Here is a 55220-nt window from a genome sequence, read left to right as displayed (position 1 = left end):
TCGTGCTTGCTGGTGAAGGTGTTGTAGATGCTGCTGCGCCCGAGCCCGGTGGCGCGGCAGAGGTCATCGGTCGACGTGCCCTCGTAGCCGTTCACCCAGAACGCCCGCATGGCCGCGTCGAGCGCCTGCTCCTCGTCGAACTCCCTGGGCCGTGGCACGTCGGCGACTGTAGCAGGTTCTGGAACGTCCTATCCAGAACTGATGTCGGCGGATCGGCGGTGCTCGGTCCCGGAGCGCCGATCGGCTCCCTCGGAGGTCACCGCGCGGCACCGACCAGCCAGTCGCGCAGCTGCTCGTCGTCGCTGAAGCTGATCAGTTGCACCAATCCCCAGTTGTCGCGGTGGTTCGGAGCGTCGAGCAGGCGCTGCTGCCAGTCTTCCGCGTACTCGCGCAGGGCGTCGATCATCTCGGTGATCGCTTCGTCGAACGACGCGCCATCGGCCGCCACCGGCAGCCCTGGGATGAACACCGACCAGCCGCCGGCCTCCGGGACGACCTGGGCGCGCGACGGAATGATCGATGCGGGGAAGTGGCGCAGCCGCTTGACGTCCACGACGGCTGTCGTGGCCGAGTCACGTCGAACCGTGGCGACTCGCCCCTTCTCCGCAGCATCCGGCAAGTCCTTCGGATGTGCGCGAGCATCGGTGTAGCTGTCGCGGTGAACAGCGGACATGCCGGCCTCCCGGGGTGGTCCTCACAAGCGTGCCCCGAAGTCCGAGTACTTCAAGTACGTGTCGCACTTAGGGCGTTGGTGTTGCCTCCGGTGCGACCGCGAGCGGGCACGGCAGAGCCGGGGCAACCCGTTGCCCCGGCTCTGACCAGGTAATTCACGTGCCAAAGGCGCTCGGGGTACTGGTGGAGTGCACTTATTCGTACCGTGCGCTATTCATCCAGCTGTCACTTGATCAGCTGCTCTCGGTCCAGTAGCGCTGGAGCCTGGCGACCGCTTCGTCCTTACTCATCCCGGCCACCTCGGACTCGGCGAGGCCGACACGCGTGATCAGCATGTGCACGAGGTCGGCAGGCAGGGCTGCCGCCGGCGGCTCAGGCGTGCCGCGAGCAGGTTTGACGCCATCCTGCACGCATGACCAGAACGCCGGTTCGTCGACGTCGAGTTGATCGCGGAGGATGTGCTTCCAGATGCTCTGCCCGTAGCCGGTGCGGTCCACCGGGTGCGAGATGCGGGTGCGCAGAATCCTGCCGTCGACAAGATCGAGTTCGTAAGTGACGTGGTGCGTTCCGGTTCGGCCGCGGGCGTCGCGCACTCGGCGCCATTCCTCGACCTGGCAGAACGCCTCGTGATCCTTGCGCGTTGGCTGCGGCCAGGAGGTCACCGCGCGGCACCGACGAGCCAGTCGCGCAGCTGCTCGTCGTCGCTGAAGCTGATCAGCTGCACCAATCCCCAGTTGTCGCGGTGGTTCGGAGCGTCGAGCAGGCGCTGCTGCCAGTCTTCCGCGTACTCGCGCAGAGCGTCGATCATCTCGGTGATCGCTTCGTCGAACGACGCGCCATCGGCCGCCACCGGCAGCCCTGGGATGAACACCGACCAGCCGCCGGCCTCCGGGACGACCTGGGCGCGCGACGGAATGATCGAGGCGAGGAAGTGGCGCAGCCGCTTGACGTCCACGACGGCTGTCGTGGCCGAGTCGCGTCGAACCGTGGCGACTCGCCCCTTCTCCGCGGCATCCAGCAAGTCCTTCAGATGTGCGCGAGCATCGGTGTAGCTGTCGTAGTGAACAGCGGACATGCCAGCCTCCCGGGATGGTCCTCACAAGCATGCCCCTGAAGGCTAAGTACGTCAAGTACGTGACGTACTTAGCCAGAGATGTTGCATCTGATGCAACCGCGGGCGGGCACGGCAGAGCCGGGGCAACCCGTTGCCCCGGCTCTGACCAGGTAATTCACCTGCTAAAAGCGCTCAGGGTCAGCTGCAGCCCGAGGTGGAGCCGCAGCCCTCGCACAGGTAGCACGAGCCGGCCGGGCGCATCTTCGTGCCGCACGTCATGCACAGCGGCGCGTCGGCGGCCTTGCCCAGGTGCAGTTCGAGCAGTTCCGTGGAGCTGCCCACGCGCACGTCCTGCGGCTTGGGCTTCTTCTCCTCGACCGGCGCCGGGGCGGCGGCGGTGGGAGCTGCGGCGTCGACCGACGTGCGCAGGCCCTCCAGGTCGACGTCCGAGCCGGTGCCGTAGTCGGACGACACCTGCGCCGTGCGCTCGTCGGCCGTGAAGATGCCGAGCTGCGCCCGCTTCTCGAACGGCAGGTAGTCCAGCGCCAGGCGCCGGAACAGGTAGTCCAGGACGCTGGTCGCGATGCGGACGTCCGGGTCGTCCGTCATGCCCGCCGGCTCGAAGCGCAGGTTCTGGAACTTCGAAACGTAGAACTCCAGCGGGATGCCGTACTGCAGGCCGACCGAGATCGACATGGAGAACGCGTCCATCACGCCCGCCAGCGTCGAACCCTGCTTGCCCAGCTTGACGAAGATCTCGCCCAGGCCGTCGTCCGGGTACGACCCGGCGTGCAGGTAGCCCTCCGCACCGCCGACCGTGAACGACACCGTCTGCGACGGGCGCTTCTTCGGCAGCCGCTTGCGCACCGGGCGGTACTCCACGACCGTCTCGGTCTTCGCCTCGGCCGTCGCGGCGGCCTTCGCCGACTTGCCCGCCGACAGCGGCTGGCCGACCTTGCAGTTGTCGCGGTAGATCGCCAGCGCCTTCAGGCCCAGCTTCCAGCCCTGGTAGTAGATCTCCTCGACCTCCTCGACGGTCGCCGTCTCCGGCATGTTCACCGTCTTGGAGATCGCACCCGAGATGAACGGCTGCACCGCGGCCATCATCCGCACGTGGCCCATCGGCGCGATCGACCGGTCGCCCATCGCGCAGTCGAACACCTCGTAGTGCTCCGGCCGCAGGCCCGGCGCGTCCACCACGTGGCCGTGCTCGCCGATGTACTCGACGATCGCCTCGATCTGCTCCTGCTGGTAGCCCAGCACGCGCAGCGCGCGCGGCACGGTCTGGTTGACGATCTGCATCGAGCCGCCGCCGACCAGCTTCTTGAACTTCACCAGCGCCAGGTCCGGCTCGATGCCGGTCGTGTCGCAGTCCATCATCAGGCCGATGGTGCCGGTCGGCGCGAGCACGCTTGCCTGCGCGTTGCGCCAGCCGTTGCGGGCGCCGATGGTCAGGCACTCCTGCCACGCCTTGGTCGCGACCTTCTGCACCGCCGCGTCGTTCGCGTGGTACGTGCGCAGCATGTCGTTGGCGGCCGAGTGCTTGCGGATGATCCGCTGGTGCGACTCGGCGTTGCGGGCGTAGCCCTCGTACGGGCCGACGACGCCCGCCAGCTCGGCGGACCGCTTGTACGCCACGGCCTGCATCAGGGACGTGATCGACGCGGCCAGCGCGCGGCCGCCCTCGGAGTCGTACGCGTGACCGGTCGCCATGAGCAGCGCGCCCAGGTTCGCGTAGCCGATGCCGAGCTGGCGGAACGCGCGGGTCGTCTCGCCGATCGCGGGGGTCGGGAAGTCCGCGAAGCAGATCGAGATGTCCATCGCGGTGATGATCAGCTCGACCGACTTGGCGAACAGCGGCGCGTTGAACGAGCCGTCGTCGGACAGGAACTTCATCAGGTTCAACGACGCCAGGTTGCAGCTGGAGTTGTCCAGGTGCATGTACTCCGAGCACGGGTTCGAGGCCGTGATGCGACCCGACTCCGGCGTGGTGTGCCAGTCGTTGATCGTGCCGTCGTACTGGATGCCCGGGTCGGCGCACTCCCACGCGGCCTGCGCCAGCTTGCGGAACAGGTCCTTCGCGTCGACGTGCTCGATGACCTCGCCGGTCTGGCGGGCGCGCAGGCCGAACTGCCCGCCGTTCTCGTAGGCGTGCATGAACTCGTCGGACACGCGGACCGAGTTGTTCGCGTTCTGGTACTGCACGGACACGATGTCCCGGCCGCCCAGATCCATGTCGAACCCGGCGTCGCGCAGCGCGCGGACCTTGTCCTCTTCCCGCGCCTTGGTCTGGATGAACTCCTCGACGTCGGGGTGGTCCACGTCCAGCACGACCATCTTCGCCGCGCGGCGGGTCGCGCCGCCGGACTTGATGGTGCCCGCGGACGCGTCCGCGCCGCGCATGAACGACACCGGGCCGGACGCCGTGCCGCCGGAGGACAGCAGCTCCTTGGACGAGCGGATGCGCGAGAGGTTCAGGCCCGCGCCGGAGCCGCCCTTGAAGATCAGGCCCTCCTCGCGGTACCAGTTCAGGATCGACTCCATCGTGTCGTCGACCGACAGGATGAAGCAGGCGCTGACCTGCTGCGGCGAGCTGGTGCCCACGTTGAACCACACCGGCGAGTTGAAGCTGAACACCTGGTGCAGCAGCATCCAGGTCAGCTCGTGCTCGTAGATCTCGGCGTCGGTCTCGGTGGCGAAGTACCCGTGCTTGACGCCCGCCTCGACGTAGGTCTTCACCACGCGGTCGATGAGCTGGCGCAGGCTGTGCTCGCGCTGCGGCGTGCCCACGGCGCCGCGGAAGTACTTGCTGGTGACGATGTTGGTGGCGTTGACCGACCAGAAGTCGGGGAACTCGACGCCGCGCTGCTCGAAGTTCACCGACCCGTCGCGCCAGTTCGTCATCACGACGTCGCGGTGCTCCCAGGTGACCTCGTCATAGGGGTGCTTGCCCGCGGTGGTGTACACGCGCTCCACCTTGAGCTTGCCGCTCTTGTCCCCCGCGCCGTTGCGGGTGGCCGTCTTCTTGCTGGAGCCACCGACGGTCTCCGTCATCCCGGGTCCCTCTCGTCTTGCTGCGTGTGGAAAGTGTCGTTCCCGCGCCGACCACGTCCGGGCTCCCCGTCCGAGGCGGCCGCGCGCTTGTCCTTGCGTCGCGTCCGCTCAGTCGTCCGTGCGCTGGGCGGTGCGAAGATCGGCGATCTCCTTCTCGAAGTCCTCGACGGACGAGAAGGAGCGGTAGACGCTCGCGAAGCGGAGGTAGGCCACCTCGTCCAGCTCGCGCAGGGGGCCGAGGATGGCCAGGCCCACCTCGTGGCTCGGGATCTCGGCGTTGCCGCCCGAGCGGATGGACTCCTCGACGCGGTGCGCGAGCTGCTGGAGGGCGTCCTCGTCGACGGGGCGGCCCTGGCAGGCGCGGCGCACGCCGTTGACGACCTTGTCGCGGCTGAACGGCTCGGTGACGCCGGAGCGCTTGACCACCGCGAGCACGGCTTCCTCCACGGTGGTGAACCGGCGGCCGCAGCTGGAGCAGGAGCGCCTGCGGCGGATCACCTGGCCCTCGTCCACCTCCCGCGAGTCGACCACCCGGGAGTCGGCGTTGCGGCAGAACGGGCATCGCACGGCTGTCTCCCCCTCCTCCGCGCAGCGTCCATCGCGTTAGCCCCTGTCGTGGGGAAAACCCCAACCTGTGGACTAACTACAACGGTGTAACCACTAGATGTAGGGGTCAACCTATGCCCAAGGCCCACGGCGAGGCAAGTTGAAACGAGGCGTGTCCCGTCACTCGGACGGAGGAACCGCGCAAGCCTCCCCAAAGCGCGTGAACCGCGCTCGCGGAGATCCGGGAGCGCGGTTCGGCAGGGCTGGGCGGCGGACGCCCCGGGAGCGCCGCCGAGGGGGTCAGGGGGTGCCGTGCGGGACGACGAGGGACTGGCCGGGGACGACGTCGGTGCCCGGGAGGGAGTTCAGCTCGCGGATGCGGGCCACGACGGCGTCCGGGTCGCTGGCCGGGGCGCTGCGCTCGGCCACGTCCCACAGCGTCTCGCCCACCTGGACGTGCACCACGCCGGTGCGCTCGGGCACCGTCGTCGCGCCCGAGACGTACAGGAACAGCAGGCTCAGCAGCGCGCAGAACGCTGCCGCGACGGCCGCCTGGGCCGCGAACCGGAGGGCCGGGTGGCGGCGCGGCCGGACCTCGCAGGCCGCCGGCTCCGGCGCGGCCTCGCGCACGGCGAGGGGGCGGGGGCGGCCGGCCGGGCGGCGAACCGCCTTCTCGGGTACTTCGAACCGGCGGAGGACCCGCGGTCCGGGTCGCAATCCCACGCCGAGGGCGACATCCTCGGCACCGGCGCCGTCCACCAGTTCGAAGCCGTTCCGGGTGCCAATGACCACCGCCATGATGTCCTCCAACGCAGGTCATCCGATCATGATCGAACCTGTGTTCGATCGAACGTCCGTGCGAATGTGTACCACTTCGCCGGGCGAAATCACCAGGACACGCCGATGCTTACTTCGAACAGGTGTTTGATCTGGACAACGAACGCGACTACCGTCCACAACTGAAGATCGTCGTAGAGCCGGCCTGGGCAATCGGGACCGGTGAGGAGGAGCCACCGTGGCACGCAAGACCAACGAAGACCTGCGCACCGCAGCCGTGCCCTCCGCGCCCGAACCGGCGGACATCGCGGGCAACGCCGGGCTCACCCTGCGCCAGCGCAAGGTGCTCGACGTGATCCGCGACTGGCTCGACCGGTTCGGCTACCCGCCCAGCGTGCGGGAGATCGGGGAGGCGGTCGGCCTGACCTCCACCTCCTCGGTCGCCCACCAGCTGCGCGCGCTGGAGCGGAAGGGGTACCTGCGCCGCGACCCGAACCGGCCGCGCGCGGTGGGCGTGCTGCCCGCCGAGATCGTGACCGGGCTGGACCCGGCGTCCAAGCCGACGCCCGCGTACGTGCCCATGCTGGGCCGCATCGCGGCCGGTGGCCCGATCCTGGCGGAGGAGGCCATCGAGGACGTGTTCCCGCTGCCGCGCGAGATCGTCGGCGAGGGCGACGTGTTCCTGCTGAAGGTCGTGGGTGACTCGATGGTGGACGCCGCCATCACCGACGGCGACTGGGTGGTCGTCCGCCAGCAGCCGACGGCGGACAACGGCGAGGTGGTGGCCGCGATGATCGACGGCGAGGCCACCGTGAAGACGTTCAAGCGCAAGGAGGACGGGCACGTGTGGCTGATGCCGCACAACGAGGCCTACCAGCCCATCCCCGGCGACGACGCGTCGATCCTGGGCAAGGTCGTGGCCGTCCTGCGCCGGCTCTAGCCCTCCCGCTCACGCCCGACGGCGGCGCGACCGGCGCACCAGCGCCCCCACCAGCGCCAACGCCACCGCGCCGCCGCCCACCACCGGCCAGGGGTGCCCCTGGTCCTCCGCCGGGGGAGGGGCGGCGTCACCGGCCGCGTCCGCCGAGGTGGTCGCGGTCGTCGTCGGGGCGGGCGGCACGGCCGACGCCGCCGCGCCCGCCACCGCCCGCACGGTCGAGGCCGTGCCGTTCCGGCCGAACTCCGACGCCGACAGCAGCGTGCCGTCCGGGTCGAACGCGATCGCCTCGCCCTGCGGCTCGTTCGCCAGCGGCACCCGCACGGGGTCGCCCTCCAGCGCCTTCGCCAGGTCGCCGTCCGGCACCGGGAACAGGTAGGCGTCGGTGTAGGTCCGCAACGCGGCCACGCGCCCGTCCCGGGTCATCGCGCCGCCGGTGACCAGGCGCGTCACCACCGCGTTCCGCAACGGCCCGCCGGGGGTGTCGGTCCCGCCGAGGGACACCCGCGCCACCTGCTCCATCGGGGTCGGCGCGTCCTCGCGCAACGCGGACACCGGCCGGTACACCAGGGCCGAGCCGATCGTTTCCTTCGTGACGATGTGCGGAATGCCGGAACCGTCGAGCAACAATGCTTCCGCGTCGTGCTTTCCGTCAGGATACGTGAGTCGGTACAAACGGGCGCCACCGTCGGGTGAAACGGCGTGCAATGCCACGGTTTCCCGCGTCTTGCCGTTGTCGCCCGTGTCCGCCGCCCACAGGGTTCCGTCAGGGGCCAATGCGAGATCTTCGACGTCGAACGGGTTGTTCGGCGTGGTGATCGTCCGGGTGATCGCGCAATTGCGGTCGAGCACCTCGACCCGCAACCGGCCGTCGTCGCTGTCGTTCACCGCGAACCACTCGGAGCCGGTGGACGCGAGCCCGCTCAGCTCCTCCAGCCGCTGGTCGGTGACCGTGCACACGTCGACGACGGCCGGCTCCGCCGAAGCGGAGCCGGCCGTCACCAGCAGGCTTGTGACCAGCAGGAACGCGCGCAACGGCTCAGGCGCGGCTTCCGTTCACGGCGAACTCGCCCAGCACGCCCGCCAGGTCCGGCCGGACCCGCGCGGACAGCTCGGTGCCCTCCTCGGTGTGCCGCTCCTTGAGGATTTCGCCCTCCCGGTGCACGCGGGCGACCAGCTCGCCCCGCGCGTACGGCACCAGGGCGTCGACCACGACCTCCGGCCGGGGCGTCATGGCCGCGATGCGCTCGCGCAGCTCGGTGATGCCCTCGCCGGTGTGGGCCGACACGAACACCGCCGTGGGGAACAGGTGCCGCAACCGGGCGATGCCCAGCTCGCCCACCGCGTCGATCTTGTTCACGACGAGCAGCTCGGTCGGCATCGGGTCGTCGCGCCGCGAGGAGATCTCGCTGATGACCTCCCGCACCGCCTTGACCTGCTTCTCCGGCATCGCGTCCGAGCCGTCGACCACGTGGACCAGCAGGTCCGCGTCGGCGACCTCCTCCAGCGTGGAGCGGAACGCCTCGACGAGCTGGTGCGGCAGGTGCCGCACGAAGCCGACCGTGTCCGTCAACGTGTAGGGCAGGCCGTCCGGCGTCTCGGTGCGCCGCGTGGTCGGGTCGAGGGTCGCGAACAGCGCGTCCTGCACCAGCACCCCCGCGCCGGTCAGCGCGTTGAGCAGGCTGGACTTGCCCGCGTTCGTGTACCCCGCGATCGCCACGTTCGGCACGGCGTTGGCCACGCGGCGGTGCCGCTTGGTCTCCCGGATCACGCTCATCGCGGCGATCTCGCGGCGCAGCTTGGCGATGCGCGCGCGGATGCGCCTGCGGTCGGTCTCGAGCTTGGTCTCACCGGGACCGCGCAGGCCCACGCCGCCGTTGGCGCCGCCGGCGCGACCACCGGCCTGCCGGGACAGCGACTCACCCCAACCGCGCAGCCGCGGCAGCAGGTACTGCAGCTGGGCCATCTCGACCTGGGCCTTGCCCTCGCGCGTGGACGCGTGCTGGGCGAAGATGTCGAGGATCAGCGCGGTGCGGTCGACGACCTTGACCTTGAGCTTCTCCTCCAGCTGCCGCAGCTGGCCGGGGGACAGCTCGCCGTCGCAGATCACGGTGTCCGCGCCGGTCGCGATCACGATGTCGCGCAGCTCGTGGACCTTGCCGGAGCCGATGTAGGTGGCCGGGTCGGGCCGGTCGCGCCGCTGCACGAGCCCTTCGAGCACCTCGGAGCCCGCGGTCTCGGCGAGCAGTGCCAGCTCCGCCAGGGACGCGTCCGAGTCGGCCGCCGTGCCCTCGGTCCACACGCCGACCAGCACGACCCGCTCCAACCGGAGCTGCCGGTACTCGACCTCGGTGACGTCCTCGAGCTCGGTGGACAACCCGGCGACGCGCCGTAGCGCGGCACGCTCCTCGAGCGCCATGTCGCCGGTGGACAGCTCGTCCTCGTGGTCGAGCCAGTCGTTGCTGCTGTACGTGTTTTCCGTCATTTGCCCTTCATCGTCCCACGGCACCCCCGGGCGGGCCGAGTGGTTAATCGCCTGGGTAGAGCGCCAGGTAGATCGCCACGCGTTCCCCCGCGGGGTGGGCCGGCTCTGTTGCCAGCTCATCCAACAACGCCTGGAGGCGTCGTTTTAGTTCCTCGCGGTCGACCTGGGCGACCAACCGGAACTGGTCCGTGGCGGCCGGTCCGACCTCCGCGACCTCGCCCAGGTAGGCCTCGAGCACGGCCTCGCCGGTCTCCTCCGAGTACGGCGCACCGTCCCTGTCCAGCCGCCAGGACAGCCCGGTCGAGCGGTACGGGATCTCCCGCGCCCCCCGGTTGCCCGAACGCGCCGGCTGCGCCTCCAGGAAGCCCGTGGCGACGAGTTTGCGCACGTGGTGGAGGGTGGTGGCGGGGTCCTTGCCCAGCCGTTCGGCGATCTCCTTGTTCGTCATCGCGCGGTCGAAGGTGAGCCGGATGATGCGCAGCCGCACCGCCGAGGCGAGGGCGGCTGCTTCGGCGTCGGTCGCCGGGCGTCTCTGCACCGGCCCAGCATAAGTGATTGACACTTTCCAATCACTTCCGCGAGACTGCCGCCGTGTCCCTGTGGTCTCACCGCGACTTCCGCCTGCTCTGGGCAGGCGACACCATCAGCCAGTTCGGCTCCACGATCGGCCAGACGGTCCTGCCGCTGCTCGCGGTGGGCGCGCTGGCCGCCACGCCGTTCGAGATGGGCGTGCTCTCGGCGGCGGGCACGGCCGCGTTCCTGCTGATCGGGTTGCCCGCCGGGGTGTGGGTGGACCGGTTGAGCCGTCGCCCGGTGATGCTCGTGGCCGACCTCACCCGCGCGGCGCTGCTGCTGTCGGTGCCGGTGGCCTGGTGGCTGGGTGTGCTGACGCTGGCCCAGCTCGTCGTGGTGGCCCTGCTGGTGGGCGCGGCCACGGTGCTGTTCGACGTCGCCTACCAGTCCTACCTGCCCGCGCTCGTCGGTCGGGAGCAGCTGGTCGAGGGCAACTCCAAGCTGGAGGCCAGCCGGGCCGTGGCGGCGGTGTCCGGTCCGGCGGCCGCGGGTGGGCTGGCCCAGCTCCTCGGCGCGGCCGTCGGCGTGCTGGCCACCGCGGGCGGCTACCTGGTCTCGGCGCTGTTCCTGCTGCGCATCCGCACGGTCGAGGCGCCGCCGCGGCGGCCCGGGAGGCCCGGCCTGGTCCACGAGATCGCCGAGGGCCTGCGGTTCGTCTTCGGGCACCGGTCGCTGCGCGCGATCGTGGCGTGCACGGGCACCGCCAACTTCTTCGGCGGCATCGCGGCGGCCGTGCTGGTGCTGTTCCTGGTGCGCGAGCTGGGGCTGTCCGAGGGCGTGGTCGGCCTGGTGCTCAGCGCGGCGGGCGTCGGCGGCGTGCTGGGCGCGCTGACGGTGAACCGGTGGAACGCCCGGTTCGGCCAGACCACGGTCATCTGGCTGTCCGGCCTGGTCACGTGGCCGCTCGGGGTGCTCGTCCCGCTCGGCGGGGCGGACTGGCGGATCGCATTCGCGGTCGTCGGCGAGGCCGCCGTGGCGTACGGGGCGACGGTCTACAACATCGCGCAGGTCAGCTACCGGCAGACGATCTGCCCCGACCACCTGCTCGGCCGGATGAACGCCAGCATCCGGTTCGTGGTGTGGGGCTCGATGCCGCTGGGCGGCCTGGTGGGCGGCGCGCTCGGCGGCGGCCTGGGGGTGCGGACCACGCTGGCGCTGGGCATGGCGTGCCAGGCCCTGTCCGTGCTGTGGGTGATCCTGTCGCCGCTGAGGACCCGTGACGCCGTGACCGCGCGAGTCGACGCCGGGTGATGCGGGAGCCACCGCCGGTCACTAACGTCGGTCGGCATGGTTGACACCACCGTGCTGCGCGACGACCTCCGGTTCGGCGAAGGGCCGCGGCACGGCCCCGACGGGCGGCTGTGGTACTCGGACTTCTACGACCACGAGGTCCGCGCGCTCGACCTCGACACCGGCGAGCAGGAGGTCGTGTGCGAGGTGCCGGGGCAGCCGTCGGGGCTGGGGTGGCTGCCCGACGGGCGGCTGCTCGTGGTGTCGATGCTCGACCGGAAGGTGCTGCGGCTGGAGGAGGGCGGCCTCGTCGAGCACGCCGACCTCGGCGGTGTCGCCACGTTCCACGCCAACGACATGCTGGTCGACGCGCACGGCCGCGCGTACGTCGGCAACTTCGGGTTCGACCTGCACGCGGCCATCGCCGCCGACGGCGAGGCCCCGCTGATGGAACCGGACTGGGTGGCGCCCGGCACGGCGTTGGCGCTGGTCGGCCCGGACGGCTCGGTCGCGGTGGCGGCGGAGGACCTGAAGTTCCCCAACGGCACGGGGCTGCTGCCCGACGGGCGCCTGGTGGTCGCCGAGACGCTGGCGTTCGCGCTCACGGCGTTCGACGTGGCGGCGGACGGCGCGCTGTCCGGCCGGCGGGTGTTCGCGCCGCTGCGGGAGCACCTCATCGCGCCGGACGGCATCGCGGTCGACGCCGAGGGCGGGGTGTGGGTCGCGCCGGCGCTGCAGCCGTTCGCGTTCCGGGTCGAGGAGGGCGGGGTGATCACCCACCGGGTGCGGACCAGCCAGACCTGCTTCGCGGTGGCGATCGTCGGTGACCGGCTGGTGTGCTGCACCGCGCCCACCTCGCAGCCCGAGGTGGTGTCGGGCGCGAGGCTGGGGAAGCTGGAGGTGGTCGACCTGTGAGGTCGCCGTCCGACGCCGACTGGCGTCAGAGGGCGTCCCACCAGGCCTGGTCCAGCCGACCGCGGGCCAGCAGCACGGCCGGGCCGGTCAGCGTCGAGGTCTCCTCCTCGATCACCACCGACACCTGTCCGCCCGGGACGTCCACAGTGGCCTTGCCGGTGCGCCGGCCGTCCCCGTACAGCCACGACGCCACCGCCGCCACCGTGCCCGTGCCGCACGAGCGCGTCTCGCCGACGCCCCGCTCGTGCACCCGCATCTTCAGCGCGCCGTCGTCCAGCACGTTGACGAACTCGACGTTCACCCCGTGCGGGAACTGCACCGGGTCGTGACCCGGCGGCAGCTCGAGGTCCAGCTCCGCGACCGGCACCCCGGTCACGCACGCCAGGTGGGGGTTGCCGACGTCCACCGCGACCCCGCCGAACGCGCTGCCGCCGACCGTGGCCGTGCCCGTACCCGTGACCAGCACGCGGCCCATCTCCACGGTCACCGTGCCGTCCTCGTGCACGGTGACGGGGCGCTCACCGGCCCGCGTGCCGACGGTGAAGTTCCCCGCGGGCACCAGCTCGGCCTCGACCAGGTACTTCGCGAACACGCGCACCCCGTTGCCGCACATCTCGGCGATCGAGCCGTCGGCGTTGCGGTAGTCCATGAACCACGGGCCGAACTCCGGCCGCACCACCCGCAGCACGCCGTCCGCGCCCAGGCCCCGCCGCCGGTCGCACAGCGCCCGCACGCGCGACTCGGTCAGGTCCAGCACGCCGTCCGGGTCGGGCAGCACCACGAAGTCGTTCTCGGTGCCGTGGCCCTTCAAAAACTCGACTCCCACGCCCACCAGGCTACGGTGCGACCAGTTCGAGCACGTGGTCGGCCAGGCCGGGGTCGCCCGCGTCGAACCACGTCACGCGCCGGTCGCGGCGGAACCAGGACCGCTGCTTGCGGACGAACCGCCGGGTGGCCTGGGCCGTGGCGGCGGCGGCCTCGTCGATCGAGCACTCGCCGTCGAACGCGGCCAGCACCTGCTGGTAGCCCAGCGCGCGGGACGCCGTGCGGCCCTCCCGCAGGCCACGCCCCTCGAGCTCGCGCACCTCGTCCACCAGGCCGGCGTCGAACATGCGCGCCACCCGGGCGTCGACCCGCTCGTCCAGTTCGGGCACGGCCCGGTCCAGGCCGACCAGCACGGTGCCGTACCGGGCCGGGCCCGGCTTGGGCAGGGTGGCGGAGAACGGCCGGCCGGTCAGCTCGATCACCTCCAGCGCGCGGACGACCCGGCGGCCGTTGCTCGGCAGGATCGCCAGCGCGGCGGCCGGGTCGAGCTGGGCCAGCCGCCCGTGCAGGGTCTCCGCGCCGAAGACGGCCAGCTCGTGCTCGAGCTGGGTGCGGATCTTCCCGTCCGTGCCGGGGAACTCCAGGTCGTCCAGCACGGCCTGCACGTACAGGCCCGAGCCGCCGACCAGCACCGGGGTGCGGCCGGCCGCCAGCAGGCGTTCCACGACGGCGCGCGCCTCGCGCTGGTAGGCGGCCACCGAGGCGGTCTCGGTGACGTCCAGCACGTCGAGCAGGTGGTGGGCGACGCCCCGGCGCTCGGCCTGGGTGATCTTGGCCGTGCCGATGTCCATGCCCCGGTAGAGCTGCATCGAGTCGGCGTTGACCACCTCGCCGCCCAGTTCGACGGCCAACCGCACGGCCAGGTCCGACTTGCCGGTGGCGGTGGGCCCGACGACGGCGATGGGGGTGTTCACGCGGTCAAGCCTCCCAGACCGCCACGTGGTACCCGACGCCGAAGGGCGCGAGGAACGCCGACCGCGTGCACCGCCACGCGCCGGGCACGCCCGCGGCGACCTGCCAGGCGGCACGGCCCAAGGCACCCAGCTCGGCGGCGAGCGCCGGGTCGAGCGCGCGCAACGCGGCCGTGTCCGCCGTGGCCAGGGCCTTGTGGATGTCCTCGTCGAACGGCTCGGCGCGGTCGTCCGGGCGGCCCACGGCGTGCTCACCGCGGCGGTGGGAGCCGTCGCCCAGCACGAGCAGGGCGGGCGAGCCGGCCAGGCGTGCGCCCAGGGCCGCGCAGTCGGCGGCGGAGAAGTCGGGTGGGACGAGGTGCACCCGCACGGAGCGCGCGCCCGACCGGTCGCGCAGCCACGCGGCGACGAGGGCGGGCAGCGGCAGGTCCGGGTCGGGGGTGGGGTCGGCGTCCACCGAGAGGGACACCCGAACGTCCGCCCCGAAGCCGCGGAACGTGCCGGTCGCGTGGTCGAGCACGCTCGGCCCGGACGGGTCGACGCCCACGGCCACCCAGTCCGGCGCGTGCGCGGCCAGGTCCCGCGCCGCGGCCAGGCACGCCGAGCGGACCGGTTCGGTCTCCGCGGCGGCACCGGACACCAGTTCGGGCACCAGCAGCGGCGGGTGCGGCACGACCACCAGGCGCGAGATCATGGCAGTCCACGCTACTCATCGGCCACCACCGGTACCGATGCGAGCCTTGACCTGTTTGAATGCGCGCGAGGTACTGGGCACTCCTGGGAGCGTCGCGGTACTCGGGTGCTGGGCCCCGTCGTAGGCGGGGCGCCCGTGGTCGGCACGGGCACCACGAAGTGGGCAGGCGAGGAGGAAGCCGGCGATGACGGAGCACGAGACGACACCGGGAACCACTGGCGACAGTGGTGCGGGGGCGGTGGTCGAGGAGACCCGGGTGGAAGCGACGCCGGTCGTGGCGCCACCGCCGGTCCCCGTGGCGTCGGACCACCCTGACCGCTGGGGGCGCGTGGACGAGGACGGCACCGTCCACGTCAAGACGGCCGACGGGGAGCGGGTCGTCGGTTCCTGGCAGGCGGGCGAGCCCGCCGAGGGCCTGGCGCACTTCGCGCGCCGGTTCGACGACATCCGCACCGAGGTCGAGCTGCTGGTGACGCGGCTGACGTCCGGCGCGGGCGACCCCAAGCACGCGCTGACCAGCGCGAAGCACGTCCAGGAGACCCTGGGTGACGCGGCCGTGGTCGGTGACCTCGCCGCCCTGGCCGCGCGCGTCGAGTACGTCCTGGCGCTGGCCGAGAAGGGCCTGGAGGCCGCCAAGGCGGCCAAGGACGAGGCCCGGGCCGCAGCGGGCGCGCGGAAGCTGGAGCTGGTCGAGGAAGCCGAGGCGCTGGCGAACGAGTCGACGCAGTGGAAGGCCGCCGGCGACCGGCTGCGGGCGATCCTGGACGAGTGGAAGACCATCCGGGGCGTCGACCGCAAGACCGACGAGCAGCTGTGGCGGCGGTTCTCCAAGGCGCGTGACGCGTTCAACCGCCGGCGCGGGTCGCACTTCGCCGACCTCGACCGGCAGCGCGGCGTGGCCAAGAACCGCAAGCAGGAGCTGGTCGAGGAGGCCGAGAAGCTCGTCGACTCCGACGACTGGGGTCCCACCGCCGGTCGGTACAAGGAGCTGATGGTCGAGTGGAAGGCCGCCGGGCGCGCGCCCAAGGAGGCCGACGACGCGTTGTGGCAGCGGTTCCGCGCCGCGCAGGACGCGTTCTTCGCCAAGCGGTCCGAGGCGTTCAGCGAGCGTGACGCCGAGTTCGCGGCCAACGCGAAGCTGAAGGAGGAGCTGCTCGCCGAGGCCGAGCGGATCGACCCGTCGGCGGACCTGGAGGCGGCGCGGCAGCAGCTGTACCGGATCCAGGAGCGCTGGGACGCGATCGGCAAGGTGCCCCGCGAGCGGGTCCGCGAGCTGGAGGGCAAGCTCCGGGCGATCGAGGAGCGGGTCCGCGGGGCGGTCGACGCGCAGTGGCGCCGGTCCGACCCGGAGGCCGAGGCGCGGGTCGCGCAGTTCCGCGAGCGGGTCGAGCAGTTCGAGGCCCAGGCGGCGAAGGCGCGGTCGGCCGGCGACAAGCGGCGGGCCGAGCAGGCGGAGGCGCAGGCCAAGCAGTGGCGTGAGTGGTTGGCGGCGGCGGAGCAGGCGGTGGCGAGCCGGTAGCGGGCTCGGGCTCGCGGCTCGGTGGTCGGGTCCGGCTCGATGTGACGTGGGGCCCTTACGGGTGCCCATGTCACATCGAGCCCCGGCGGTCGGCTGCGAGTCCGTTGTGCCTGGTGGTGGTGTTATTGCATCGGGGGGCGGGAGGCGGCCAGGCGGAGCCACTTGACCAGCAGGACGACCACGGCGACCACGGCGAGGACCAGGCCGATGCCCGGGCCCGGGCCGGGGTGGTGGCCGGTGGTCGTTTGGGTGCTCCAGATCGACAGGACGCCCGCCACGGAGGTGGCGAAGGAGCCCAGGGCGCAGATCCAGGCCAGGGCCCAGCGGCGGACGGTCAGGGCCAGGGCCGGCAGCAGGACGCCGACGACCACCGCGCCGTAGGCGAAGACCCTCGGCAGGCCCCTGCCCTCGCCGGAGAGGACGCTCAGGCCCCTCGTGCCGTCCAGCCAGGGCAGGACCAGCGAGACGAGGACGGCCAGGGCGGCGATGGCGATCGTCAGCGCGCCCGCGCCCGGGTCGAAGCGCTTGGCCGCCGAACGCCCGACGCCGTCGATCTCCTCCCGCAGGCCGGCCAGGTCGTCCGGGTCGTGCTCGCTCATCAGACCGCGCACCCGCCGACCGCCGCGGACAGGGGAGCGGGCTTGCCGAACGACGGCAGGCCGAGCGTCACGCCCGGGGTCTTCGGCTTCAGGCCCGCCTCGGAGAGGTCGCCCGCCCTGGTGCGGCGGTGCGACAGGAGCGGGCCGTCGGCGATCAGGTTGTGGGGCGCCCCGTAGGTCACCACGGTCTCCACGACGTCACCGGGGCGGACGTGGGCGTCGCCCGGGGTGAAGTGGACCAGGCGGCCGTCGCGGGCGCGGCCCGTCATCCGGAGGGTCTCGGAGTCCTTGCGGCCCTCGCCGGAGGCGACCAGCAGTTCGACCTTCCGGCCCACCTGCTCGCGGTTCAGCTCGTGGGCGACCTCGTTCACCAGGGCGACCAGGCGGTCGTAGCGCTCCTGCACGACCTGCTTGGGGAGCTGGTCGGGCAGCTCGGCGGCCGGGGTGCCGGGGCGCTTGGAGTACTGGAACGTGAACGCGGAGGAGAACCTGGCCTCGCGCACCACGTCCAGGGTGGCCTGGAAGTCCTCCTCGGTCTCGCCGGGGAAGCCGACGATGATGTCGGTGGTGATGGCCGCGTCCGGCATGGCCGCGCGCACGTCGTCCAGGATGGACAGGTACTTCGTGGTCCGGTAGGAGCGGCGCATCTCCTTCAGCACGCGGTCCGAGCCCGACTGCAGCGGCATGTGCAGCGAGTGGCAGACGGCGGGCGTCTCGGCCATCGCGGCGATCACGTCGTGGGTGAAGTCCTTCGGGTGCGGCGAGGTGAACCGGACCCGCTCCAGGCCCTCGATCGCGCCCGCGGCGCGCAGCAGCTTGCCGAACGCGTAGCGGTCGCCGAACTCGACGCCGTAGGAGTTGACGTTCTGCCCGAGGAGGGTGACCTCCAGCACGCCCTGGTCGACCAGGGCCTGGACCTCGGCGAGCACGTCGCCGGGGCGGCGGTCCTTCTCCTTGCCGCGCAGCGACGGGACGATGCAGAAGGTGCACGTGTTGTTGCAGCCGACCGACACCGACACCCAGCCCGAGTAGGCCGAGTCGCGGCGGGCGGGCAGGGTCGAGGGGAAGGTCTCCAGGGAGTCGAGGATCTCGACCTGGGCCTCGCGGTTGTGCCGGGCGCGTTCCAGCAGCACGGGCAGCGAGCCGATGTTGTGCGTGCCGAACACCACGTCGACCCACGGCGCGCGCTTGACGATCTCGCCCTGGTCCTTCTGCGCGAGGCAGCCGCCGACGGCGATCTGCATGTCGGGGTTCGCGGACTTGGCGGGCGCGAGGTGGCCGAGCGTGCCGTAGAGCTTGTTGTCGGCGTTCTCCCGCACCGCGCAGGTGTTGAACACCACCACGTCCGGGGTGACGTCGCCTTCGGCGGGCGTGTAGCCCGCGTCCTCCAGCATGCCGGCCAGGCGCTCGGAGTCGTGCACGTTCATCTGGCAACCGAACGTGCGGATCTGGTAACTGCGAGTCACTGCACCTCGTCCTTCCGTCGGGTCCAGCGTAGAGCGTGGACGTGCGACGATGCGCAGGTGTCGGGAACGCTCCTGCGGTTGCACGCGGTCGGGGCCGCATTGGCCCTGGCCACCCTGTCCCTGACGGCCTGCGGCGACGACCTGGACCAGGTCAAGCTCACCATGGCGGCCGGCACCCAGGGCGGGGTGTACCACAAGCTCGGGACGGCGCTGGCCGACGCGTGGACCCACGACCCCGGCATCCCCCGGCCGCAGGTGGCGAGCACGGCGGGCTCGGTGGACAACCTCGACCGGCTGCGGGCCAACCAGGCGCAGGTCGGGTTCTCCGCGGCCGACGCGGCGGAGGAGAAGCAGAAGGGCGAGGGCGGGCACAAGCTGTACGCGCTGGCCCGGATGCACGACGACTACCTCCAGCTGATCGTGCGCGACGACGTGCGGGCGACCAAGCTGAGCGACCTGAAGGACCTGTCGGGGCTGCGGATCAGCGTCGGCGCGCAGGACTCGGGCGTGCAGCTGATCGCCCAGCGGCTGCTGAAGGCGGCGGCCATCCCGCCGGAGAACCTCAAGGTCCAGCACATGGACCTGCCGACCAGCGCGGAGGCCGTGCGCAACGGCCAGCTGGACGCGTTCTTCTGGTCCGGCGGCGTGCCGACGGACGCGGTCACCACGCTGGCCACGACGGTGAAGGTGCGGATCCTCGACCTCGGCGACGTGCTGCCGAAGCTGCGCGAGGAGTACCCGGTCTACGGCTCGGCGACCCTGCCCGCGTCGGCCTACGAGCAGGTCGGCGGCGGACCGGTCGTCACCCTGGTGGTGCGCAACTTCCTCCTGGTCAACGACACGATGTCGGACGACGTGGCGGAAGCGCTGGTCAGAGGGCTGTTCCGGGCGCAGCCGGCGCTGGTCGCGGCGAGCCCGGTGGCCCGGTCGATCGAGGTCCGCTCGGCGATCGAGACGACCCCGATCGAGCTGCACCCCGGTGCGATGCGGTACTACCGCGACGTCAAGGTTTAGCGGTGGGCGGGTCAGCCGCGCGGTTGATTCCCCCCTCGTGACCGTTTCGCCCAAGTCGGTGGACAGGCGGCCGGCGGCACCGTACGGCCGCCACTAGGCCGTTAGCGTGATCGGTGGCGCGGACCTCGGCGCCGAACCGGAACACCGCCACGGAGTGCCCATGTCCGTCCAGTCGTTCTGCGCAGGGGCGATCGTCGTGCTGTCGGCCCTGGTCACCGCCCCCGCTTCCGCCTCGATCCCGCCCTTCTACCCGTTCCGCGTCCAGGTCTACGTGGCCAACAGCGGCTCGGACAACGTCACCGTGTACGACACCCGGTTGAGGGAGGTGGTGGCCACCGTCCCGGTCGGCGACCAGCCCGTCGGGGTCGGCGCGCACCCCGGCGGCGACCGGGTCTACGTCACCAACGACCTGTCCTCGACCGTGTCGGTGATCGACGCGCGGGCGCACGTGGTCGTGGCGACCGTGCCGGTCGGGGCGCACCCCTTCGGGGTCGCCGCCACCCCGACCCACGCCTACGTCACGAACTTCGGCTCCAACACCGTCTCCGTGATCGACGTCGCCGCGAACGCCGTCGTGTCGACCGTCCCGGTCGGCCGGTTCCCGCACAGCGCGGTGGCCGGTCCGGACGGCTCCCGGGTGTACGTGACGAACAACGGGGCCGGGAGCGTGACGGTGATCGACACCGCCGGCCACCGGCCGGTGCAGACCATCCCCGTGGGCCGGTACCCGGCGGGCATCGCCATCAGCGCCGACGGCAGTCGCCTCTACGTGGCGAACACGGGATCGGACACCGTCACCGTCATCGACACCCGCCGGAACCTGCCGATCGCGACCACGCCCGTCGGCCGCGCGCCGCTGGGCGTCTCGGTCACGCCGAGCGGTCGCGTGCACGTGGCGAACACCGGTTCGGACACGGTCACCGTCCTGGGCCCGTCGGGCGAGCCCGTCGCCGGTCCACTGCCGGTGCAGCGGATGCCCGAGGGCTCCGCCGCCGCACCCGACGACAGCTTCGTGTTCGTCACCAACACCGGGTCGGACACCCTGTCGGTGATCGACGCCGACGACGCCTCGCAGGGCGCGCCCGTGCCCGTGGGCGCGCAGCCGGAGGGCGTGGCCGTGACGAGCTGACCCGCTCAGGCGGCCGGGAACGCGACGGTCACGCGCAGGCCGCCTCCCTCGGGCGACTCCAGCCGCAGCGAGCCGTTCACCCGTTCCACGACCTGCCGCACGAGCGCCAGCCCCAGGCCCGAGCCCTGCACGTTCTGGTGCGCCGGGCTGCGCCAGAACCGGTCCGTGGCGCGTTCCAGCTCCTCCGGGGCGAGCCCCGGGCCCTCGTCCTGCACCGACAGCCGCACCTCGCCGTCGCGCCGCCGCACGTCCACGCGGACGAGGGTGCCGTCGGAGGTGAACTTGAGCGCGTTGTCCAGCAGGGCGTCCAGCACGGTCTCGACACCGCGCGGCGGCGCGAGCGCCCGGCCGCCCGGCTCGCCGTCGAGCACCAGGTGCACCTCGCGGGCCGCGGCGGCGGGCTGCCACGCCGACAGCCGACCCGCCACGACCCGGTCGACGTCCACCGGCACCGGGTCGACCGAGGCCGCGCCCGCCCGCGCCATCGACAGCAGCTCGTCCAGGATGCGGTTGAGCCGGTTGGCCTCGTCCAGCGCCGCGGCCTGGTGCGCCGCGCCCTCGCCCACCACGTGGTCCTCCAGGTTGGACAGACGCAGCTTCAGGGCGGTCAACGGGTTGCGCAGCTGGTGGGAGGCGTCGGCGACGAACGCCCGCTGCGCGGCCAGGACGTCGCCCACGTTCGCCGCCATCTGGTCGAACGACCGCGAGAGCTGCCGCAGCTCCGGCGGCCCGTCCGACGAGCCGACCGGCTCGACCGGCTGCCCGGCCACCACCGCCGCCAGCAGCCGCCCGGTCGCGTCGTCCAACCGGCGCACGGGCCGCAGCGTCCAGCGGACCAGCGGCAACGCCACGAACACGCCCAGCGCGAGCACCAGCAGGCTGCCGCCCAGCAGCAGCGACCACCACAGCAGCACCTCGCCGCGGGTCTTCGTCGTCGGCGAGAACGTCACCACCGCGCCCCGGACCTCGCCCGCCTCCAGCACCGGCTCGGCCAGCACCAGCTCCGTCGAGTCCCACGGCATGACCGCGTCGGGCGCCACCGGCTGGCGGCCGGCCAGCGCGCCCCGCACCAGGTCGGCGACCTCGGGCGCGGACACGTCCACGTCGTCGGACGAGGCGGCCACCACCCGCCCGTCGAGGTCGAGCAGGGCCACCCGGATGCCGTACAGCTCGTGGTAGCGGCGCAGCTCGGGGACCAGCACCTCGGGCTGGTCGTCGATGAACGGCCGCTGCGCCACGGACGCGAACCGCGTGGTGTCGGTCAGCCGGTCCAGGAACATCTCCTGCTGCTCGGTCTGGGCCACGCCCCGGCCCAGGGGCACGCCGAGGCCGAGCAGCACCAGCACGACCAGCGTCAACACGATGCCCAGCAGCCGCGACCGCACTCAGCCCCCGCTCAACCGGTACCCGACACCGCGCACCGTCTCCAGCAGCGACGGGCGCCCGAGCTTGGTCCGCAGCGTCGCCACGTGCACGTCCAGGGTCCGGTTCGCGCCCGCCCAGGTGCGTCCCCACACCTCGGCCAGGATGCGCTCGCGGGTGCACACCGCGCCACCCGCCGCCACCACCAGCGCCAGCACCTGGAACTCCTTGCGCGACAGGGCCACGGGTTCACCCGCCACGGTGACCTCGTGCCGGCCCAGGTCCACCCGCACGTCGGCCACCTCGAACACCTCGGTGCCCGTGCCGCCGACGCCGACCGGGTCGCCGCGCCGCCGCCGCACGGCGTGCACGCGGGCCACCAGCTCGCCCACGTCGTAGGGCTTGACCAGGTAGTCGTCCGCGCCGGCGTGCAGGCCGAGGATGCGGTCGTCGATCTCGCCGCGGGCCGACACGACGATGATCGCCACGTCGCTCGCCGCGCGGATGTGCCGGCACAGCGTGACACCGTCCACATCGGGCAGGCCGAGGTCCAGCAGCACCACGTCGACCCCCGCCAGCCGATCGAGCGTCCCCCGACCGGTGGCCTGCCGGTCCACCGTGAAACCACGCCGGGTCAGCGCCGGTACCAGCGCTTCTGCCACCCGGTCGTCGTCCTCGACCAACAGCACCCGCACCGTGGAGCCTCCCCGATAAGTGTCGCCACCCTGTGACAGAGTTGAGACCCTAAGTCTTGCTCAACCGCCTGGACTGGTGTGGTGATTCACACCTAGGTTTCCCGCCATCGCTCAGGAACCCCTACTGGAGGACTGATGACCGCCGCCACTCCTGCTCCGCCGATGATCCGGATGGCGGGCGTGGACAAGTTCTTCGGCCCCCTGCACGTGCTCAAGAACGTGTCGCTGGAGGTGCCGAAGGGGCAGGTCGTCGTGGTGCTCGGCCCGTCGGGCTCGGGCAAGTCCACGCTGTGCCGCACGATCAACCGGCTCGAGCCGATCGAGTCCGGGGTCATCGAGGTGGACGGCCAGCCGCTGCCCGCCGAGGGCAAGGAGCTGGCCCGGCTGCGCGCCGACGTCGGCATGGTCTTCCAGTCGTTCAACCTGTTCGCCCACAAGAGCATCGTCGACAACGTGATGCTCGCGCCGCTGAAGGTCCGCAAGACCCCTGCCGCCCAGGCCCGCAAGACGGCCATGGAGCTGCTGGAGCGGGTCGGCATCGCGAACCAGGCGGAGAAGTACCCCGCTCAGCTGTCGGGTGGGCAGCAGCAGCGCGCGGCGATCGCCCGCGCCCTGGCGATGCGGCCCAAGGTGATGCTGTTCGACGAGCCGACCTCCGCGCTGGACCCCGAGATGGTCCAGGAGGTGCTCGACGTGATGACGACGCTGGCCAAGGAGGGCATGACCATGCTCGTGGTGACCCACGAGATGGGCTTCGCCCGCAAGGCCGCGGACCGGGTGATCTTCATGTCGGACGGCGAGGTCGTCGAGGACTCGACGCCGGAGGAGTTCTTCTCCGCGCCGAAGTCCAACCGCGCGAAGGACTTCCTTGGCAAGATCCTGACCCACTGAAGTCCCACGAACGCGGCGCTGAGCCTGGCGCCGCCCGACCGAACGAGAGCAGGAGAAGGACGATGAGGGTTCGCACCCTTGCGGTGGCGCTGCTGGCCGGCGGCCTCGCCCTGACGGCATGCGGCAAGGAGGGCAGCCCCGGCGACACCGGCACGCCCTCGCAGCAGGTTGCCGCCGACGTGAAGGTCGACGGCTCGCCGACCTTCGACAAGATCAAGTCTCGCGGCAAGGTCGTGGTCGGCGTCAAGGAGGACCAGCCCGGCCTCGGGTACAAGGACCCGACCAGCGGCAAGTTCACCGGCTTCGACATCGAGATCGCGAAGCTGGTCGCGGCGAAGCTGGGCTACGGCGACGACAAGATCGAGTACAAGGCGATCCCGTCGGCCGGCCGCGAGCAGGCGCTGATCAACGGTGACGTGGACTACTACGTCGGCACCTACACGATCAACGCCAAGCGCAAGGAGCAGGTCGCGTTCGCCGGCCCGTACTTCACCGCGGGCCAGGACCTGCTGGTGAAGAAGAGCGACAGCTCGATCACCGGCAAGGACGCCCTCAAGGGCAAGAAGGTCTGCTCCGTGACCGGCTCCACGCCGATCCAGAAGGTCAAGTCCGAGGGCCTGACCGAGCCGGAGAACATCGTCGAGCTGCAGAACTACTCGCAGTGCGTCGAGCAGCTGGAGCAGGGCGCGGTCGACGCCGTCACCACCGACGACGCGATCCTCAAGGGCTACGCCTCGCAGTCGCCCGACACGCTGAAGGTCGTCGGCAAGCCGTTCTCGAACGAGCCCTACGGCATCGGCCTGCCCAAGGACGACAAGGCGCTGCGCGACAAGGTCAACGACATCCTGCAGGCGGCCCTCGACGGCGGCGAGTGGCAGAAGGCGTACGACAACACGCTGGGCAAGTCGGGCTCCACGACCCAGAAGCCCGTGCTCGACCGCTACTGATCACCTCCCGCGGCCGGTCGTCGGTGCTCCGGCGGCCGGCCGCACCACACCCACCTAGCCGAGGAAGCCGATGGACGTCCTGCTCGACAACCTCGACCTGTACGGGCCCGGGTTCCTCAACACCGTTGAGCTGTTCCTGATCTCCGCGGTCGGGTCGCTGGTGTTGGGGACGGTCCTGGCGATGCTGCGGGTCGCGCCGGTCCCCGTGATGCGCGCGATGGGCACCGCCTACGTGACGATCGTCCGCAACACCCCGCTCACCCTGGTGTTCTTCTTCTTCGCCTTCGCGTTCCCGCTGCTCAAGATCGTCGACGCGGAGACGTTCGGCGGTTCGGCGGCCGGCTACTACTTCAGCGCCGCGCTCGCCGCCCTCATCCTCTACACGGCGGCGTTCGTGTGCGAGGTCGTCCGGTCGGGCATCAACACCGTGCCGGTCGGGCAGGCCGAGGCGTCCCGCGCGCTGGGCCTGACGTTCGGCCAGATGCTGGGCTCCGTGGTGCTGCCGCAGGCCGCCCGCGCGGTCGTGCCGCCGATGATGAGCACCATGATCGCGCTGCTGAAGAACACCACCATCGCGGCGGGCTTCTCGGTGTTCCAGGCGGGCTCCATCAGCTACAACCTGTCCGAGCGCGGCGAGAACCAGCTGATCGGCCTGCTCTGGGTCGCGGCCTTCTTCGTCGTCCTCGTGATCCCCATGACCCTGCTGCAACGCAGCCTCGAGAAGCGGTGGAGCATCGCCCGATGAGCTCGGTCCTGTTCGACGTACCCGGGCCGCGGGCTCGGCTGCGCCACCGCCTCTACGCGCTGATCGGCGTCCTCGTGCTGGTCGCCGGCATCGGCTTCGTGGTCTACCGGTTCGCCGAGAGCGGTCAGTTCGACGGCAACAAGTGGACCTGGATCGAGTACCAGAAGGTGCAGACCGACCTGCTCGACGCGCTGCTGAACACGCTGAAGGCGTTCGCCGCCGGCGCGGTGCTGGCGCTGCTGTTCGGCGCGGTCTTCGCCGCGGGCCAGCTGTCGGACCACAAGGTCGTCCGCGTGCCGTCGATGGTGGTCGTCGAGCTGTTCCGCGCCGTCCCGCTGGTCGTGCTGATCTTCGTGTTCCACTACGGCCTGTCGCTGGGCGCGCCGTTCTACTCGGTCGTGCTCGGCCTGACGCTCTACAACGGCTCGGTACTCGCCGAGGTGTTCCGCGCGGGCGTGCTGTCGCTGCCGCGCGGGCAGAGCGAGGCCGCCTACGCGGTGGGCATGCGCAAGACCCAGGTGATGAACTACGTCCTGCTGCCCCAGGCGGTCCGGGCGATGCTGCCGGCGATCATCAGCCAGCTCGTGGTGCTGCTGAAGGACACCGCGCTCGGCTTCCTGATCACCTACGAGGAGCTGCTGCGCTACGCCCGGTACGTGGGCAGCATCTTCGAGTTCGGCCGGCCGCTGGTGCCCGTCACGATCGTGGTGGCCGCGATGTACATCGCGATGTGCCTGCTGCTGACGTGGCTGGCGACCTACCTGGAGAAGCGCAACCGGCGGGACAAGAAGGTCGTCGCGCTGGAGACGAAGCCGGCCGAGGACGTCGTGGCGGCGGCGGTCTGAGCGCGGCCGCGCTCGCCGCGTCCGGCGCGCTGTTCCTCGACGCGCGGGGCCGGGTGCTCCTGGTCGAGCCGACCTACAAGGACCACTGGGAGATCCCGGGCGGCGCGGTGGAGCCGGGCGAGACGCCCCGCGAGGCGTGCGCCCGGGAGGTGCTGGAGGAGCTGGGCCTGGCCGTCGAGCCGGGCCCGCTGCTCGTCGCGGACTGGGCGCCGGCGGGCGGGCAGGACCGGGTGCTGTTCGTCTTCGACGGCGGCTCGTTGGCCGAGGACGCGGCCATCCGGCTGCCGGCCGACGAGCTGCGCGCCCACCGCTACGTCGAGCCGGCCGACGTGCCGGACCTGGTGATCCCGCGGCTGGCCCGGCGGGTCGCCGCCGCGCTCCGCGCCAGGGAGCGCGGCGTGACCCTCTACCTGGAGCACGGGGTCGAGCCCGCCTAGTGGCGCAGCAGCGCGCCGACCCCCTCGAACAGCGAGGCGTTGTCGGTGACGAGCACCTGCGCGCCCGTCGCGGCGGCGGCGATGGCCAGGGCCTCGTCCGCCCGGTGCTCGCCCGGCCGCTCGATGCCCAGCCCGCGCAGCTCCGACTCGCGCAGCGCCACCTGGGCCGGGTCCTCGCCGGACCACACCGTGCGGTCGCCCAGCGCCGGGTCCGCGACCAGCAGCGCGGCGACGTTGGCCTCGCGCAGCGCCTCGACCACCGGCTCCAGGCCCTGCACCGCGCGTCCGCCGGAGCGGTTGGCCTCGGCGGTGAACTCCTCCAGCACGTCGTTGTCCAGGTCGGCCTGGTACTGCGCCACGAGCGCCTGCACGGCGTCGTCGAACGCCTGGTCGTCCGCGCCGTCACCGAGGCTCGCGCCCTCGACCTCGATCAGCACGTCCCGGCAGCGCGTGCTCAGTGCCTCCTTCACGCCCGCGCGGGCCTGCAGCTCGCCGCCCAGAATCAGCAGCCGGGCGTTGATCGAGGTCACGAGCTTGTCGACCTCCTCGGCGACGCGGGCGGCGTTGCGCTTGGCGTTCTCCTCGACCGAGTGCTGCATCCGCAGGTGCGACCAGCCGCCGCCGCGGACCTTGTGCACGGGGTGGTCCTCGCCCCGGACCTCGGCGGAGACCTCGCCCTGCCCGTCGTGCCCGTGCAGGTCCGCGCCGACCTTGTCGGCCAGCACGACGACGTGCGGCACGTCCGACTGCAACGACGCCGCCAGCGGCAGCAGGTGCGGCAGGTCCGACCAGCGGGCGGTGTCCGAGGCGGGCGGGCGCGGCAGCACGCGGTCCAGCAGGAGCTTCCCGCGCGCGGCGATCAGCGCCCGGCCCGCCTTGCCGGTGACGGGGGTCAGCGCCGGCCCCTCCAGCGCCTCCAGCGTCGCCTCGTCCGCGCCCTGCCGGGCCAGCTCCTCGCGGGCACCGCGCCAGCGCAGCTCCACGGCCTTGGCCGCGTCCTCGGTGTCGTGCGAGGCGTCCAGGTACACCGACGCGAACGGGCCGCGTTGCCTGACCAGCTCTGCCAACGAAGACATGTCCATTGGCCACGTTTACCCGCTGGCGCGCCGCGTAACCTCGGGGGCATGGCCGACGAACCGGGTGCGATCGCCAGGGTGCAGCAGAACGCGGTTGACCAGCTCCTCAAAGTGGGCATCAACGGGTTCGGACCGTTCAAGAGCGCGCAGCAGATGGCCGCGGAGGCGCTGGAGAAGGGGCTGACGCCGCAGGAGGCGATCAAGCACCTCATCCGGACGCACGTGGCGGCGGCGGGTGTGCAGGGCTTCGCGACGAACGTCGGCGGCCTGATCACGCTGCCCGCCACCCTGCCGGTGAACCTCACCGCGTCGTACCTGGTGCAGACGCACCTGGTCGCCTCGATCGCGGCCGTGCACGGGCACGACCTGGAGAGCGAGGAGGTGCAGACGGCCATCCTCGTGTGCCTGCTGGGCAACGCGGGGACCGAGCTGCTGAAGAAGGCGGGCATCCGGGTCGGATCGAAGCTCACCATGCGCCTGATCGAGCGCATCCCGGTGCAGCTGATCCGGGAGATCAACAAGCGCGTCGGGTTCACCCTCCTGGCGAAGTACGGCACGACCAAGGCCACCGTGACGCTGGCCAAGGGCGTGCCGCTGGTGGGTGGCGTGATCGGCGGCACGTTCGACGCCGTGACGACGCGCGCGGTGGGCGCCTTCGCCTCGCGCTTCTTCACCGAGCGGGACGAGCTGCCGGCGGTCGTGGACGGCGACGTGATCGAGGGCGAGGTCGTGGACATCGCCGAGTGAGCGGCCGACCGGGCACCCGGCGTGACCGCTCGCGGTCGCCCGGGTGGGTGACCCCGGTCGGTGACGGGCAGGGCCGCTACCAGGAGTTTCACGGCACGGGCGCGGCCGTGGCGCGGTCCGTTCGGCGGCCCGCCGGAAAAGGGATGGCGTCGCGGTCCGGAGCGGGCTACCGTCGTGACCATGTTCTTCCTCTGAGGACTTCTTCCTCCAGCGCCGCACCGGCCCGAGCCGTGCCGCGCCCTTCTCCCGGTGGCCCCAGCGGCCCTTCACGCGACCCCGTGCAGCACGGGTCGCGCTTCTCCGCACGCCTCGAACACCGAGGAGGCGATCGCATGCCCACCATGCGCAACGAACCGCCGCACGACGGTCAGCCCACCAACCGCGCCGCCCGCCGTGGTGCCCGCGCGTCCGGCGCGGTGCAGCCGCGCTTCGCGGGCGGCCGGCCGGTCGCCAACCCGCGCCAGTACGCCATGCGACGTCGCTGACCGGCGACTTCGCCCCACCCCCAGGAGGCAGTCATGACCACCGAGGACGTTCCGCCGGCCGACGGCGACGAGCCCGACCAGCCGGAGCAGCCCGCCGTCCCGCTCAACCGCGCGGCCCGCCGCGGCCACGCGCGCAAGAACGGCGGCGTGGACAAGGCGCCCGGCCGGCCGCACCAGAACACGTTCGTCGGCCGGCGCGTGTTCCGGCGCACGAGCGGCGGCTGATCCGCGGGCACCGCTCCGCGGCACTCCACTGTGGATGGTCGCGGAGCGGTGCCGCCGCTCCCGCCGGGCGCGTGCCCGCGATCGGGTCCTCAGGGCAGGGCGCGGGCGCGGTGGTAGTGCCTGCTGACCCGGGCGCGGTTGCCGCACGACGGCTTGCACCACTCCTGCCGGGGGTGGGCCTTGACGAAGTACCGGATGCACCGGGGCGCGGGGCAGGCCCGCAGGTCGGCCCGCGCGTCGCCGGCGAGGAACTCGATGGCGGCCGTCGCCAGCGTCGCCAGGAGGCGGTCGCCCTCGTCGGCCGAGTCCAGGTGGCGCAGCCGCGGTTGCTCGCCCCACTCCAGTTGCGCCACCCGCGGCACGCGCGCGGCGGCGGCGTTCACGATCCGGAGCGCGCGCTCGACGTCCATCAGGTGCGGGGCGTCCATGCGCTCCGCGGCACGCGTGGCGTGCGCGAACAGCGACCGCACGGCCCAGCGCAGCTCGACGACCCGCAGCCGCAGCGCCTCGTCCGCGGGCACCCCGGCCCACCGGGCCAGCCCGTCCGGCGTGGCCAGGTCGTCCGCGAGCCCGCTGTGCCCGTCGTGCCGGACCGTGCCCGCGAACTCCAACACCAGTGCCACCCCGGCGAGTCTAGTGGTACTTTCCCTAACGCACTTGAGCCCATAACGCATTAGGGGGAGTTGTGACGATCCAGGCGAACGCGCTGGACGCCCACCGCAGGCTGGCCGCCCTCGTCGCGGACCTCACCGACGAGCAGGTGGCGCAGCCGTCGGCGCTGCCCGGCTGGACCCGCGGGCACGTGCTCGCCCACCTCGCCAACGGCACGGTCGGGCTGGCGGGCCAGGCCGAGAACGAGGGCACGAAGGTCGAGGTCTACGCCGGCGGGCGACCCGCGCGCGACGCCGCGATCGAGCGGGACTCCGGGCGTTCGGCCGCGGAGCACCGGGCCGCGCTCGCCGACGCCGCCGACCGGCTCGCCAAGGCGTGGGAGAACGTCCGCGACTGGGACACCCCGGTCTGGTACCGCGACGGCACGCTGATCGGCACCGCCTACGCCGTGTGGCGCGAGGCCGAGATCCACCTGCGCGACCTCGACCTGGGCCCGGTCACGTGGTCGCCCGAGTTCTGCGACCACGCGGTCGACTACCTCGCGGCCCGGGTGCCCGAGGGCACCCGGCTCGTCCTCCGGTCGCCGGAGCGGACCTGGACGATCGGCGAGGGCCGCGAGGTCACCCTGACCGGCTCGGCGACCGACCTGGTGGCCTGGCTGGCGGGCCGCGAGCCCGACGGGCCGGTCACCGGCGACCGCCCCGAGCTGCTGCCCTACCCGTAGGGCGGCGCCACCCGCTGCTGCGCGCGGCGAGGACGGATAAGTTCGAGGTCATGCTGCACGAGATCGCCGAAGCCACCAGGGGCTTCCTCGGCCTGTTGGACGACGCGCAGCGCACGGCGGCCGTGGGGACGATGGCGGCCGACCTGCGCACGCGGTGGGCGTACACGCCCGGCGAACGGCCGGGCGTGGTCTGCGGCGATCTCACCCGCGACCAGCGCAAGGCCGTGCACCGGTTGCTGGCGTGCGTGCTCAGCCCGCACGCCTACGCCCAGGCGACCGCGATCATGGCGCTGGAGGACGTGCTGGACGACCGCGAGGGCGGCTCCCGGGACCGGCACCAGGGCGACTACTGGACCGTGCTGCTCGGCGAGCCGGGCGACCAGCCGTGGGGCTGGCGGGTCGAGGGGCACCACCTGTCGGTGAGCGTGGTGGTGGCCGAGGGGCGGGTGTCGGCGACCCCGCTCTTCCTCGGCGCGCACCCCGCCCGCATCACCTACCGCGGTCGCACGGTGGCGCAGCCGCTGCGGCTGGAGGAGGAGCTGGCCCGCGAGCTGCTCGACCGGATGGGTCGCACGGCCCGCGGGCTGGCCGTGGTCGCCGACCGGCCGCCGCCCGACCTCAAGACGGGCAACGCGCGCCGGATCGGTGACGCCGAGCCCGTCGGCGTCACACCCGCGCAGCTCGACCGGGCGTCCCGGGGGCTGCTCGTCGGGCTGGTGCGCTACTACCTCGACCGGCTGACCGGCGACCTGGCCGACGAGGAGTTCGACGCGCTGGACCCCGACCGGCTGCACTTCTCGTGGGAGGGCTCGCAGAAGCGCGGCGAGGGGCACTACTACCGCATCCAGGGGCCGGACCTGCTCATCGAGTACGACAACACCGACAACGAGGCCAACCACGCCCACTCGGTGTGGCGGCGGCGCTCCGGCGACTTCGGCGAGGACCTGCTGGCGGCGCACCGCGCGTCGGTGAGCCACGGGTGACGCCCGAGGAGGCGATCGCCGAGCAGGAGCGGCTGCGGCCGTCGGTGTCGACGCGGACCGACCCCGGGCTGGTGGTGCGGCACGTGGCCGGGCTGGACGTGTCCTACGCGGCCGACGACCGGTTGGCGGCCGCGGTCGTGGTGCTCGACGCGGAGTCGCTGGAGACGGTGGACTCGGCCGTGGTGACGGGGGAGGCCGGGTTCCCGTACGTGCCGGGGCTGTTCGCGTTCCGGGAGCTGCCGCCGCTGCTGGAGGCGTTGGCGGAGCTGGCGGTGACGCCGGACCTGCTGGTGTGCGACGGGCAGGGGTTGGCGCACCCCCGGCGGTTCGGGTTGGCCTGCCACGTCGGGGTGGTGACCGGCCTGCCGAGCGTCGGGGTGGCCAAGACGCCGATGGGCCGGTTCGACCCGCCCGGCGACGCGCGGGGAGCGCACACCGACCTGGTGGACGACGGCGAGGTGGTGGGTCGGGCGCTGCGCACGCGTTCGGGCGTGAAGCCGGTGTTCGTGTCCGTGGGGCACCGCGTCGACCTCGACCGGGCGTGCGCCGAGGTGCTGCGGCTGTGCGTGACGCGGTTGCCGGAGACGACCCGGCGCGCGGACGCGCTGGGTCGCGCTCAGCTCAGGTGAGCCAACTCCGGGTGCCGCCGCGCGTAGGTGTCGAGCAGGCTCCGGGCCGTGGCGACCGAGTCGACCAGCGGGTGCAGGGCGAACGCCTTGAGCGCGGCCGACCGCGTGCCCTCCATGACGAGCCGGTCCACGGCCTTGACGGACGTGACGAGACCGGCCGCGTGGTCGGGCAGCGGGCTCACCGGCAGGGGTCGCGCGCCCGCCGCGTCCACCTCGCACGGCACCTCGACGACCGCTGACTCGTCCACAGCGGACAGCGTGGGGCCGTTGGGCACGTTGAGGATGAGCCTGGTGGGCCGGTCGTCGGCGATGGCGCGCATGAGGGCCATGGCGACGTGCTCGTACCCGCCGCCGTCGAGGCTGTCGCGTTCCCGCTCCTGGGCCATGTACGTGGCCTCCCGCTCCAGCCGCGTGGTCTCCCAGTCCACGTCCCCGTCGTAGAACCGTTGTTGTTGGGCGAGCAGGAAGGCGCCGCGGTTGTCGCCCATCGCCTCACGCGTCGAGTAGTAGTAGTGCAGGTACTCGTTGGGGATCACGCCGAGGGCGCGCAACCACTCCGCGCCGAACAGCCGGCCCTCCTCGAAGCCCGCCAGCGCCTCGTCGTCGGCCAGCAGGGCGGGCAGCAGGTCCTCCCCGTCCACGTGCACGCCCTGCAACCAGCCGAGGTGGTTCAGGCCCGCGTAGTCGAACGCCGCGTCGGCCACGTGCAGCGCCCGGGCCGCGCGCCGGCACAGGCCCAGCGGCGAGTCGCAGATGCCGATCACCCGCTCGCCCAGGTGGCGGGCCATGACCTCGGTGACCAGCCCGGCCGGGTTGGTGAAGTTGACGACCCAGGCGCGCGGGGCCAGCTCGGCGACGCGCCGGGCGATCGCGTCGGCCACGGGCGCGGTGCGCAGGCCGTAGGCGATGCCGCCCGCCCCGACGGTCTCCTGGCCGAGGACGCCGTGCGCGTGGGCGACCTCCTCGTCGATCGCGCGCCCGGCCAGGCCGCCGACCCGGATCGCGGAGAACACGAAGTCCGCGCCGCGCAGCGCCTCGTCCAGGTCGGTGGTGGTGGTGACGGGCGGGCCGCCGCGCAGCACCCGCCGGATGGCGTCCAGCCGGCGCGGGTCCACGTCGTGCAGCACGAGTTCGGTGATGTGCTCGTCCAGCGCGTTGTGCACCAGCGGCACGCGGAACCCGCCGCCGCCCAGGATGACCAGCCTCATGCGTCCCATCCTGCCCCGGCGGGCGAGGTCGCGGAGGCCGGGGCGGGTGAGCGGGTCAGTGGCCGAGCGCGTCGATCCCGGCCAGCAGGGACCGCTTGACCTCCTCGGGCGCGAAGCTCGCCCGCACGCCGGTGCGGGCCAGTTCGGCGAGGTCGCCCCGGTCGAGGCCGAACACCTCGTGGCACAGCAGGTACTCGCGGTCCAGGTCGGTGTGGAACATGCCGGGGTCGTCCGTGGCGAGGGTGACCGGCACGCCCGCGTCCAGGAGCCTGGGCAGCGGGTGGTCGGCGAGGTTCTCGACCGCGCCCGTGCGGACGTTCGAGGTGGGGCAGACCTCCAGGGTGACGCCCTCGGCGGCGAGCCTGCGCAGCAGCTCGTCGTCGGCCACCGCGTTGATCCCGTGGCCGATGCGCTCGGCGTGCAGCTCGTCGAGCGCTTCCCGGACCTGGTCGGGGCCCGTGGTCTCGCCCGCGTGCGGCACGCAGTGCAGGCCCGCGTCCCGGGCGAGGGCGAACGCCTCGCGGAACGCCCGCCGGGGCGCGTCGGCCTCGAACCCGCCCAGCCCGAACCCCGCGGTGCCCGGCGGCCGGTGGTCGACGGCGTAGCGCGCGCTGGTCAGGCCGAAGTCCCGGTCCCACAGGCCGGGGACGTCGAACACCCAGGCCAGCTCGACCCCGTGCTCCTCCTTCGCCCGCGCCCGGCTGGTGGTCAGCGCCTCGTCCAGCTCCTCCGGCGCGATGCCCGCCCGCAGGTGGCTGGTCGCGCTCACGGTCACCTCGGCGTAGCGGACGTTGCGCCGCGCCTGCTCCGCCGCCAGCCCGAGCACCAGCTCGGCGACGTCGTCACCGGTGGTGACCAGGTCGTTGACCGCCGCGTAGACGTCGATGAAGTGGCCGAAGTCGGTGAACTCGTAGAACCGGAGCAGGTCGGCCTCGTCGGTCGGCACGCCCAGTTCCGGGTGCCTGCGGGCGAGGGTGAGGACGGTGGCGGGTGAGGCTGACCCGACGAGGTGGACGTGCAGTTCCACTTTGGGCAGCGCGGCGATGAAATCACGCATGGCCCGGGCGAGTCTGCACAGGTCCGAGCCGCTGGTCAAGGGGCCGATCGTCGGGTCTTCGGCCGTTGTCCATTGTGGACTTGGGACACCCTTGACAGCGGTTGTGGGGCGGGGGATGGTCACGGCAAACCTGTCCTACACATGATGGGGGTTCGGTCGTGAAGGGTGCACGGAGAGCCGCGGTGCTCGCCGCTCTGGTCACGCTGCCGCTGGGGTTGGCGCCCGCGGTGGCCGGCGCCGCGGCTGAGGGTCCGGTGTTCGTCGGCGGCGAGGCGCAACCCGTCTTCGACCCGAAGGACGTGGTGCGCGAGAGCGTGTGGGTGCGCGCGCCGGTCGACAGCGACCGCGACGGGCGTGACGACGAGGTCTACGCGGAGGTCGTGCGGCAGAAGGCCACCGACCGCGGGCTCAAGGTCCCCGTGGTGTTCTTCAACAGCCCGTACTTCTCCGGCGGCAACGACGTGGCCAACCACGACGTCGACGTCGAGCTGTACGTGCCCAACCGGCGCGGCGGGTACGACAAGCGCGACGGGTCGGTGCTCAAGGCGCAGGCGGACGAGCGGATCGCCGCCGCGGTCGGCCCCAACGCCGCGCCGATCCGGTCCGGGCGCTACGAGGACTACTTCATCTCCCGCGGCTTCGCCATGGTGTACGCGGAGTCGCTGGGCACCGGCCAGTCGTCGGGCTGCCCCACCTCGGGCGGGCGCAACGAGACCACCGGCTCGAAGTCGGTGATCGACTGGTTGAACGGCCGCGCGACCGCCCGTGACGCGGCGGGCGCACCCGTCGTGGCGGGCTGGACCACCGGCAAGGTCGGCATGATGGGCGTGTCCTACAACGGCACCCTGCCCAACGCCGTGGCCGCCACCGGGGTCGAGGGCCTGGAGGCCATCGTGCCCATCGCGGCCATCTCCAGCTGGTACGACTACTACCGGGCCGACGGCGCGGTGGTCGCGCCCGGCACGTTCCAGGGCGAGGACCTCGACGTGCTGGCCGAGTACGTCTACACGCGCGCCGACCGCGAGATCTGCAAGCCCGTGATCGCCGACGTGGCCGCGCGGCAGGACCGCGTCACCGGCGACTACAGCGCGTTCTGGGACGAGCGGAACTACGTCAAGGACGCCTCGAAGGTGCGCGCGGCGGTGCTGGCCGTGCACGGCCTGGGCGACTGGAACGTCAAGGTCAAGCACGTGGCGCAGTGGTACGAGGCGCTGCGGCGGCACGGCGTGGAGCACAAGATCTGGCTGCACCAGTCCGGGCACACCGACCCCGACACGCTGCGGTCGGTGGAGTGGCGGCGCACGATCAACCGCTGGTTCAGCCACTACCTGTACGGCGTGGACAACGGCATCGAGCGCGAGCCGAAGGCGACGATCCAGCGCGAGGACGGCACGACGTGGGTGGACGAGGCCGACTGGCCCGCCCCGGGCACGTCGACCGCGCGCCTGCACCCGTGGGCGGGCGGCACGGCCAAGGGCGCGCTGCGGTTCGAGCCCGTGCCCGGCAAGGCGGTCGTGGAGTCGCTGCGCGACGACGCGTCCAAGCGCGCCGAGGACCTGGTGGACCTGCCCAGCTCCGGCAACCGGCTCGCCTACGCGACCCGGCCGACCGCGCAGCCGCTGCGGTTCTCCGGCACGCCCCGGGTCGACCTGGCGATCTCGTTCGACCGGCCGGCGGCCAACGTGACCGCGCTGCTGGTGGACCGCGCGCCGGACGGCACGTCGCACGTGATCACCCGCGGGTGGACCGACCCGCAGAACCGGGTGTCGCCGTCGCTGACCAAGCCGGTCGAGCCGGGCAAGCGGTACCGGGTCGAGGTGGAGCTGCAGCCGAACGACTACGTGGTCCCGTCTGGTCACCGCGTCGAGTTCGTGCTGATCTCTTCTGACTACGACTACACGCTGCGGCCGAAGCCGGGCGCGGGGCTGTCGGTGGACCTCAACTCCACGGTCGTGGAGCTGCCCGTGGTCGGCGGGACCGCCGCGCTGCGCCGATCGGTCGGTTAGAAAGTACTTCACGAAGCGTCCACTTCGGAACTCTTCCACTGACGGGTGCGGTTGTGGTCCGATCTCCGCCACAGTCGTAAGGAGGTGGCAGATGAGCCGAACCCGGCGCGCTCTCGTCACGGCACTGGTCGCGCCGCTGGTCGGCCTCGCCCTCACGCAGGGCGAGGCCGCCGCGGCGCCCGCGTTCCAGATGCCGTTCCCGTGCAACCAGGTGTGGGAGGGCCAGACCCGCAGCGGCCACAGCCCGGCCAACGCCGTGGACTTCAACCGCGCCAACGACCTCGGTGACCCGGTCGTGGCCGCGGCGGGAGGCACCGTGACGCGGGTGGCGAACGAGGGCAGCACCAGCTACGGCCGGTGGATCGAGATCGGTCACGGCGGTGGCTGGCGGACCCGGTACGCGCACCTGTCCGTCCAGCGGGTGAGCGTGGGCCAGACCGTGACGAAGGGGCAGCGCATCGGCGACGTCGGCTCCACGGGCGGGTCGACCGGACCGCACCTGCACTTCGAGGAGAGGCTGGACGGCGTGGCGCAGAAGATCGTGTTCAACGGCTCGCAGATCCTCTACTGGGGCGCGCGCAATTACACCAGCCACAACTGCTGAGACTGGTCCGTTCGGGTTGGTTAGGAAGTAATTTACCAAGTCATCACTTGGTAAGTCTTCCACTAGCGTGGCTCGTCGTGATCGTATGACCACCCCCAGTCGTCAAGGAGGTGGCAGATGAGCCGACGCGTGTTCGTCACGGCCCTGGTGGCGCCGCTGATCGGCCTCGCCCTCACGCAGGGCGAGGCCGCGGCGGCGCCGAACTTCCAGATGCCGTTCCCGTGCAACCAGGTGTGGGAGGGCCAGACCCGGACCAACCACAGCCCCGCCAACTCGGTCGACCTGAACCGGGCCAACGACGACGGCGACCCGGTGGTCGCGTCGGCGGCGGGCACCGTGACGCGGGTGGCGAACGAGGGCAGCACCAGCTACGGCCGGTGGATCGAGATCGACCACGGCGGCGGCTGGCGCACCCGGTACGCGCACCTGTCCGTGCAGCGGGTCAGCGTCGGGCAGTCGGTGCGGCTGGGCCAGCGCATCGGCGACGTCGGCTCGACCGGCGGGTCCACCGGGCCGCACCTGCACTACGAGCAGCGGCTCAACGGCGTCGACCAGAAGATCGCCTTCAACGGCTCGCAGATCCTCTACTGGGGCACCCGCAGCTACACCAGCCGCAACTCGTGCGGCAGCACGGTGACCGGGACCGTCGGTACCGACAGCGGCGCGTCGGTGACCATCCGGTCGGGGCCGGGCACGCAGTACGCGGCGGTCGGCTCGGTGGCCAGCGGCGCCACGGTGACGATCAGCTGCCAGACCAAGGGCGAGACGATCACCGGCAAGTACGGGACCACCAACCTGTGGGACAAGATCGGGTCGGGTTACGTCTCCGACGCGTACGTGTACACAGGTTCGGACGGTCAGGTCGCACCGAGCTGCTGAGTTCCCGCAGGTCACGGGCCGCCCCCACGCACCGGTGGGGGCGGCCCGCCGCAGTTGTCCACAGTTCGGCGATAGCCGCCGGCCACCGGGCGCCCCCCGGTGCACGCTCGGACCCATGACCAAGCTGCTGCCGTCCTCCCGCCTGCGGAACCCGGGCGACCTGCTCGCCGCCGTGCCGCACCTGCTGGGCTTCCACCCGTCCGACTCGATCGTGGTCCTCGTGGTGCGCGACCACGAGGTGAGCCTGACGTTGCGCATCGACCTGCCGCCGCCGGACCTGCCGCACGACGCGGTGGCCCGGCTGCTCGAACCACTGGCGTCGTGCCGGGGTGACGAGGCGGCGGTCATCGTGGTCGGCGGCGGTCCGGGCGACCCGCCCGAGCACCTGCCGTGCGCCGCGGTGGTGGACGAGCTGCACGACGCGCTGCACGGGGCCGGGCTGGTGCTGCTGGCGGCGGTGTGGGCGCGGGCGACGGCGAAGGGCGAGCGCTGGTTCGACTACCACGACGTGGGCACGTGGGGCACCGTGCCGGACCCGTCGAGCACGGTCTTCGCCGCCGCCTCGGCCGCCGAGGGCCAGGTCACGTACGCCAGCCGGGCGGCGATGGACGAAGTCCTGGTCCCGGACCCACCGGCAGCCCTGTCCCGCCGAACCGCCCTCCTCAACCGCCTGGCGGCCGACCCCGAGGCGGCCGATCCCGAGGCGGCCGACGAAATCCCCACCCGCCACCGCGAGCTGATCCACGCGGAGGTGCTGCGCGCGGCGACGAGGAAGCGCCCGTTGACCGACGAGGAGGTGGCCGACCTGGCCCACGCCCTGTCGAACCCGTTGACGAGGGATGCGAGCCTGGCCTACTGCACGGGCGAGCACGCCCGGAGCGCGGAACTCCTCTGGACCGAGCTGACGAGGGCGAGCCCGACGCCGGAGCGGGCCGAACCGGCCACCCTCCTGGCCTTCTGCGCCTACATCAGGGGCAACGGAGCCCTGGCCGCCATGGCCCTGGAACGGGCACAGAACGCCAACCCGACCCACCGCCTGTCCGCCCTGCTGCGCACCGCTCTGCGCATGGGCCTCCACCCAACCGAAATCCGCCACCTGGCCGAACAAGCCGCCGAAACCGACTGGACCACTCCACCAACCACCACCCTCTAACCCCAACCGCCACCCTCTAACCCCAACCCCAACCCCAACCTCAACCCGCCCCTCACCTCACCTCCCCGCTCTCCACCAACCCACCTAGCCCTCACCAACCCACCCAGCCATCGCCACGACCTCTCCCCATCCCCACCGCACCCACCAGCCCTACCCCTGAACCGGAGACCTATCGACCCACACCACCGCAACCAATCCCCGCCAGCGCCACCGCCGCGACGGAAGTCCTACCGGCTAACCCCATCGCCACCAGGCGCCTACGGGCTTCGACTCGCTGCGAGGGGAGTCCTGTCGGCTGACCCCACCACCGGGCATCTGTCGGCTTCAGGTCGCCGCGAGGGGAGTCTCGTCGGCTGACCCCACCACCGGGCACCTGTCGACTTCGGGGCGCCGCGACGGGGGCCCTGTCCTCCCGCACCACCGCGAGGGGGAGTTTCGTCGACTCACCCCACCGCCACCGGAGGTCTACTGGCCCGGGGTCACCGCGAAGGAATCTGTCGGCTCGCGCCACCGCCACCGCCACCGCCGGAGACCTGTCGGCTCAAGCCACCTCTCGACCTCTGGACCTCTCGACCGTCCGGCTTCCGCCGCCGCTCCGAGCCGCATTGACGTAACCGGCCGGTTCGTCTTCGAACGGGAGGGGCGCGTGTCATCCCGCCGACCTGGCTCCGCCCAACCGCGCGTGTCAAGGGGGCCGGTTCACCGATACCCGGTGGGCGACTGTTGTCCGCCCTCTTGACACGTGTGGTTGCCCTTGTGGAGGTCGGCGGGATGACACGCACCCCGGACCACGCTGGGTCAGGACATCCGACGAAGGGCCGTCATCCTGCTGATCTGCCCGTCCGGCGAGGACGCTTTCCGCCTTTCGCCGCAACCACGTCCAGCCACCCGAACGACACGACGCCACTCACCCGACGACACGACGCCGCTCGCCCGAACGACACGACGCCGCTCGCCCGAACAACCCGGCTCAGAGGAGTTCCGGCCTCCGCCAAGCCTCCCCGAGCACGTGCTCCGCCAAGAACGCGAACACCGTCTCGTACCACACCTTGGCGTTCCCGGGCGTCAGGATCCAGTGGTTCTCCGTCGGGAAGTACAGGAACTTCGCCGGAACACCGTGCCGCACCAGGTCGAAGTACAGCCGCTGCCCCTCCCCGATCGGCACCCGGTAGTCCTTGTCACCGTGGATCACCAGCATGGGCGTCTTGATGTTCGCCACCCGCAGGTGCGGCGAGTTCGCCCGCACCGCCTCGTCCTGCCGCAGCGGGTCGCCCATCTCGCGGATCCAGTAGTACGAGTCGTCCGTCGTCCCGGTGAACGCGTCCAGGTGCCACAACGACGCGTGCGTCACGATCGCCTTGAACCGGTCGGTCTGCGTGGCGATCCAGTTCGCCATGTACCCGCCGAACGACCCGCCCATCGCCGCCGTCCGGGACTCGTCCACGTCCTCCCGCCGCACGGTCACGTCGGTGATCGCCATCAGGTCCGTGTACGGCTTGCCACCCCACGCCGCCCACCCGGCGCGCACGAAGTCGTACCCGTACCCGGTGGACAGCGCCGGGTCCGGCAGCAGCACGGCGTACCCGCGCGCGGCCATCAGCCACGGGTTCCACCGCCAGGTCCACCCGCTCCAGCTCATCACCGGACCGCCGTGCACCCACAGCAGCAGCGGCGCGGGCCGGGAGGCCGAAGCGCCCCGCGGCAGCACCAGCCACGCCCGCACGGTCCGCCCGTCCTCGACGACCGTCTCCACCTCGGTCACCGTGCCGGGCAGCGACTCGACCGCACCGGGCGCGGGCAGCGGCACGGCCTCCTGGTCCACGCCGGTCGCCGACAGCCGCACGGGCTGCGGCGGGTGGTCCCAGGCGCTGCGCAGCGCGTACACCGACGCGCCGTCCGGGCTGACCCGCACGTCGGTGTACGCACCGGACGCCGTCAGCTTCACCACGTCGCCGGACGCCAGGTCGAGCTTCCAGATCGGCTGGTGGCCCAGGTGACTGCTGGTGAAGTACACCGCGTCACCGGCCGGGCTCACGACCGGGTGGTCGGGCTCCTCGGTGAAGTCCGCCGCCAGCTCCCGCACCTCACCGGACCCCAGGTCGATGCGCACCAGCGTGTTCGTCCACGGCAGCTCGGCCGTGGAGTCGAACGCGCGCACCGCCACCACGCCCGACGAGTCGGGCAGGAACACCGGTTGCAGGAACGAGTGCCCGTCCAGGTCGGCCAGCACCCGGTCGGTCGCGCCGTCGGTCGACGTCAGCCGCAGCCGGATGCGCTTGCCGTACGACGCGCTCACCTCGACGCCCTCGGTGCGCACCACCCACCGCCCGTCCGGGCTGATGGCGGGGGAGTCGTCCAGCCTCGCGGCCGCGTTGGGGGTCAGGTCGAGCAGGTCCGACGACGGGTCCACGCGCTCCCGGTCGACGTCGACGGGAGCCGTGGTCACCAGCAGCCGCGGGAAGTTCGGGCCGATGTCGGAGTCCCAGTACCGCACCGGGTACGACTCGTGCAGGATCGCGGTCACGCCGGCGTCCTCGCGGGCCTTGCGGTGCTCCTCGTCCTGCTCGCCGAACTCCGCGGTCGGGTGCGCGGTCGCCGTGATCAGCACCGTGCCCGCGTCCCGCGCCACCGCGAACTCCGACACCCCGCCGGCGGGACGGCACACCTCGCGCGCCTCGCCCGCGGGCGGCAGCAGCCACAGCGCCGCCTGGTCCTTCTTGTCCCGGTCGGCGGGCTTGGCCTCCTGGTCGGGCCGCCCGGAGAGGAACAGCAGCGCGCCGTCCGGCGTGAACGCGGGCGCGGACTCGCCCTTCGCGCCCCGCGTCAGCCGCCGCGCGGGCCGCTCGCCCGCCGGGTCGACCTCCCACAGCGCGCCCTGCCACGTCTTGCGGTCCGCCGAGAGGGTCGCCACCACGGTGACCAGCCGCGTCCCGTCCGGGGACAGGGCGAGCCCGGTGAGGCGCGGCACCTCGGTGTACGAGGTCAGGTCCTCGAAGTCCGCCGCGGTGATCCTGCCTGCCATCACGCCCCCTGCAGTGACCGGGTGAAGTCCCACGCGTCGCGCACGATGCCGGCGAGGTCGAGCCGCTCGGGCTTCCAGCCCAGCTCGGCGCGGGCCTTGTCGCTGGAGGCCACGAGCGCCGCCGGGTCGCCCGCCCGGCGCGGTGCCACGTCGGTGGGGATCGGGTGCCCGGTCACCTCGCGGCAGGCGTCGACGACCTGCTTGACCGAGAAGCCCAGCCCGTTGCCCAGGTTGTAGATGCGGTGCTCGCCGGCCGTCGCGTGCTCCAGCGCCCGCAGGTGCGCGTCGGCCAGGTCGAGGACGTGGATGTAGTCGCGCACGCACGTGCCGTCCTCGGTCGGCCAGTCGTCGCCGTACACCTGCACGCGCTCCCGCTTGCCCGACGCGACCTGGAGCACGATCGGGATCAGGTGCGTCTCCACGCCGTGCCTCTCGCCGAACCGCCCGTACGCGCCGGCCACGTTGAAGTAGCGCAGCGACACGGCGGCCAGGCCGTGCGCGGCGGCGTAGGAGGTGATGGCGTGGTCGATCGCGAGCTTCGTCGCGCCGTAGGTGTTGGTGGGGCGGGTGGGCGCGGTCTCCGCGATCGGCACCCGCTCCGGCTCGCCGTAGGTGGCGGCGGTGGAGGAGAACACCAGGCGCGGGGTGCCGTGCTCGCGCATGGCGTCCAGCAGCCGCAGCGACGTGACCACGTTGCCGTGCCAGTACTTCGCCGGGTCCTCCATCGACTCGCCGACCAGCGACTTCGCCGCGAAGTGCAGCACGCCGTCGAAACCCTCGGCGAGCACCCCGCCGATCGCGTCGTCGATGCCCGCCTCGACCAGGCGCGCCCCGTCGGGCACCGCGTCCGCGTGCCCGGTGGACAGGTCGTCCACCACGACCACCTCGTGACCGGACTCGACCAGCCTGGCCGCGCAGACGCTGCCCACGTACCCGGCACCGCCCGTGACGAGCAACTTCACCCTGCATACCCGCTTTCGACTCGGAACCTCACTGATCGCGGCCGGCGCCCGCCGAGGGCACCGCCGTGAACGTCCGCGGTGTCGCCCAGCCGCGCTCGGCGAACGCGGCGAGCACCCGGCGCACCACCTCGTCGTGCCGCTCCACGGGCACGAGGGCGATCGCCGAGCCGCCGAACCCGCCGCCGACCATCCGCGCGCCCAACGCGCCCGCCGCCTTCGCCGCGTCGACCGCGACGTCCAGCTCGGGCGCGGACACCTCGTAGTCGTCGCGCAGGGACGCGTGCGAGGCGTCCAGCAACGGCCCCAGCTCGGCCAGCCGGCCGGCGCGCAGCAGCTCGACGGCGGCGAGCACCCGCTCGTCCTCCGTCACGACGTGCCGCACCAGCGGTCGCAGCCGGTCGGGCAGCCGGTCCAGCACCTCGTCCAGCTCGCTCGCGTCGACGTCGCGCAGCGCGGGCACGCCGAGGATCGAGGCGGCCTCCTCGCAACCGGAGCGCCGGGCCCCGTAGCCGCCGTCGGTGTGCGAGTGGCTGGCCCTGGTGTCGACGACCAGCACCTCGAGGCCGTGGGCGGCGGCGTCGAACGGCACCTGCTCGGACTTGAACGACCGCACGTCGAGGAACAGCACGTGCGCCTCGGTGCAGCACAGCGACGCGGTCTGGTCGAGCAGGCCGGTGGGCGCGCCGGCGAAGTCGTTCTCCGCGCGCTGCACCCAGCGCGCGATCCGGGGCAGGTCGTCGGTCGGGTGGTCGGCGAGGCCGAGCAGCGCCAGCGCCACCGCGCACTCCAGCGCGTGCGACGAGGACAGCCCGGCCCCCGCCGGCACGTCGCCCGCGATGACGAGGTCCGCGCCGCCGGTCACGCCCTGCTCGCGCAGCACCCAGGCGACGCCCGCCGGGTAGGAGGCCCAACCGCTCACCGCGCCGGGCTCGAGGTCGGCGACCGCCACGGGCGCGGCCTGCTGCACCACGCCGTCGTCACCGACCGTGGCCACGTTGAGCACGCCGTCGTCCCGCGCGGACGCGGCCACCGCGGTCCGGTGCGGCAGGGCGAACGGCAGCACGAAGCCGTCGTTGTAGTCCGTGTGCTCCCCGATCAGGTTCACCCGGCCGGGTGCGGACCAGACGCCGCTCGGCGCGACGCCGTGCAGGCGGGTGAAGGCGGTGGCCGCCCGGCGCGCGGGGTTCACCGCGCCTGGACCAGGACGGCGTGCGCCACCGCGGGGTCCAGCTCGGCGACGGTGCCGTTGCCGCGCACCTGCACGACCTTCGCCCCGGCCAGCGAGTCGACGTCGACCGTGCCGCCCGGCACGACGCCGGCGGCCTTCAGCTCGGCCATCAGGTCCGGGTCGAGCTGCACGTGCTCGGCGATCCGGCGCACCTCGACGCGGCCGCCGCCGCGCCGGGCCACCTCGTCCACGCGCACGAGGTCCGCCTCGGCGGCGGGCGCGGGCTCACCGTCGCCGAGCTTGTCCAACCCGGGGATGGGGTTGCCGTAGGGCGAGGTGGTGGGGTTGCCCAGCAGCTTGACGAGCTTGCGCTCGACGGCCTCGCTCATCACGTGCTCCCAGCGGCACGCCTCGCTGTGCACGTGCTCCCACTCCAGGCCGATGATGTCGACCAGGAGGCGCTCGGCGAGCCGGTGCTTGCGCATGACCGCGATGGCCAGGTTGCGCCCCTGCTCGGTCAGCTCCAGGTGGCGGTCGTCCGCCACTATGACGAGACCGTCGCGTTCCATCCGCCCGACGGTCTGGCTGACCGTCGGCCCGCTCTGCGCCAGCCGCTCGGCGATCCGCGCGCGCAGGGGGACCACGCCCTCTTCTTCGAGCTCGTAGATCGTGCGGAGGTACATCTCGGTAGTGTCGATGAGCTCGTTCACACCCGCTCCCCTTCGTATGAGGTCAATGCTAGTCGGCCGGTCGCGGGTGCAGGATGGTGCCGTGCACCCACTGATCAGCACCGAAGCCCTGGCCTCCGCGCTGGACGGGGCCGAACCCCCCGTCGTGCTCGACGTCCGGTGGCGACTGGGCGGACCACCGGGACGTCAAGACTACGAGGTCGGGCACGTTCCCGGTGCCGTCTATGTCGACCTCGACACCGAACTTTCCGCACCGCCCGGAGCCGGTGGCCGCCACCCGCTGCCCGACCCGGCGGAGCTGCAGGCCGTGCTGCGGGCCGCCGGCGTCCGGAAGCATCACCCGGTCGTGGCGTACGACGGCGGTGACGGCTCCGTGGCCGCACGGGCGTGGTGGCTGTTGCGGTGGGCGGGTCACCCGGAGGTGGCGGTGCTGGACGGTGGCTTCGCGGCGTGGACGGCGGAGGGCCGTCCGGTCAACGCCGAGACGCCGTCGCCTGTTCCCGGCGACGTGGAGGTGCGGCCCGGCGGCATGCCCGTGCTGGACGCCGACGAGGCCGCCGCGTTCGCCGCGTCCGGCGTGCTGCTCGACGCCCGCGCCCCCGAGCGGTACCGGGGTGAGACCGAGCCCGTCGACCCGCGCGCCGGGCACATCCCGGGCGCGCGGAACGCGCCGACGTCGGGCCACACCTCCGGCGGGCGCTGGCTGCCGGCCGCGGCGCTGGCCGAGCGCTTCGCGGCCGTCGGCGTCACGCCCGACCGCCCGGTCGCGGCCTACTGCGGCTCCGGCGTCACGGCGTCCTCGGTGGTCCTGGCCCTGGAGGTGGCCGGCGTCACCACGCCGGAGCGGCCCGCCCCGCTCTACGCGGGCTCCTGGTCGCAGTGGTCCTCGGACCCGTCCCGCCCCGCCGCCACCGGTCCCGGGGCGGGCTGAGGGCACCGGGCCGAACGAGCGGAACGGCCGGTCGGACGCGCCGACCGGCCGTTCCGGGAGCGCGGTCAGGCGTTGGGGATCTTCTCGAACGCCTTGGTGGCGAGCTTGAGCGCGATCTGGCACGGGTCGATCTCGTCGATCGGCGTCACGGTGGCCTGGAAGGCGGGCGTGATCTCGTCCGGGTCGTCGGTCAGCATGACCAGCACCGTGCAGTCGCCGCCCTTCTCCTTGACCTCGTACGCGGTGTTGCCGCCGACCTCGATGGACCGCGCCTCGCCCTCGTACTCGGCGAAGGTGACCATGAACAGGATGACCGCGAACGGGTCCTCCGTGCTCTGCACGCAGCCCTTCTCGCCGCCCTTCTTCGCGCCGACCGCCGTCGCGACCTCCTCGGGCGTGAGGATGTCGCAGTCCTCGTAGCCCTCGGTCTTCTTCTTGGTCTTGATCTTGACGTCGCCGGCGGGCTTCTCGGCGTTGCTCGTCTTCGGCGAGCTCTCCTTGGTCGACGCCTTGGGGGAGGAGGTCTTGGTCGACGACGGCTTGCCGGAGGCGGTCTTGTCACCGGTCGACCCGCCCGCCGCGGCGACCGGGCTGCCGGCGACCGTGGTGGCGCAGGCCGACAGGCCGAGCGTGAGCCCCAGGGCCAGCACGGCGGTCAGGGCGGGGACTAGTCGCAGGTGCATGTGTTCTCTGACCCCGTTCCGACGTGCGGGGTTCCATCCTCGATGGCCTCAATCCGGCCCGCCTCGTCTCGGCAGACTCTAAGTGCCCGCGGCCCGCCCGCACGCCCGGGGCGACCAAGCTGTGATCACACCGCCGGCCGCCGGTTGGGTTAGGTTGCCGACATGGGCAAGCCCGCTGCCGTCGTCTGGGACGAGTCCTTCCTCGGCTACGACCTGGGCGGGGACCACCCGCTCAACCCCGTCCGGCTGGACCTGACCGTCCGGTTGGCGAGCGCGCTGGGCGTGCTGGACGGGGTGGACCTCGTCACGCCCGAGCCGGCGACCGACGACGAGATCGAACGCGTGCACGAGCCGTCCTACCTCAACGCCGTGCGGGCCGCGCCGATGGCGGGCTGGGACGTCGGCCACGGGCTCGGCACCGCCGACAACCCGGTCTTCACCCGCATGCACGAGGCGTCCGCGCTGGTCGTGGGCGGTTCGCTGGCCGCCGCGCGGCGCATCGCCGACGGCTCGGCGGACCGGGCGGTGAGCATCGCGGGTGGGCTGCACCACGCCATGCGCGACCACGCGGCCGGGTTCTGCGTCTACAACGACTGCGCCGTGGCGATCTCGTGGCTGCTCGACCACGGCTTCGACCGGATCGCCTACGTCGACACCGACGTGCACCACGGCGACGGCGTGCAGGCCGCGTTCTACGACGACCCGCGGGTGCTGACGGTCTCGGTGCACCAGAACCCGCTGAGCCTGTGGCCGGGCACGGGACGGCCCGCCGAGGTGGGCGGCGCGGGCGCGGAGGGCACGAGCGTGAACCTGGCCCTGCCGCCCGGCACCGGCGACCGGGCGTGGCTGCGCGCGTTCGAGGCCGTCGTGCCGTCGGTGCTGCGGGCGTTCCGGCCGCAGCTGCTGGTCACGCAGTGCGGTGTGGACACGCACCGGGAGGACCCGCTGGCGGACCTCGCGCTCACCGTGGACGGGCACCGCGCGATCTACCACCGCCTGCGCGAGCTGGCCGGGGAGACCGCGGGCGGCCGCTGGCTGGCGCTGGGCGGCGGCGGGTACGAGCTGCTGCGGGTCGTGCCACGCAGCTGGACGCACCTGCTGGCCACCGTGCTCGACCGGGACGTGGACCCGGACTCGCCGCTGCCCGCGGACTGGGTGGCGCACGCGTCGGGCCTGGCGCCGAACCGGCCGCTGCCCGCGTCCCTGACCGACGGCGCGGACACCGCCTTCGAGCCGTGGGGTGGCCAGGTCGACACGCCGGTCGACCTGGCGGTGCTGGAGGCACGGCGCGCGGTGTTCCCCCTGCACGGACTGGACCCCGACGACCCGAGGGACTGATCGAGTGGACCCGTTCGACTACCCGCGGCACTGGGAGGCCGACGTCGTGCTCAGCGACGGCGGCACGGTCCACCTGCGCCCGATCACCCCCGACGACGCCGACAAGCTGCTCGCGTTCCACGGCAGGCTCTCCGAGCGCACCCGCTACTACCGCTACTTCGGCCCCTACCCGCGCATGCCCAAGCGCGACCTCGACCGCTTCAGCACGGTCGACCACGCCGACCGGGTGGCGTTCGCCGCGCTGCTGGGCGACGACGTCGTGGCCGTCGGCCGCTACGACCGGCTCGGCGACTCGGGCTCGGCCGAGGTGGCGTTCGTGGTCGAGGACGCCCACCAGGGCCGCGGCCTCGGCTCGATCCTGCTGGAGCACCTGGCCGCCGCCGCGCGGGAGCGCGGCCTGAGCCGGTTCACCGCCGAGGTGCTCGCCGAGAACGGCCAGATGGTGCGGATCTTCCGGGACGCGGGGTACGGCGTGAGCCGCGCGTTCGAGGAGGGCGTGGTGCACCTGGAGTTCGACATCGACCCGACCGAGGAGTCGGTGGAGGTGGCCCGCGCCCGCGAGCAGGCCGCCGAGGCGCGCAGCGTGCACAACCTGCTGCACCCCAGGTCGATCGCGGTGATCGGCGCGTCCACCGACCGCACCAAGATCGGCCACGCGGTGCTGGCGAACCTGCTGGCCGCCGACTTCGCCGGACCGGTGTACCCGGTCAACGCCGAGCACCGGTCCGTGCGCGGCGTGCGGGCGTACCCGTCGGTGCTGGAGATCCCGGACGACGTGGACCTCGCCGTGGTCGCGGTGCCGGCCGCCGGCGTGGACGAGGTGATGGACGCCTGCCTGGCCAAGGGCGTGAAGGCGCTGGTCGTGGTCACGTCCGGGTTCGGCGAGACCGGTCCGGGCGGGTTGAGCGCGGAGCGCAGGCTCGCCGCCGAGGCCCGCGCGCACGGGATGCGCGTGGTCGGCCCGAACGCGCTGGGCGTGGTCAACACCGACGCGGGCGTGCGCCTGAACGCCACCCTCGCGCCCCGGCTGCCCGCCCGCGGCCGCACCGGCTTCTTCTGCCAGTCCGGCGCGCTGGGCACCGCGATCCTCGCCACCGCCGCCGAGCGCGGCCTGGGCCTGTCCACGTTCGTCTCCGCGGGCAACCGCTCGGACGTCTCCGGCAACGACCTGCTCCAGTACTGGGAGACCGACCCGGCCACCGACGTGGTGCTGCTGTACCTGGAGTCCTTCGGCAACCCGCGCAAGTTCGCCCGGCTGGCCCGCCGGCTCGGCCGCACCAAGCCGATCGTGGCGGTGAAGTCCGGCCGGCACGCCGTGACGCCCGCGCTGGCGGCGACGTCGGTGCCGGTGGACGAGTCGAGCGTGCAGGCGCTGTTCGAGCAGGCGGGCGTGATCCGGGTGGAGTCGCTGGCCCAGCTGTTCGACACCGCGCTGCTGCTCGCCCACCAGCCGCTGCCCGCCGGGCCGCGGGTGGCGGTGGTGGGCAACTCGACCGCGATCGGCCTGCTGGCCGCGGACACCGCGCTGGACCAGGGGCTGGAGCTGGCGGGCGACCCGGTGGACGTGGGCGCGCAGGCCGGGCCCGAGGCGTTCGCCGCCGCGGTGGAGCGGGCGTTGGACGACCCCGGGACGGACGCGCTGGTGGTGGTGTTCGTGCCGCCGCTGGCCGTGCCCGGCGCGTCGTTCGCCCGCGCGCTGCGCGAGGTCGTGGAGCGCAGCGGGCGCGCGAAGCCGATCGCGTCGACGTTCCTGGCGGTGGAGGGCGTGCCCGCCGAACTGGCCGTCCCCGGTCCGGGCGGCGCGCCGGGGTGGGGTTCGGTCCCGTCGTACTCCAGCCCGGAGCGCGCGGTGCTGGCGCTGGCGCGGGCCACCCGGTACGCCCGGTGGCGGTCCGCGCCGCAGGGCACGTTCGTGCGGCCCGAGGGGATCGACCCCGACGCGGCGCACGCCGTCGTGGCGGCGCAGGAGTCGTCCGGCGAGCGGCGATTGGACGACGACACCGCCGTGCGGCTGCTCGCGTGCTACGGCGTGGAGGTCGTGCCGTTCCGGGTCGTGGCGTCGGCGGACGACGCGGTGCGCGCGGCCGACGAGCTGGGCTACCCGGTGGCGGTGAAGTCGACCGACGACCGGTTGCGGCACCGCACGGACCTGGCCGGCGTGCGGCTCGACCTGGCGGGCGAGGAGGCCGTGCGGGCGGCGTACGAGATGCTGGCCGGGATGTCGGACCGGCCGGACGTGTACGTGCAGCGCATGGCGCCCAAGGGCATCTCGTGCGTGCTGGGGCTGCAGGACGACCCCTCGTTCGGCACGCTGGTGTCGTTCGGGCTGTCGGGGCTGGTCGGCGACCTGCTGGGGGACCGGGCGTACCGGGCGGTGCCGCTCACCGACGCGGACGCGGCGGCGCTGGTCCGCGCGCCGAAGGCCGCGCCGCTGCTGGCCGGGTACCGGGGTGACGAGCCGGCGGACCTGCCCGCGTTGCAGGACCTGGTGCTGCGGCTCGCCGCGCTGGCCGAGGACCTGCCCGAGGTGCGCGAGCTGTCGCTGGAGCCGGTGCTGGCCAGCGCCGCCGGCGCGTACGTCAGCAGCGCGCGGGTGACCCTCGGCCCGCCACCCTCGCGGCACGACACCGGCCCGCGGCGGTTGCGCTCCCCCGGCGGGGAGAGTTAGCCAGATCACACCCCGAGGTCGATCTTGATCGATCAGGTGCGCCCCGTCCCGCCCGTGCTCTGGACCAACCCCGTTGAGCCGCCTAGGTTTCCGGCAACTCCGAGGAAGCTCCCGAAAAGGGGAAGAATGGCTCTGGCACCGCTGCGCGCCCTGGTTGTGGCGTGTTCCGCCGCGCTTGTCCTCGCGTCGTGCTCCACCGGTGACGACGCCACCGTCGCCGGCAAGGCGGACAGCTCCAGCGAGCTGACCATCGCCGTGGCGTACGACCAACCAGGTCTCGGCGTGCGCCGCCTGGACGGCACCTATCGCGGCTTCGACGTCGACGTCGCCCGCTACGTCGCGCGGGAGCTGGGCGTCGACGACTCGGGCATCAAGTTCACCGAGGCGACGCCCTCGGAGCGGGAGAAGCTGCTCACCACCGGTGCCGCGGACCTCGTCGTGTCCAGCTACTCGATCACCGACAAGCGCAAGGAGGTCATCGACTTCGTGGGCCCGTACTTCGTGGCGGGGCAGGACCTGCTCGTGCGGCTGACCGACGAGCGGATCACCGGGCCGGAGTCGCTGAACTCCGGCAACCTCAAGCTGTGCTCCGTGGCGAACACGACCTCGGCGCAGCACGTGAAGGACCGGTTCGCGCAGTCCGTGGCGCTCGTGGAGTACCCGAACTTCAGCGACTGCGTCACCGCGCTGCTGGCCGAGCAGGTCGACGCCATGACCACCGACGACGTGATCCTCGCCGGGTACGCGGCGCAGAACCCGGAGCTGCTGCGCGTGGTCAACAAGCCGTTCAGCAGGGAGGAGTACGGCATCGGCATGCGCAAGGGCGATCCCACCAGCAAGGCGAAGGTCGCCGCCGCCGTTCGGAAGATGATGGACACCGGCGAGTGGCGCAAGTCGTTGGAGGCCAACGTGGGTGCCTCCGGTTACGCCATCCCGGACCCGCCGCAGCTCACGGCGTGATCTTCGACCCACTCCGTCGGCGGTCCGACCGGCCCGTCCCGCCCCGTACGCTCGGCGCGTGCATGCCTCGCCTCACGTGCCGCAGTACCGGGCGGACGGGCCGGTCCGCGCCGGCATCCCGGAGCACGGCCGCGTCCCCCGCTACTACGCGGTGAAGAACGAACTGCTGTGGCTGGTCGACGCGCTCGGGGAGGGCACGGCGCTGCCGCCGGAGCGGGAGCTGGCGGAGCGGTTCTCGGTGTCGCGGGTGACGCTGCGCCAGGCGGTCGCGGAGCTGGTGCTGGAGGGCAAGCTGCAACGCCGCCAGGGCAGCGGCACCTTCGTCGCGCCGCCGAAGCTAGTGCAGCCGCTGGCCCTGCTCAGCTACACCGAGGGCATGCGCAGGCAGGGCGTGGAGCCCACCCGCGGGGTGATCACCGTGGAGCACCTGCCCGCGGACGACGTGCTGGCGCGCGACCTGCGGGTCGGGCGCGGCGACCGGGTCGTCCACCTGGAGCGCGTGCTGCTGGCCGACGGTGAGCGGATCGGCCTGGAATCGGCCTACCTGTCGGCCGCGCGGTTCCCGACCCTGCTGGAGGTCTTCGACCCGACGACGTCGCTGCACGCGTGCCTGACCGACCAGTTGGGCGTGGTGTTCGCCGAGGCCGAGGAGCGGGTGGAGACGGTGCTGGCGACACCGCGCGAGGCGCTGCTGATCGGCACGAACCCGGCGCTGCCGATGCTGCTGCTGCACCGCGTGGCCCACGACGACACCGGTGAGCCGATCGAGCGGGTGCGGTCGCTGTACCGGGGCGACCGGTTCAGCTTCGTGGCGCGGCTGCGGGCCCGGTAGCCGCCGTTCGACCGTCCACTGAGGACATGAGAGTGGGATGGCGGCCGTGACCCGACCGGTGGTCCACCGTTAGCGAATCTTGCCCTGGAACCGCCCGTTGGCAGCACGTTGCGCGCGCCCGGCGGAGGTACCGTTGGTGCCCTGGGACGTGAGTCCTCCTCACCCGCGACGGCGCGGGGGAAGCGGGGGTGGCGCCGTGACGTTCAAAGAGGAGTTCCTGCGGGAGCTCGAGGGCTGCCTGGACGGGTACGGCGCGGTGCCGGTGGCCGACCCGGACGCCCTGGCCCGGTTCGTCGACTACGTCCGGCGGCTGCCGGAGGACGACCCGCGGCTGCGGTGCCTCGACGGCGTCGACCGGGGTTCGGGCTCGTTCTGGAACAACCCGGCGGTGTGGTGGGAGCAGGTGCCCCGGTTCGGCGTCGGGTCGACGGACTGCCCGGAGCTGCTCGACCGGATGCTGGACGAGGCGATCAGCGACGAGGTCGACGTGCTGGAGATGGAGATCAGGGAACTGCCCGGCTGACGCCGGCCGGTGGTGGGTTCACCCGTTGTGCACCTGGGTCGCCAGAGGCACGACGGGGAGTCCCCACCACCGGCCGGCGGTCAGACGGACAGGAGGCGGTCGAAGAACGTGCGGTAGCGCTTGAGCGCCTGCCGCAGCTCCTCGGTCTCCACCTCGTCACCGCGCTGCCACTGCTCCTCCAGCGAGTGCTTGTGCTGCGTGAAGGTCGTGGCGAGGGTCTGCATCACCTGGGCGACCAGCTCGTCGGCCCGCTGCACGGCCTCGCGCGGGTCGTCGACGAAGTCGGCCTGGAGGGCGCGCCACTCGGCCTGGTAGTCGGCCGCGTCGTCCTCGGTGAACAACCGGGCGTCACCCTCGGCCGCGGGGACGTCGGACGGCTTGGCGCGGTCCTGCCCCGTCGCGGTGGCCGCGTCGGTCGTGCCGCCGGTCGCGGCCACCTCGTCGGTCGCGGCCACCTCGTCGGTCGTGGTGAGGCCGTCGGTCGCGGTCGTGCCGCGGGTCGTGGCCGCCTCGTCGGTCGTGGTGAGGTCGTCGGTGTGCTCCCGGTAGGAGGTCGCGTCGTCCTGCGCGGTCCGGTCGTGGGCGGTTTGGTCGTGGGCGGCCGGCTCCCCGTCGGTGACGCGGCCGTCGTACGCGGTCCGGTCGTCGTCCGCGACGCGGTCGCCGTAGCCGTCGGACCCGTCGGTGACCCGCGTGTCGTAGGCGTCGGCCCGGCCGTCGGTGACGCCGTCGCCGTGCCCGGTCCACTCCTCGTGCCCGGCGGTCCCGCGGCCGTTGGTGTCGTGCCCGGCGGTCTCGTGGTCGAAGCCGTCGCGGCCGGTCTGGTCGGGCACCACGCCGTCACGCCCGGTCGGCGTGCGCTCGGCGAAGTCCTCGGTGGTCAGGTGTTGCCGGTGCTCGGTCATCGCCGCGCCCCTTCCCGGTCGTCGCCCAGCAGGTCCTCGAACACGGTGCGGTAGTGGACCATCGCGTTGCGCAGGTCCTCGGTGGTCGCCTCGCCGCGGTCCTTGCGCTCGGCGATCGAGTGCGCCTCGCGGAAGTGGTCGAGGGTGCGGGCGTGGCCGACGGACAGCATCTTCTCGCTGCGCTCGTACCCCTCGGTGGGGTAGCCGCGTTCGGCCATCAGGTCGGTGAGCAGCTGGTCCGCCTGGCTCACCGCCTCGTTCGGCTCGTCGACGAACCGCTCCTGGACCGCGGTCCAGTTGCGGGCGTAGTTCTCGCGGGTGGCGGCGTCGAGCGCGCGGAGCTCCAGCTTCGAGTGCTCCCGCTCGCGCTCCGCCAGTTCGCGTTCCGCCGCCATGCGGCTGCCGTTGTGTTCCAGCGCGCGGTCGTACTCGGGACCGAACTTCGAGCGCAACCTCTTGCGCTGCATGAGGAACTTCGCCAGCACCGCGATCGCGGCCAGTACGACCAGCACGACGACGATCACGCCGATGGTGGTACCGGTGGACATCTGCGCCTCCTCAGGCTCTGTTGTCCACCGGCTACCCGTCGCCCGCCCGATCCGAAACCTGTTCGACTCTTGACAAACCGCCGGCCGTGTAAGGGCTAGCGCGCCACCGCCTTGCGGTACTGCCGGATGGCCAGCGGCACGAAGATCAGCAGGAACACGACGACCCAGACCAACGTCATCAGCACCGGGTGCTGCAACGGCCACGCCCTCGGCGCGGGCGCCAGCGGGTTGGTGTTGCCGAACAGCTCCCGCGCCGCCGCCGTCACCGCCGACACCGGGTTCCACTCGGCGAACGCCTTCAGCGGACCGGGCAGGTTGCTCTCCTGCACGAAGGTGTTCGCGATGAACGTCAGCGGGAAGATCGCGATGAAGGAGGCGTTGTTGAACACCTCCGGGCTGCGCACCGACAGCCCCACGATCGCCATGCCCCACGACACCGCGTACGCGAACAGCAGCAGCAGGGCGAACCCGGCCAGCGCCTCCAGCGGCGAGGAGTGGATGCGCCAGCCGACGATCAACCCCGTCACCGACATCACCAGGACCACGATCACGTTGTTCACCAGGTCGCTGGTCGTCCGCCCGATCAGCACGGCCGACCGCGCCATCGGCAGCGACCGGAACCGGTCGATCACGCCCTTCTGGATGTCCTCGGCCAGGCCGCTGCCCGTGATCGTCGAGCCGAACACCACCGTCTGCGCGAAGATCCCCGCCATCAGGAACTCGCGGTAGTCCATGCCCGGGATGGCGATCGAGCCGCCGAACACGTACGCGAACAGCAGCACGAACATGATCGGCGACAACGTCGAGAAGACGAGCAGGTCCGGGACCCGCTTGACCTTGATGAGGTTGCGCTTGGCGACCACCGCGCCGTCGCCCAACGCCTGCGTGAACGAGCTCATGCTCCCTGCTCCCCCTGCTTCTCCTCGGTGGCGTGACCCGTCAGCGCGAGGAACACGTCGTCCAGCGTCGGCCTGCGCAGGCCGATGTCGAGCACCTTCACCGACTCGGCGTCCAGCCGCCGCACGCCTTCCACCAGCACCTCCGCCCCGCCCGACACCGGCACGGTCAGCCGCTGCCCGCGCTCGTCGGTGCTGATCTCGGCGATGGCCAGCGGCGCCAGCGCCGCCCGCGCCGTGGCCGCGTCCTGCGGCGACCCGACGGTCAGCTCCAGCCGCTCCCCGCCGACCTGGTCCTTCAACTTGTCCGCGGTGCCCAGCGCGATCACCCGGCCGTGGTCGATCACGGCGATCTCGTCGGCGAGCCGGTCGGCCTCCTCGAGGT

General features: G+C 72.5%; 57 protein-coding genes (2 of these 57 cut by a window edge). 27 read left to right on the top strand and 30 right to left on the bottom strand.

The window, feature by feature from the left end:
• The 7 genes from ACIGNX_RS03475 to ACIGNX_RS03445 form a co-directional block, all read right to left on the bottom strand.
• A protein-coding gene (locus ACIGNX_RS03475; RefSeq protein WP_396535875.1) for a TetR/AcrR family transcriptional regulator crosses the window boundary here: on the bottom strand, positions 1 to 158 show its 5' end (the start). Its footprint begins 433 nt before the window's first position; only the first 158 of its 591 coding nucleotides appear in the window; the start codon lies at positions 156 to 158; its stop codon lies off the left edge, out of view.
• A gap of 98 nt (positions 159 to 256) precedes the next feature.
• On the bottom strand, positions 257 to 673 hold the full coding sequence (locus tag ACIGNX_RS03470) for a type II toxin-antitoxin system HicB family antitoxin (RefSeq protein WP_396535873.1): 417 nt from the start codon (positions 671 to 673) through the stop codon (positions 257 to 259).
• A gap of 232 nt (positions 674 to 905) precedes the next feature.
• Positions 906 to 1334, bottom strand: a complete 429-nt coding sequence (locus ACIGNX_RS03465; RefSeq protein WP_396535871.1) for a cytotoxic translational repressor of toxin-antitoxin stability system — start codon at positions 1332 to 1334, stop codon at positions 906 to 908.
• Positions 1331 to 1747, bottom strand: a complete 417-nt coding sequence (locus ACIGNX_RS03460) for a type II toxin-antitoxin system HicB family antitoxin (protein WP_396535869.1) — start codon at positions 1745 to 1747, stop codon at positions 1331 to 1333. Before ACIGNX_RS03460 ends, ACIGNX_RS03465 begins: the two co-directional genes overlap by 4 nt.
• A 177-nt stretch (positions 1748 to 1924) precedes the next feature.
• On the bottom strand, positions 1925 to 4780 hold the full coding sequence (locus tag ACIGNX_RS03455; RefSeq protein ID WP_396535867.1) for a vitamin B12-dependent ribonucleotide reductase: 2856 nt from the start codon (positions 4778 to 4780) through the stop codon (positions 1925 to 1927).
• Between the two features lie 108 nt (positions 4781 to 4888).
• On the bottom strand, positions 4889 to 5347 hold the full coding sequence (nrdR, locus tag ACIGNX_RS03450; protein ID WP_396535865.1) for a transcriptional regulator NrdR: 459 nt from the start codon (positions 5345 to 5347) through the stop codon (positions 4889 to 4891).
• A 279-nt stretch (positions 5348 to 5626) separates the two neighbouring features.
• Positions 5627 to 6124 carry a LysM peptidoglycan-binding domain-containing protein gene (locus tag ACIGNX_RS03445; protein ID WP_396535863.1) on the bottom strand — a complete coding sequence of 166 codons (498 nt, stop codon included), beginning with the start codon at positions 6122 to 6124 and terminating at the stop codon, positions 5627 to 5629.
• 241 nt (positions 6125 to 6365) lie between these two features.
• Here ACIGNX_RS03445 and lexA point away from each other — a divergent pair, with 241 nt between their 5' ends.
• Positions 6366 to 7043: a transcriptional repressor LexA gene (gene lexA, locus ACIGNX_RS03440; protein ID WP_396536972.1), complete on the top strand. Its 678-nt coding sequence runs from the start codon at positions 6366 to 6368 to the stop codon at positions 7041 to 7043.
• Positions 7044 to 7052: 9 nt separating this feature from the next.
• On the opposite strand, the gene ACIGNX_RS03435 is transcribed toward lexA, so the two are convergent.
• Genes ACIGNX_RS03435 through ACIGNX_RS03425 form a run of 3 tightly spaced genes read right to left on the bottom strand, consistent with a single transcriptional unit; the run spans position 7053 to position 10063 of the window.
• Complete coding sequence (locus ACIGNX_RS03435; RefSeq protein WP_396535861.1) at positions 7053 to 8075, bottom strand: hypothetical protein; 1023 nt, start codon at positions 8073 to 8075, stop codon at positions 7053 to 7055.
• A 4-nt stretch (positions 8076 to 8079) separates the two neighbouring features.
• Positions 8080 to 9525 carry a GTPase HflX gene (gene hflX / locus ACIGNX_RS03430; protein WP_396535859.1) on the bottom strand — a complete coding sequence of 482 codons (1446 nt, stop codon included), beginning with the start codon at positions 9523 to 9525 and terminating at the stop codon, positions 8080 to 8082.
• 43 nt (positions 9526 to 9568) lie between these two features.
• On the bottom strand, positions 9569 to 10063 hold the full coding sequence (locus ACIGNX_RS03425; RefSeq protein ID WP_396535857.1) for an ArsR/SmtB family transcription factor: 495 nt from the start codon (positions 10061 to 10063) through the stop codon (positions 9569 to 9571).
• A 53-nt stretch (positions 10064 to 10116) separates the two neighbouring features.
• Between ACIGNX_RS03425 and ACIGNX_RS03420 the strand changes: the two genes are divergently transcribed.
• Together ACIGNX_RS03420 and ACIGNX_RS03415 are read left to right on the top strand one after the other, a co-directional pair.
• A complete protein-coding gene (locus tag ACIGNX_RS03420; protein WP_396535855.1) occupies positions 10117 to 11349 on the top strand; it encodes an MFS transporter in 1233 nt (410 codons plus the stop codon).
• A 36-nt stretch (positions 11350 to 11385) separates the two neighbouring features.
• Positions 11386 to 12243, top strand: coding sequence for an SMP-30/gluconolactonase/LRE family protein (locus tag ACIGNX_RS03415; RefSeq protein WP_396535853.1), 858 nt, complete (start codon positions 11386 to 11388; stop codon positions 12241 to 12243).
• Between the two features lie 25 nt (positions 12244 to 12268).
• On the opposite strand, the gene dapF is transcribed toward ACIGNX_RS03415, so the two are convergent.
• The 3 genes from dapF to ACIGNX_RS03400 are packed head-to-tail and all read right to left on the bottom strand — an operon-like array spanning position 12269 to position 14673.
• Complete coding sequence (dapF, locus tag ACIGNX_RS03410) at positions 12269 to 13069, bottom strand: diaminopimelate epimerase (protein WP_396535851.1); 801 nt, start codon at positions 13067 to 13069, stop codon at positions 12269 to 12271.
• 10 nt (positions 13070 to 13079) lie between these two features.
• Complete coding sequence (miaA, locus tag ACIGNX_RS03405; RefSeq protein WP_396535849.1) at positions 13080 to 13982, bottom strand: tRNA (adenosine(37)-N6)-dimethylallyltransferase MiaA; 903 nt, start codon at positions 13980 to 13982, stop codon at positions 13080 to 13082.
• 4 nt (positions 13983 to 13986) lie between these two features.
• Positions 13987 to 14673, bottom strand: coding sequence for a hypothetical protein (locus ACIGNX_RS03400; RefSeq protein ID WP_396535847.1), 687 nt, complete (start codon positions 14671 to 14673; stop codon positions 13987 to 13989).
• A gap of 184 nt (positions 14674 to 14857) precedes the next feature.
• Between ACIGNX_RS03400 and ACIGNX_RS03395 the strand changes: the two genes are divergently transcribed.
• Positions 14858 to 16192 (top strand): DUF349 domain-containing protein, encoded by a 1335-nt coding sequence (locus ACIGNX_RS03395; RefSeq protein ID WP_396535845.1) that lies wholly within the window; start codon positions 14858 to 14860, stop codon positions 16190 to 16192.
• Positions 16193 to 16314: 122 nt separating this feature from the next.
• Here ACIGNX_RS03395 and ACIGNX_RS03390 read toward each other — a convergent pair whose 3' ends face one another.
• Positions 16315 to 16791, bottom strand: coding sequence for a hypothetical protein (locus ACIGNX_RS03390; RefSeq protein ID WP_396535843.1), 477 nt, complete (start codon positions 16789 to 16791; stop codon positions 16315 to 16317).
• On the bottom strand, positions 16791 to 18257 hold the full coding sequence (miaB, locus tag ACIGNX_RS03385) for a tRNA (N6-isopentenyl adenosine(37)-C2)-methylthiotransferase MiaB (RefSeq protein WP_396535841.1): 1467 nt from the start codon (positions 18255 to 18257) through the stop codon (positions 16791 to 16793). Before miaB ends, ACIGNX_RS03390 begins: the two co-directional genes overlap by 1 nt.
• 57 nt (positions 18258 to 18314) lie before the next feature.
• On the opposite strand from miaB, the gene ACIGNX_RS03380 reads away from it, so the two are divergent.
• Complete coding sequence (locus ACIGNX_RS03380) at positions 18315 to 19271, top strand: TAXI family TRAP transporter solute-binding subunit (protein ID WP_396535839.1); 957 nt, start codon at positions 18315 to 18317, stop codon at positions 19269 to 19271.
• 160 nt (positions 19272 to 19431) lie between these two features.
• Positions 19432 to 20400: a beta-propeller fold lactonase family protein gene (locus tag ACIGNX_RS03375; RefSeq protein WP_396535837.1), complete on the top strand. Its 969-nt coding sequence runs from the start codon at positions 19432 to 19434 to the stop codon at positions 20398 to 20400.
• A 5-nt stretch (positions 20401 to 20405) separates the two neighbouring features.
• On the opposite strand, the gene ACIGNX_RS03370 is transcribed toward ACIGNX_RS03375, so the two are convergent.
• Both ACIGNX_RS03370 and ACIGNX_RS03365 read right to left on the bottom strand, forming a co-directional pair.
• Complete coding sequence (locus ACIGNX_RS03370) at positions 20406 to 21785, bottom strand: sensor histidine kinase (RefSeq protein WP_396535835.1); 1380 nt, start codon at positions 21783 to 21785, stop codon at positions 20406 to 20408.
• A complete protein-coding gene (locus ACIGNX_RS03365) occupies positions 21786 to 22457 on the bottom strand; it encodes a response regulator transcription factor (protein ID WP_396535833.1) in 672 nt (223 codons plus the stop codon).
• Positions 22458 to 22619: 162 nt separating this feature from the next.
• On the opposite strand from ACIGNX_RS03365, the gene ACIGNX_RS03360 reads away from it, so the two are divergent.
• From ACIGNX_RS03360 to ACIGNX_RS03340, 5 genes are all read left to right on the top strand, one after another.
• The gene (locus ACIGNX_RS03360; RefSeq protein ID WP_396536970.1) at positions 22620 to 23348 is read left to right on the top strand and encodes an amino acid ABC transporter ATP-binding protein; all 729 of its coding nucleotides are present in this window, start codon (positions 22620 to 22622) and stop codon (positions 23346 to 23348) included.
• Positions 23349 to 23410: 62 nt separating this feature from the next.
• Positions 23411 to 24295, top strand: a complete 885-nt coding sequence (locus ACIGNX_RS03355) for a glutamate ABC transporter substrate-binding protein (protein WP_396535831.1) — start codon at positions 23411 to 23413, stop codon at positions 24293 to 24295.
• Between the two features lie 70 nt (positions 24296 to 24365).
• Positions 24366 to 25040, top strand: coding sequence for an amino acid ABC transporter permease (locus tag ACIGNX_RS03350; RefSeq protein WP_396535829.1), 675 nt, complete (start codon positions 24366 to 24368; stop codon positions 25038 to 25040).
• Positions 25037 to 25885, top strand: coding sequence for an amino acid ABC transporter permease (locus ACIGNX_RS03345; RefSeq protein ID WP_396535827.1), 849 nt, complete (start codon positions 25037 to 25039; stop codon positions 25883 to 25885). The genes ACIGNX_RS03350 and ACIGNX_RS03345 overlap by 4 nt, the downstream gene beginning before the upstream one ends.
• Entirely contained in the window at positions 25771 to 26322 is a 552-nt protein-coding gene (locus tag ACIGNX_RS03340) for an NUDIX domain-containing protein (RefSeq protein ID WP_396535825.1), read from the top strand. Before ACIGNX_RS03345 ends, ACIGNX_RS03340 begins: the two co-directional genes overlap by 115 nt.
• On the opposite strand, the gene ACIGNX_RS03335 is transcribed toward ACIGNX_RS03340, so the two are convergent.
• A complete protein-coding gene (locus tag ACIGNX_RS03335) occupies positions 26319 to 27398 on the bottom strand; it encodes a Vms1/Ankzf1 family peptidyl-tRNA hydrolase (protein ID WP_396535823.1) in 1080 nt (359 codons plus the stop codon). The two genes, ACIGNX_RS03340 and ACIGNX_RS03335, sit on opposite strands and share 4 nt — an antisense overlap.
• 48 nt (positions 27399 to 27446) lie before the next feature.
• On the opposite strand from ACIGNX_RS03335, the gene ACIGNX_RS03330 reads away from it, so the two are divergent.
• The 3 genes from ACIGNX_RS03330 to ACIGNX_RS03320 all read left to right on the top strand — a co-directional run bounded on the left by ACIGNX_RS03330 (position 27447) and on the right by ACIGNX_RS03320 (position 28855).
• On the top strand, positions 27447 to 28145 hold the full coding sequence (locus ACIGNX_RS03330) for an EcsC family protein (RefSeq protein WP_396535821.1): 699 nt from the start codon (positions 27447 to 27449) through the stop codon (positions 28143 to 28145).
• Between the two features lie 332 nt (positions 28146 to 28477).
• The gene (locus ACIGNX_RS03325) at positions 28478 to 28630 is read left to right on the top strand and encodes a hypothetical protein (protein WP_396535819.1); all 153 of its coding nucleotides are present in this window, start codon (positions 28478 to 28480) and stop codon (positions 28628 to 28630) included.
• A gap of 33 nt (positions 28631 to 28663) precedes the next feature.
• On the top strand, positions 28664 to 28855 hold the full coding sequence (locus ACIGNX_RS03320; RefSeq protein ID WP_396535817.1) for a hypothetical protein: 192 nt from the start codon (positions 28664 to 28666) through the stop codon (positions 28853 to 28855).
• Between the two features lie 89 nt (positions 28856 to 28944).
• Here the strand turns inward: ACIGNX_RS03320 and ACIGNX_RS03315 are convergent, their stop codons facing one another.
• The gene (locus tag ACIGNX_RS03315) at positions 28945 to 29478 is read right to left on the bottom strand and encodes a CGNR zinc finger domain-containing protein (protein ID WP_396535815.1); all 534 of its coding nucleotides are present in this window, start codon (positions 29476 to 29478) and stop codon (positions 28945 to 28947) included.
• A gap of 62 nt (positions 29479 to 29540) precedes the next feature.
• On the opposite strand from ACIGNX_RS03315, the gene ACIGNX_RS03310 reads away from it, so the two are divergent.
• Genes ACIGNX_RS03310 through ACIGNX_RS03300 form a run of 3 tightly spaced genes read left to right on the top strand, consistent with a single transcriptional unit; the run spans position 29541 to position 31803 of the window.
• Positions 29541 to 30191 (top strand): maleylpyruvate isomerase family mycothiol-dependent enzyme, encoded by a 651-nt coding sequence (locus ACIGNX_RS03310; RefSeq protein WP_396535813.1) that lies wholly within the window; start codon positions 29541 to 29543, stop codon positions 30189 to 30191.
• Between the two features lie 50 nt (positions 30192 to 30241).
• On the top strand, positions 30242 to 31174 hold the full coding sequence (locus ACIGNX_RS03305) for a DUF3500 domain-containing protein (protein ID WP_396535811.1): 933 nt from the start codon (positions 30242 to 30244) through the stop codon (positions 31172 to 31174).
• Positions 31171 to 31803 (top strand): endonuclease V, encoded by a 633-nt coding sequence (locus ACIGNX_RS03300; protein ID WP_396535809.1) that lies wholly within the window; start codon positions 31171 to 31173, stop codon positions 31801 to 31803. The genes ACIGNX_RS03305 and ACIGNX_RS03300 overlap by 4 nt, the downstream gene beginning before the upstream one ends.
• Here ACIGNX_RS03300 and ACIGNX_RS03295 read toward each other — a convergent pair.
• Entirely contained in the window at positions 31791 to 33011 is a 1221-nt protein-coding gene (locus ACIGNX_RS03295; protein ID WP_396535807.1) for a 6-phospho-beta-glucosidase, read from the bottom strand. The genes ACIGNX_RS03300 and ACIGNX_RS03295 overlap by 13 nt on opposite strands.
• A 55-nt stretch (positions 33012 to 33066) precedes the next feature.
• Positions 33067 to 34068 (bottom strand): adenosine deaminase, encoded by a 1002-nt coding sequence (gene add, locus ACIGNX_RS03290; RefSeq protein ID WP_396535805.1) that lies wholly within the window; start codon positions 34066 to 34068, stop codon positions 33067 to 33069.
• 158 nt (positions 34069 to 34226) lie between these two features.
• On the opposite strand from add, the gene ACIGNX_RS03285 reads away from it, so the two are divergent.
• From ACIGNX_RS03285 to ACIGNX_RS03270, 4 genes are all read left to right on the top strand, one after another.
• Positions 34227 to 36074 carry a Xaa-Pro dipeptidyl-peptidase gene (locus tag ACIGNX_RS03285; protein WP_396535803.1) on the top strand — a complete coding sequence of 616 codons (1848 nt, stop codon included), beginning with the start codon at positions 34227 to 34229 and terminating at the stop codon, positions 36072 to 36074.
• A gap of 91 nt (positions 36075 to 36165) precedes the next feature.
• Positions 36166 to 36678, top strand: a complete 513-nt coding sequence (locus ACIGNX_RS03280) for a M23 family metallopeptidase (RefSeq protein ID WP_396535801.1) — start codon at positions 36166 to 36168, stop codon at positions 36676 to 36678.
• 117 nt (positions 36679 to 36795) lie between these two features.
• A complete protein-coding gene (locus tag ACIGNX_RS03275) occupies positions 36796 to 37557 on the top strand; it encodes a peptidoglycan DD-metalloendopeptidase family protein (protein ID WP_396535799.1) in 762 nt (253 codons plus the stop codon).
• A 115-nt stretch (positions 37558 to 37672) separates the two neighbouring features.
• A complete protein-coding gene (locus ACIGNX_RS03270; protein WP_396535797.1) occupies positions 37673 to 38710 on the top strand; it encodes a DUF4192 domain-containing protein in 1038 nt (345 codons plus the stop codon).
• A gap of 970 nt (positions 38711 to 39680) precedes the next feature.
• Here ACIGNX_RS03270 and ACIGNX_RS03265 read toward each other — a convergent pair.
• Genes ACIGNX_RS03265 through ACIGNX_RS03250 form a run of 4 tightly spaced genes read right to left on the bottom strand, consistent with a single transcriptional unit; the run spans position 39681 to position 44572 of the window.
• A complete protein-coding gene (locus ACIGNX_RS03265) occupies positions 39681 to 41732 on the bottom strand; it encodes a prolyl oligopeptidase family serine peptidase (protein WP_396535795.1) in 2052 nt (683 codons plus the stop codon).
• Complete coding sequence (galE, locus tag ACIGNX_RS03260) at positions 41732 to 42694, bottom strand: UDP-glucose 4-epimerase GalE (protein WP_396535793.1); 963 nt, start codon at positions 42692 to 42694, stop codon at positions 41732 to 41734. The genes ACIGNX_RS03265 and galE overlap by 1 nt, the downstream gene beginning before the upstream one ends.
• A 28-nt stretch (positions 42695 to 42722) precedes the next feature.
• A complete protein-coding gene (gene galK, locus ACIGNX_RS03255) occupies positions 42723 to 43883 on the bottom strand; it encodes a galactokinase (RefSeq protein WP_396535792.1) in 1161 nt (386 codons plus the stop codon).
• Positions 43880 to 44572, bottom strand: coding sequence for an iron dependent repressor, metal binding and dimerization domain protein (locus ACIGNX_RS03250; RefSeq protein ID WP_396535790.1), 693 nt, complete (start codon positions 44570 to 44572; stop codon positions 43880 to 43882). Before ACIGNX_RS03250 ends, galK begins: the two co-directional genes overlap by 4 nt.
• A gap of 61 nt (positions 44573 to 44633) precedes the next feature.
• On the opposite strand from ACIGNX_RS03250, the gene ACIGNX_RS03245 reads away from it, so the two are divergent.
• A complete protein-coding gene (locus ACIGNX_RS03245; protein ID WP_396535788.1) occupies positions 44634 to 45482 on the top strand; it encodes a sulfurtransferase in 849 nt (282 codons plus the stop codon).
• A gap of 65 nt (positions 45483 to 45547) precedes the next feature.
• Here the strand turns inward: ACIGNX_RS03245 and ACIGNX_RS03240 are convergent, their stop codons facing one another.
• Positions 45548 to 46165, bottom strand: coding sequence for a DUF3558 family protein (locus tag ACIGNX_RS03240; protein WP_396535786.1), 618 nt, complete (start codon positions 46163 to 46165; stop codon positions 45548 to 45550).
• A gap of 162 nt (positions 46166 to 46327) precedes the next feature.
• On the opposite strand from ACIGNX_RS03240, the gene ACIGNX_RS03235 reads away from it, so the two are divergent.
• From ACIGNX_RS03235 to ACIGNX_RS03215, 5 genes are all read left to right on the top strand, one after another.
• Positions 46328 to 47503 (top strand): acetoin utilization protein AcuC, encoded by a 1176-nt coding sequence (locus tag ACIGNX_RS03235; RefSeq protein WP_396535784.1) that lies wholly within the window; start codon positions 46328 to 46330, stop codon positions 47501 to 47503.
• A gap of 4 nt (positions 47504 to 47507) precedes the next feature.
• Positions 47508 to 50171: a GNAT family N-acetyltransferase gene (locus ACIGNX_RS03230; RefSeq protein ID WP_396535782.1), complete on the top strand. Its 2664-nt coding sequence runs from the start codon at positions 47508 to 47510 to the stop codon at positions 50169 to 50171.
• Positions 50172 to 50297: 126 nt separating this feature from the next.
• On the top strand, positions 50298 to 51131 hold the full coding sequence (locus ACIGNX_RS03225; RefSeq protein WP_396535780.1) for a glutamate ABC transporter substrate-binding protein: 834 nt from the start codon (positions 50298 to 50300) through the stop codon (positions 51129 to 51131).
• A gap of 58 nt (positions 51132 to 51189) precedes the next feature.
• Complete coding sequence (locus ACIGNX_RS03220; RefSeq protein WP_396535778.1) at positions 51190 to 51963, top strand: GntR family transcriptional regulator; 774 nt, start codon at positions 51190 to 51192, stop codon at positions 51961 to 51963.
• Positions 51964 to 52159: 196 nt separating this feature from the next.
• Entirely contained in the window at positions 52160 to 52486 is a 327-nt protein-coding gene (locus tag ACIGNX_RS03215) for a hypothetical protein (protein ID WP_396535776.1), read from the top strand.
• 80 nt (positions 52487 to 52566) lie between these two features.
• Here ACIGNX_RS03215 and ACIGNX_RS03210 read toward each other — a convergent pair whose 3' ends face one another.
• The 4 genes from ACIGNX_RS03210 to ACIGNX_RS03195 form a co-directional block, all read right to left on the bottom strand.
• Complete coding sequence (locus ACIGNX_RS03210; RefSeq protein WP_396535774.1) at positions 52567 to 53391, bottom strand: hypothetical protein; 825 nt, start codon at positions 53389 to 53391, stop codon at positions 52567 to 52569.
• A complete protein-coding gene (locus ACIGNX_RS03205; RefSeq protein ID WP_396535772.1) occupies positions 53388 to 53939 on the bottom strand; it encodes a hypothetical protein in 552 nt (183 codons plus the stop codon). The genes ACIGNX_RS03210 and ACIGNX_RS03205 overlap by 4 nt, the downstream gene beginning before the upstream one ends.
• A gap of 95 nt (positions 53940 to 54034) precedes the next feature.
• A complete protein-coding gene (locus ACIGNX_RS03200) occupies positions 54035 to 54838 on the bottom strand; it encodes an ABC transporter permease (RefSeq protein ID WP_396535770.1) in 804 nt (267 codons plus the stop codon).
• Positions 54835 to 55220 carry the 3' end of an ATP-binding cassette domain-containing protein gene (locus ACIGNX_RS03195; protein ID WP_396535768.1) on the bottom strand. The gene runs 580 nt beyond the window's last position, so 386 of the gene's 966 nt are visible here — the last part of the coding sequence; its start codon lies beyond the right edge, outside the window; it ends in the stop codon at positions 54835 to 54837. Before ACIGNX_RS03195 ends, ACIGNX_RS03200 begins: the two co-directional genes overlap by 4 nt.

It is taken from the genome of Actinosynnema sp. NPDC053489 (genome assembly GCF_044544865.1).
Lineage (GTDB): Bacteria > Actinomycetota > Actinomycetes > Mycobacteriales > Pseudonocardiaceae > Actinosynnema.
The sequence above is the reverse complement of the archived record's forward strand: the minus strand, read 5'-3'. Positions and strand labels throughout refer to the sequence as shown.

What these genes read in the sequence shown, in the direction of transcription:
- ACIGNX_RS03470 (WP_396535873.1), bottom strand. Translation starts at nt 673, where the DNA reads ATGTCCGCTGTTCACCGCGACAGCTACACCGATGCTCGCGCACATCCG.
- ACIGNX_RS03460 (WP_396535869.1), bottom strand. Translation starts at nt 1,747, where the DNA reads ATGTCCGCTGTTCACTACGACAGCTACACCGATGCTCGCGCACATCTG.
- ACIGNX_RS03455 (WP_396535867.1), bottom strand. Translation starts at nt 4,780, where the DNA reads ATGACGGAGACCGTCGGTGGCTCCAGCAAGAAGACGGCCACCCGCAAC.
- ACIGNX_RS03445 (WP_396535863.1), bottom strand. Translation starts at nt 6,124, where the DNA reads ATGGCGGTGGTCATTGGCACCCGGAACGGCTTCGAACTGGTGGACGGC.
- hflX (WP_396535859.1), bottom strand. Translation starts at nt 9,525, where the DNA reads ATGACGGAAAACACGTACAGCAGCAACGACTGGCTCGACCACGAGGAC.
- ACIGNX_RS03415 (WP_396535853.1), top strand. Translation starts at nt 11,386, where the DNA reads ATGGTTGACACCACCGTGCTGCGCGACGACCTCCGGTTCGGCGAAGGG.
- ACIGNX_RS03400 (WP_396535847.1), bottom strand. Translation starts at nt 14,673, where the DNA reads ATGATCTCGCGCCTGGTGGTCGTGCCGCACCCGCCGCTGCTGGTGCCC.
- ACIGNX_RS03395 (WP_396535845.1), top strand. Translation starts at nt 14,858, where the DNA reads ATGACGGAGCACGAGACGACACCGGGAACCACTGGCGACAGTGGTGCG.
- ACIGNX_RS03390 (WP_396535843.1), bottom strand. Translation starts at nt 16,791, where the DNA reads ATGAGCGAGCACGACCCGGACGACCTGGCCGGCCTGCGGGAGGAGATC.
- ACIGNX_RS03375 (WP_396535837.1), top strand. Translation starts at nt 19,432, where the DNA reads ATGTCCGTCCAGTCGTTCTGCGCAGGGGCGATCGTCGTGCTGTCGGCC.
- ACIGNX_RS03360 (WP_396536970.1), top strand. Translation starts at nt 22,620, where the DNA reads ATGATCCGGATGGCGGGCGTGGACAAGTTCTTCGGCCCCCTGCACGTG.
- ACIGNX_RS03355 (WP_396535831.1), top strand. Translation starts at nt 23,411, where the DNA reads ATGAGGGTTCGCACCCTTGCGGTGGCGCTGCTGGCCGGCGGCCTCGCC.
- ACIGNX_RS03350 (WP_396535829.1), top strand. Translation starts at nt 24,366, where the DNA reads ATGGACGTCCTGCTCGACAACCTCGACCTGTACGGGCCCGGGTTCCTC.
- ACIGNX_RS03345 (WP_396535827.1), top strand. Translation starts at nt 25,037, where the DNA reads ATGAGCTCGGTCCTGTTCGACGTACCCGGGCCGCGGGCTCGGCTGCGC.
- ACIGNX_RS03335 (WP_396535823.1), bottom strand. Translation starts at nt 27,398, where the DNA reads ATGTCTTCGTTGGCAGAGCTGGTCAGGCAACGCGGCCCGTTCGCGTCG.
- ACIGNX_RS03330 (WP_396535821.1), top strand. Translation starts at nt 27,447, where the DNA reads ATGGCCGACGAACCGGGTGCGATCGCCAGGGTGCAGCAGAACGCGGTT.
- ACIGNX_RS03325 (WP_396535819.1), top strand. Translation starts at nt 28,478, where the DNA reads ATGCCCACCATGCGCAACGAACCGCCGCACGACGGTCAGCCCACCAAC.
- ACIGNX_RS03320 (WP_396535817.1), top strand. Translation starts at nt 28,664, where the DNA reads ATGACCACCGAGGACGTTCCGCCGGCCGACGGCGACGAGCCCGACCAG.
- ACIGNX_RS03305 (WP_396535811.1), top strand. Translation starts at nt 30,242, where the DNA reads ATGCTGCACGAGATCGCCGAAGCCACCAGGGGCTTCCTCGGCCTGTTG.
- ACIGNX_RS03295 (WP_396535807.1), bottom strand. Translation starts at nt 33,011, where the DNA reads ATGAGGCTGGTCATCCTGGGCGGCGGCGGGTTCCGCGTGCCGCTGGTG.
- add (WP_396535805.1), bottom strand. Translation starts at nt 34,068, where the DNA reads ATGCGTGATTTCATCGCCGCGCTGCCCAAAGTGGAACTGCACGTCCAC.
- ACIGNX_RS03280 (WP_396535801.1), top strand. Translation starts at nt 36,166, where the DNA reads ATGAGCCGAACCCGGCGCGCTCTCGTCACGGCACTGGTCGCGCCGCTG.
- ACIGNX_RS03275 (WP_396535799.1), top strand. Translation starts at nt 36,796, where the DNA reads ATGAGCCGACGCGTGTTCGTCACGGCCCTGGTGGCGCCGCTGATCGGC.
- ACIGNX_RS03270 (WP_396535797.1), top strand. Translation starts at nt 37,673, where the DNA reads ATGACCAAGCTGCTGCCGTCCTCCCGCCTGCGGAACCCGGGCGACCTG.
- ACIGNX_RS03265 (WP_396535795.1), bottom strand. Translation starts at nt 41,732, where the DNA reads ATGGCAGGCAGGATCACCGCGGCGGACTTCGAGGACCTGACCTCGTAC.
- ACIGNX_RS03240 (WP_396535786.1), bottom strand. Translation starts at nt 46,165, where the DNA reads ATGCACCTGCGACTAGTCCCCGCCCTGACCGCCGTGCTGGCCCTGGGG.
- ACIGNX_RS03235 (WP_396535784.1), top strand. Translation starts at nt 46,328, where the DNA reads ATGGGCAAGCCCGCTGCCGTCGTCTGGGACGAGTCCTTCCTCGGCTAC.
- ACIGNX_RS03225 (WP_396535780.1), top strand. Translation starts at nt 50,298, where the DNA reads ATGGCTCTGGCACCGCTGCGCGCCCTGGTTGTGGCGTGTTCCGCCGCG.
- ACIGNX_RS03210 (WP_396535774.1), bottom strand. Translation starts at nt 53,391, where the DNA reads ATGACCGAGCACCGGCAACACCTGACCACCGAGGACTTCGCCGAGCGC.
- ACIGNX_RS03205 (WP_396535772.1), bottom strand. Translation starts at nt 53,939, where the DNA reads ATGTCCACCGGTACCACCATCGGCGTGATCGTCGTCGTGCTGGTCGTA.
- ACIGNX_RS03200 (WP_396535770.1), bottom strand. Translation starts at nt 54,838, where the DNA reads ATGAGCTCGTTCACGCAGGCGTTGGGCGACGGCGCGGTGGTCGCCAAG.